General features: G+C 65.9%; 56 protein-coding genes and 2 tRNA genes. 37 read left to right on the forward strand and 21 right to left on the reverse strand.

The window, feature by feature from the left end:
- From OCGS_RS00975 to OCGS_RS01010, 8 genes are all read left to right on the forward strand, one after another.
- On the forward strand, positions 1–348 hold a 348-nt coding region (locus tag OCGS_RS00975; RefSeq protein ID WP_052026095.1), incomplete at its 5' end, for a GNAT family N-acetyltransferase.
- Between the two features lie 81 nt (positions 349–429).
- On the forward strand, positions 430–1,431 hold the full coding sequence (locus tag OCGS_RS00980) for a BMP family lipoprotein (protein WP_007425341.1): 1,002 nt from the start codon (positions 430–432) through the stop codon (positions 1,429–1,431).
- An 81-nt stretch (positions 1,432–1,512) separates the two neighbouring features.
- Entirely contained in the window at positions 1,513–3,111 is a 1,599-nt protein-coding gene (locus tag OCGS_RS00985; RefSeq protein WP_007425342.1) for an ABC transporter ATP-binding protein, read from the forward strand.
- The gene (locus tag OCGS_RS00990) at positions 3,111–4,217 is read left to right on the forward strand and encodes an ABC transporter permease (RefSeq protein WP_007425343.1); all 1,107 of its coding nucleotides are present in this window, start codon (positions 3,111–3,113) and stop codon (positions 4,215–4,217) included. The genes OCGS_RS00985 and OCGS_RS00990 overlap by 1 nt, the downstream gene beginning before the upstream one ends.
- A gap of 3 nt (positions 4,218–4,220) precedes the next feature.
- On the forward strand, positions 4,221–5,186 hold the full coding sequence (locus tag OCGS_RS00995; protein WP_007425344.1) for an ABC transporter permease: 966 nt from the start codon (positions 4,221–4,223) through the stop codon (positions 5,184–5,186).
- Positions 5,186–5,989: a purine-nucleoside phosphorylase gene (locus tag OCGS_RS01000; RefSeq protein ID WP_007425345.1), complete on the forward strand. Its 804-nt coding sequence runs from the start codon at positions 5,186–5,188 to the stop codon at positions 5,987–5,989. The genes OCGS_RS00995 and OCGS_RS01000 overlap by 1 nt, the downstream gene beginning before the upstream one ends.
- A gap of 68 nt (positions 5,990–6,057) precedes the next feature.
- Positions 6,058–6,969 carry a sulfite exporter TauE/SafE family protein gene (locus OCGS_RS01005; RefSeq protein ID WP_007425346.1) on the forward strand — a complete coding sequence of 304 codons (912 nt, stop codon included), beginning with the start codon at positions 6,058–6,060 and terminating at the stop codon, positions 6,967–6,969.
- Positions 6,966–7,730, forward strand: a complete 765-nt coding sequence (locus tag OCGS_RS01010; RefSeq protein WP_007425347.1) for a TIGR02186 family protein — start codon at positions 6,966–6,968, stop codon at positions 7,728–7,730. The genes OCGS_RS01005 and OCGS_RS01010 overlap by 4 nt, the downstream gene beginning before the upstream one ends.
- Here OCGS_RS01010 and OCGS_RS01015 read toward each other — a convergent pair.
- The 3 genes from OCGS_RS01015 to OCGS_RS01025 form a co-directional block, all read right to left on the reverse strand.
- Positions 7,715–9,244 carry an ATP-dependent DNA helicase gene (locus OCGS_RS01015; protein WP_007425348.1) on the reverse strand — a complete coding sequence of 510 codons (1,530 nt, stop codon included), beginning with the start codon at positions 9,242–9,244 and terminating at the stop codon, positions 7,715–7,717. The two genes, OCGS_RS01010 and OCGS_RS01015, sit on opposite strands and share 16 nt — an antisense overlap.
- A 41-nt stretch (positions 9,245–9,285) precedes the next feature.
- Positions 9,286–10,581: a crotonyl-CoA carboxylase/reductase gene (ccrA, locus tag OCGS_RS01020; RefSeq protein ID WP_007425349.1), complete on the reverse strand. Its 1,296-nt coding sequence runs from the start codon at positions 10,579–10,581 to the stop codon at positions 9,286–9,288.
- Positions 10,582–10,690: 109 nt separating this feature from the next.
- Positions 10,691–12,079, reverse strand: a complete 1,389-nt coding sequence (locus tag OCGS_RS01025; RefSeq protein ID WP_007425350.1) for a 1-acyl-sn-glycerol-3-phosphate acyltransferase — start codon at positions 12,077–12,079, stop codon at positions 10,691–10,693.
- Between the two features lie 67 nt (positions 12,080–12,146).
- Here OCGS_RS01025 and OCGS_RS01030 point away from each other — a divergent pair, with 67 nt between their 5' ends.
- Both OCGS_RS01030 and OCGS_RS01035 read left to right on the forward strand, forming a co-directional pair.
- Positions 12,147–14,153 carry a methylmalonyl-CoA mutase family protein gene (locus tag OCGS_RS01030; RefSeq protein WP_052026096.1) on the forward strand — a complete coding sequence of 669 codons (2,007 nt, stop codon included), beginning with the start codon at positions 12,147–12,149 and terminating at the stop codon, positions 14,151–14,153.
- Between the two features lie 88 nt (positions 14,154–14,241).
- A complete protein-coding gene (locus OCGS_RS01035; protein ID WP_007425352.1) occupies positions 14,242–14,550 on the forward strand; it encodes an H-NS histone family protein in 309 nt (102 codons plus the stop codon).
- 20 nt (positions 14,551–14,570) lie between these two features.
- On the opposite strand, the gene OCGS_RS01040 is transcribed toward OCGS_RS01035, so the two are convergent.
- From OCGS_RS01040 to OCGS_RS01080, 9 genes are all read right to left on the reverse strand, one after another.
- Entirely contained in the window at positions 14,571–15,350 is a 780-nt protein-coding gene (locus tag OCGS_RS01040) for a succinate dehydrogenase iron-sulfur subunit (protein ID WP_007425353.1), read from the reverse strand.
- A 93-nt stretch (positions 15,351–15,443) separates the two neighbouring features.
- Positions 15,444–15,770 (reverse strand): hypothetical protein, encoded by a 327-nt coding sequence (locus OCGS_RS01045; RefSeq protein WP_052026097.1) that lies wholly within the window; start codon positions 15,768–15,770, stop codon positions 15,444–15,446.
- A gap of 28 nt (positions 15,771–15,798) precedes the next feature.
- Positions 15,799–17,601 carry a succinate dehydrogenase flavoprotein subunit gene (gene sdhA / locus OCGS_RS01050; RefSeq protein WP_007425354.1) on the reverse strand — a complete coding sequence of 601 codons (1,803 nt, stop codon included), beginning with the start codon at positions 17,599–17,601 and terminating at the stop codon, positions 15,799–15,801.
- Positions 17,602–17,613: 12 nt separating this feature from the next.
- Complete coding sequence (gene sdhD, locus OCGS_RS01055) at positions 17,614–17,985, reverse strand: succinate dehydrogenase, hydrophobic membrane anchor protein (RefSeq protein WP_007425355.1); 372 nt, start codon at positions 17,983–17,985, stop codon at positions 17,614–17,616.
- Positions 17,986–17,995: 10 nt separating this feature from the next.
- On the reverse strand, positions 17,996–18,379 hold the full coding sequence (sdhC, locus tag OCGS_RS01060) for a succinate dehydrogenase, cytochrome b556 subunit (RefSeq protein ID WP_007425356.1): 384 nt from the start codon (positions 18,377–18,379) through the stop codon (positions 17,996–17,998).
- A 283-nt stretch (positions 18,380–18,662) separates the two neighbouring features.
- On the reverse strand, positions 18,663–19,691 hold the full coding sequence (locus tag OCGS_RS01065) for a MaoC family dehydratase (RefSeq protein ID WP_007425358.1): 1,029 nt from the start codon (positions 19,689–19,691) through the stop codon (positions 18,663–18,665).
- Positions 19,692–19,898 carry a DUF1737 domain-containing protein gene (locus OCGS_RS01070; protein ID WP_007425359.1) on the reverse strand — a complete coding sequence of 69 codons (207 nt, stop codon included), beginning with the start codon at positions 19,896–19,898 and terminating at the stop codon, positions 19,692–19,694.
- Positions 19,895–20,464 (reverse strand): NnrU family protein, encoded by a 570-nt coding sequence (locus tag OCGS_RS01075; protein WP_007425360.1) that lies wholly within the window; start codon positions 20,462–20,464, stop codon positions 19,895–19,897. The genes OCGS_RS01070 and OCGS_RS01075 overlap by 4 nt, the downstream gene beginning before the upstream one ends.
- On the reverse strand, positions 20,461–21,342 hold the full coding sequence (locus OCGS_RS01080) for an HpcH/HpaI aldolase/citrate lyase family protein (RefSeq protein ID WP_007425361.1): 882 nt from the start codon (positions 21,340–21,342) through the stop codon (positions 20,461–20,463). Before OCGS_RS01080 ends, OCGS_RS01075 begins: the two co-directional genes overlap by 4 nt.
- Positions 21,343–21,552: 210 nt before the next feature.
- Between OCGS_RS01080 and OCGS_RS01085 the strand changes: the two genes are divergently transcribed.
- The 14 genes from OCGS_RS01085 (at position 21,553) to lpdA (ending at position 36,086) form a co-directional block, all read left to right on the forward strand.
- Positions 21,553–22,569 carry a PRC-barrel domain-containing protein gene (locus tag OCGS_RS01085; protein WP_007425362.1) on the forward strand — a complete coding sequence of 339 codons (1,017 nt, stop codon included), beginning with the start codon at positions 21,553–21,555 and terminating at the stop codon, positions 22,567–22,569.
- A 129-nt stretch (positions 22,570–22,698) separates the two neighbouring features.
- A complete protein-coding gene (gene mdh, locus OCGS_RS01090; RefSeq protein WP_007425363.1) occupies positions 22,699–23,661 on the forward strand; it encodes a malate dehydrogenase in 963 nt (320 codons plus the stop codon).
- Positions 23,658–24,524 carry a glycosyltransferase family protein gene (locus tag OCGS_RS01095; RefSeq protein WP_007425364.1) on the forward strand — a complete coding sequence of 289 codons (867 nt, stop codon included), beginning with the start codon at positions 23,658–23,660 and terminating at the stop codon, positions 24,522–24,524. Before mdh ends, OCGS_RS01095 begins: the two co-directional genes overlap by 4 nt.
- Entirely contained in the window at positions 24,524–25,411 is an 888-nt protein-coding gene (locus OCGS_RS01100; RefSeq protein WP_238538204.1) for a putative nucleotide-diphospho-sugar transferase, read from the forward strand. Before OCGS_RS01095 ends, OCGS_RS01100 begins: the two co-directional genes overlap by 1 nt.
- A 139-nt stretch (positions 25,412–25,550) precedes the next feature.
- A complete protein-coding gene (sucC, locus tag OCGS_RS01105; protein WP_007425367.1) occupies positions 25,551–26,744 on the forward strand; it encodes an ADP-forming succinate--CoA ligase subunit beta in 1,194 nt (397 codons plus the stop codon).
- Positions 26,745–26,815: 71 nt separating this feature from the next.
- A complete protein-coding gene (locus OCGS_RS14930) occupies positions 26,816–27,277 on the forward strand; it encodes a hypothetical protein (RefSeq protein WP_156800928.1) in 462 nt (153 codons plus the stop codon).
- A gap of 20 nt (positions 27,278–27,297) precedes the next feature.
- Positions 27,298–28,179 (forward strand): succinate--CoA ligase subunit alpha, encoded by an 882-nt coding sequence (sucD, locus tag OCGS_RS01110; RefSeq protein ID WP_007425369.1) that lies wholly within the window; start codon positions 27,298–27,300, stop codon positions 28,177–28,179.
- Between the two features lie 71 nt (positions 28,180–28,250).
- Positions 28,251–28,814, forward strand: a complete 564-nt coding sequence (locus OCGS_RS01115) for a DUF805 domain-containing protein (RefSeq protein WP_007425370.1) — start codon at positions 28,251–28,253, stop codon at positions 28,812–28,814.
- A complete protein-coding gene (locus OCGS_RS01120) occupies positions 28,811–31,765 on the forward strand; it encodes a 2-oxoglutarate dehydrogenase E1 component (protein ID WP_007425371.1) in 2,955 nt (984 codons plus the stop codon). Before OCGS_RS01115 ends, OCGS_RS01120 begins: the two co-directional genes overlap by 4 nt.
- Before the next feature lie 4 nt (positions 31,766–31,769).
- A complete protein-coding gene (gene odhB / locus OCGS_RS01125) occupies positions 31,770–33,350 on the forward strand; it encodes a 2-oxoglutarate dehydrogenase complex dihydrolipoyllysine-residue succinyltransferase (protein ID WP_007425372.1) in 1,581 nt (526 codons plus the stop codon).
- Positions 33,351–33,353: 3 nt separating this feature from the next.
- Positions 33,354–33,896 (forward strand): hypothetical protein, encoded by a 543-nt coding sequence (locus OCGS_RS01130; RefSeq protein WP_040610267.1) that lies wholly within the window; start codon positions 33,354–33,356, stop codon positions 33,894–33,896.
- Between the two features lie 21 nt (positions 33,897–33,917).
- A complete protein-coding gene (locus OCGS_RS01135) occupies positions 33,918–34,229 on the forward strand; it encodes a hypothetical protein (RefSeq protein WP_156800929.1) in 312 nt (103 codons plus the stop codon).
- 28 nt (positions 34,230–34,257) lie between these two features.
- On the forward strand, positions 34,258–34,653 hold the full coding sequence (locus tag OCGS_RS01140; protein ID WP_040610289.1) for an MAPEG family protein: 396 nt from the start codon (positions 34,258–34,260) through the stop codon (positions 34,651–34,653).
- 47 nt (positions 34,654–34,700) lie between these two features.
- The gene (gene lpdA, locus OCGS_RS01145) at positions 34,701–36,086 is read left to right on the forward strand and encodes a dihydrolipoyl dehydrogenase (RefSeq protein WP_007425375.1); all 1,386 of its coding nucleotides are present in this window, start codon (positions 34,701–34,703) and stop codon (positions 36,084–36,086) included.
- 3 nt (positions 36,087–36,089) lie between these two features.
- On the opposite strand, the gene OCGS_RS01150 is transcribed toward lpdA, so the two are convergent.
- Together OCGS_RS01150 and OCGS_RS01155 are read right to left on the reverse strand one after the other, a co-directional pair.
- Entirely contained in the window at positions 36,090–36,755 is a 666-nt protein-coding gene (locus OCGS_RS01150; protein ID WP_007425376.1) for a GntR family transcriptional regulator, read from the reverse strand.
- A gap of 31 nt (positions 36,756–36,786) precedes the next feature.
- The gene (locus OCGS_RS01155) at positions 36,787–37,503 is read right to left on the reverse strand and encodes a M48 family metallopeptidase (protein WP_007425377.1); all 717 of its coding nucleotides are present in this window, start codon (positions 37,501–37,503) and stop codon (positions 36,787–36,789) included.
- Between the two features lie 114 nt (positions 37,504–37,617).
- Between OCGS_RS01155 and OCGS_RS01160 the strand changes: the two genes are divergently transcribed.
- The gene (locus OCGS_RS01160) at positions 37,618–37,941 is read left to right on the forward strand and encodes a TIGR02300 family protein (RefSeq protein ID WP_007425378.1); all 324 of its coding nucleotides are present in this window, start codon (positions 37,618–37,620) and stop codon (positions 37,939–37,941) included.
- A gap of 91 nt (positions 37,942–38,032) precedes the next feature.
- Positions 38,033–38,108: transfer RNA gene (locus OCGS_RS01165), tRNA-Ala, on the forward strand.
- A 356-nt stretch (positions 38,109–38,464) separates the two neighbouring features.
- Here the strand turns inward: OCGS_RS01165 and OCGS_RS01170 are convergent.
- Positions 38,465–40,222, reverse strand: a complete 1,758-nt coding sequence (locus tag OCGS_RS01170) for an OFA family MFS transporter (protein ID WP_007425379.1) — start codon at positions 40,220–40,222, stop codon at positions 38,465–38,467.
- A 172-nt stretch (positions 40,223–40,394) separates the two neighbouring features.
- Positions 40,395–40,471, reverse strand: a tRNA-Arg gene (locus OCGS_RS01175).
- A 159-nt stretch (positions 40,472–40,630) separates the two neighbouring features.
- Between OCGS_RS01175 and OCGS_RS01180 the strand changes: the two genes are divergently transcribed.
- The 3 genes from OCGS_RS01180 to OCGS_RS01190 are packed head-to-tail and all read left to right on the forward strand — an operon-like array spanning position 40,631 to position 44,070.
- On the forward strand, positions 40,631–41,587 hold the full coding sequence (locus tag OCGS_RS01180) for a TAXI family TRAP transporter solute-binding subunit (protein ID WP_007425380.1): 957 nt from the start codon (positions 40,631–40,633) through the stop codon (positions 41,585–41,587).
- A gap of 57 nt (positions 41,588–41,644) precedes the next feature.
- Positions 41,645–43,720: a TRAP transporter permease gene (locus OCGS_RS01185; RefSeq protein ID WP_007425381.1), complete on the forward strand. Its 2,076-nt coding sequence runs from the start codon at positions 41,645–41,647 to the stop codon at positions 43,718–43,720.
- Positions 43,717–44,070 carry a DUF1850 domain-containing protein gene (locus OCGS_RS01190; protein ID WP_007425382.1) on the forward strand — a complete coding sequence of 118 codons (354 nt, stop codon included), beginning with the start codon at positions 43,717–43,719 and terminating at the stop codon, positions 44,068–44,070. The genes OCGS_RS01185 and OCGS_RS01190 overlap by 4 nt, the downstream gene beginning before the upstream one ends.
- Here the strand turns inward: OCGS_RS01190 and OCGS_RS01195 are convergent, their stop codons facing one another.
- From OCGS_RS01195 to OCGS_RS01210, 4 genes are all read right to left on the reverse strand, one after another.
- Positions 44,071–44,793: a TSUP family transporter gene (locus OCGS_RS01195; protein WP_052026100.1), complete on the reverse strand. Its 723-nt coding sequence runs from the start codon at positions 44,791–44,793 to the stop codon at positions 44,071–44,073.
- Positions 44,794–44,821: 28 nt separating this feature from the next.
- Positions 44,822–45,697: a phosphoserine phosphatase SerB gene (gene serB, locus OCGS_RS01200; protein WP_007425384.1), complete on the reverse strand. Its 876-nt coding sequence runs from the start codon at positions 45,695–45,697 to the stop codon at positions 44,822–44,824.
- Between the two features lie 9 nt (positions 45,698–45,706).
- Positions 45,707–46,804: a redox-regulated ATPase YchF gene (ychF, locus tag OCGS_RS01205; protein WP_007425385.1), complete on the reverse strand. Its 1,098-nt coding sequence runs from the start codon at positions 46,802–46,804 to the stop codon at positions 45,707–45,709.
- A 68-nt stretch (positions 46,805–46,872) separates the two neighbouring features.
- Positions 46,873–47,064 (reverse strand): hypothetical protein, encoded by a 192-nt coding sequence (locus OCGS_RS01210; RefSeq protein ID WP_040610290.1) that lies wholly within the window; start codon positions 47,062–47,064, stop codon positions 46,873–46,875.
- 127 nt (positions 47,065–47,191) lie between these two features.
- On the opposite strand from OCGS_RS01210, the gene OCGS_RS14440 reads away from it, so the two are divergent.
- From OCGS_RS14440 to OCGS_RS01230, 4 genes are read left to right on the forward strand one after another with little or no spacing between them, the layout of a single operon-like run.
- On the forward strand, positions 47,192–47,671 hold the full coding sequence (locus OCGS_RS14440) for an acyloxyacyl hydrolase (protein ID WP_007425387.1): 480 nt from the start codon (positions 47,192–47,194) through the stop codon (positions 47,669–47,671).
- A 45-nt stretch (positions 47,672–47,716) separates the two neighbouring features.
- Complete coding sequence (gene trpA, locus OCGS_RS01220; RefSeq protein ID WP_007425388.1) at positions 47,717–48,508, forward strand: tryptophan synthase subunit alpha; 792 nt, start codon at positions 47,717–47,719, stop codon at positions 48,506–48,508.
- Between the two features lie 57 nt (positions 48,509–48,565).
- A complete protein-coding gene (locus OCGS_RS01225) occupies positions 48,566–49,735 on the forward strand; it encodes an alpha-hydroxy acid oxidase (protein WP_007425389.1) in 1,170 nt (389 codons plus the stop codon).
- An 8-nt stretch (positions 49,736–49,743) separates the two neighbouring features.
- Positions 49,744–51,648, forward strand: a complete 1,905-nt coding sequence (locus OCGS_RS01230) for an alpha-amylase family protein (RefSeq protein WP_007425390.1) — start codon at positions 49,744–49,746, stop codon at positions 51,646–51,648.
- On the opposite strand, the gene OCGS_RS01235 is transcribed toward OCGS_RS01230, so the two are convergent.
- A complete protein-coding gene (locus OCGS_RS01235; RefSeq protein ID WP_040610270.1) occupies positions 51,628–52,791 on the reverse strand; it encodes an MFS transporter in 1,164 nt (387 codons plus the stop codon). The two genes, OCGS_RS01230 and OCGS_RS01235, sit on opposite strands and share 21 nt — an antisense overlap.
- 137 nt (positions 52,792–52,928) lie before the next feature.
- Here OCGS_RS01235 and OCGS_RS01240 point away from each other — a divergent pair, with 137 nt between their 5' ends.
- From OCGS_RS01240 to OCGS_RS01255, 4 genes are all read left to right on the forward strand, one after another.
- Positions 52,929–53,594: a 50S ribosomal protein L25/general stress protein Ctc gene (locus tag OCGS_RS01240; protein ID WP_040610292.1), complete on the forward strand. Its 666-nt coding sequence runs from the start codon at positions 52,929–52,931 to the stop codon at positions 53,592–53,594.
- Between the two features lie 112 nt (positions 53,595–53,706).
- Entirely contained in the window at positions 53,707–54,378 is a 672-nt protein-coding gene (pth, locus tag OCGS_RS01245; RefSeq protein WP_040610293.1) for an aminoacyl-tRNA hydrolase, read from the forward strand.
- Positions 54,375–55,400, forward strand: a complete 1,026-nt coding sequence (locus OCGS_RS01250; RefSeq protein ID WP_007425394.1) for a DUF2332 domain-containing protein — start codon at positions 54,375–54,377, stop codon at positions 55,398–55,400. Before pth ends, OCGS_RS01250 begins: the two co-directional genes overlap by 4 nt.
- A 4-nt stretch (positions 55,401–55,404) precedes the next feature.
- On the forward strand, positions 55,405–55,788 hold the full coding sequence (locus OCGS_RS01255; protein ID WP_007425395.1) for a DUF2237 family protein: 384 nt from the start codon (positions 55,405–55,407) through the stop codon (positions 55,786–55,788).
- Positions 55,789–55,822: the final 34 nt, after the last annotated feature.

The raw sequence follows: 55,822 nt of genomic DNA on the forward strand, positions 1-55,822 counted from the left end.
GATAGGGCGGCTTTCGCCATCGGCCGCGTCGTTCTGGACGAGGTCGAGCTTCTGACACTGGCCACCGATCCCGCGCATCGACGGCAGGGCCAGGGCCGACGCGTTCTAAGTCGCTTTCACGCCGAGGCTGCCGCGCGCGGCGCGCGGATCGCCTTGCTGGAAGTCGCGGCGGACAATCTGGCGGCGCGGACGCTTTACTACAATGCGGGATACGTGCAGGCGGGCCGCCGGCGGGACTATTATCGTCTGCCCGACGGTTCCGCGGTCGATGCGCTGATCCTGCACCGCACCCTGCCCCATCGGATCGGCGGCCCTGACGTTATGCTAACCGGTCGGCAAACCCCTTGACCCCCATCACCTGCTGCGTCCTTATTCGCAGTATAAAGAACGGGATCGAAACGGATCCCCGAAGACATCAGGGAGAGACGAATGACCTTCATGCAGAAACTTCTGGGCGCTGCCGCCGGCGCGGCGCTGCTGGCCGGGGCCGCGCAGGCCGAACCGGGGTTGATCATCGACCTTGGCGGCAAGTTCGACAAGTCGTTCAACGAAAGCGCTTATACCGGCGCGCAGCGTTGGAAGGAAGAAACCGGCAACGACTATATGGAGACCGAGCTTCAGTCCGAAGCGCAGCGCGAACAGACGATGCGGCGCATGGCCGAACGGGGCGCCAACCCGGTTGTCGTGCTGGGCTTCGCCAACGCCTCGACGCTTGAGAAGGTCGCGCCGGACTATCCCGACACCAACTTCGTCATCGTCGATATGGTGGTCGATCAGCCCAACGTGCAGTCGGTCGTTTTCTCTGAACACGAAGGCAGCTATCTGGTCGGGGTGATGGCCGCGAAAGCGTCCGAGACCGGCACGGTCAGCTTCGTCGGCGGAATGGACGTTCCGCTGATCCGCAAATTCGCCTGCGGCTATGCCCAGGGCGCGAAGGACACGAATCCCGACATCAACGTCGTCGCCAACATGACCGGCACCACGCCGACCGCATGGAACGATCCGGTGAAGGGCGGCGAACTGACGCGGGCGCAGATCAGCCAGGGGTCGGACGTGGTCTATGCGGCCGCGGGCGGCACCGGCGTCGGCGTGCTTCAGACCGCTGCCGACGAAGGGATCCTGGCCATCGGCGTGGACAGCAACCAGAACTATCTGCATCCCGGCTCGATCCTGACCTCGATGACCAAGCAGGTCGACAAGGCCGTCTATGACGCGTTCCAGTCGGCGGCCGAAGGCAATTTCCAGACCGGGCTTCAGGTCAAGGATCTGGCATCCGAAGGCGTCGGCTATGCGATGGACGAACACAATGCCGACCTCGTGACCGAGGAGATGCAGCAGGCCGTCGACGAGGCCGCCGAGAAGATCAAGTCGGGCGAGATCGCGGTGCACGACTATACCTCCGACGACAGCTGCCCGGCCCTGTCCTTCTGAGGATGGTCGAAACCGCAACCAGGACGGCGACGCGACGCGGCCCGGCGGCCCGTCGCGTCGCCCGATACGGACGACCCGCGCATGGCTGACGGTCCCGCCCCCGCGATCGAACTGCGCGGCATCTCCAAGGCGTTCGGCGCGGTGCAGGCCAACAAGGACATTTCGATCCGCGTGATGCCCGGAACGATCCACGGGATCATCGGCGAAAACGGCGCGGGCAAGTCCACGCTGATGAGCATTCTTTATGGATTTTACAGGGCCGATGCCGGTGAAATCCTGATCGCCGGTCGCAAGACGGACATTCCCGACAGCCAGGCCGCCATCCGGGCCGGGATCGGGATGGTGTTTCAGCACTTCAAGCTGGTCGAGAATTTCACCGTCCTTGAAAACATCGTCCTGGGCGCCGAGGAAGGCGTGCTGCTGAACACGTCGCTCGGCAAGGCGCGCAAGCTTCTACGCCAGCTTTCGGATGAATACGAACTGCATGTCGATCCCGACGCGCTGATCGAGGATCTGGGCGTCGGGATGCAGCAGCGGGTCGAGATCCTCAAGGCGCTCTATCGGCAGGCCGACATCCTGATTCTGGACGAACCGACAGGCGTGCTGACCCCCGCCGAGGCCGATCACCTGTTCCGTATCCTGCGGGGGCTGAAGGACCAAGGCAAGACGGTCGTGCTGATCACTCACAAGCTGCGCGAAATCATGGAGATTACCGATACCGTCAGCGTCATGCGACGCGGCCAGATGACGGCGACCGTGCGCACGGCGGAAACCAGCCCCGAAAAGCTGGCCGAACTGATGGTCGGGCGCAAGGTTCTGCTACAGGTGGACAAGGCCCCGCCCCGTCCCGGCGAGGTCGTGCTGAAGGTCGAGAACCTTCGCATCCACGACGAGCAAGGGGTCGAACGGCTGCGCGGCGTATCCTTCGATGTGCGCGCGGGCGAGGTTCTGGGCATTGCCGGCGTGGCCGGAAACGGACAATCGGAACTGCTGGAGGTTCTGGGCGGAATGAGGCCCGCGCAGGGCGGGACCGTTCAACTGACGGGCGAGGCGCTGGATCTGACGGGCAGCCGTTCGGATGCCCGCACCAGGCGCGCGCGCGGCATCGCCCATGTGCCCGAGGATCGCCAGCGCGAAGGCCTGATCATGGACTTTCACGCTTGGGAGAATGTGGGCTTCGGCTATCACGACGATCCGGCCTATAATCGCGGGGTGTTGATGGATAACGACGCGTTGCGCCGCGATGCCGAGGCCAAGATCGCCCGCTTCGATGTCCGCCCCGCCGATTGCTGGCAGAAGGCACGGAACTTTTCGGGCGGAAATCAGCAGAAGATCGTCGTCGCGCGCGAGATCGAGCGCGATCCGGTGCTGCTGCTGGTCGGGCAACCGACGCGCGGCGTCGATATCGGCGCGATCGAGTTCATCCATCAGCAGATCGTCGCGCTGCGGGACGCGGGGCGTGCGGTTCTTCTGGTCAGCGTCGAGCTGGACGAGATCCTTTCGCTGTCGGATCGCATCGCGGTGATGTTCGACGGGCGGATCATGGGAGAACGGTTGCCCGACACTACGGACGAGCGTGAACTGGGTCTGCTGATGGCCGGCATCACCGACACCGACCGCCCCGTCGCCACGGCCGAGGTCGAGGCGAATCTTGCCCGTTCCGGGGGAAAGGCCCGCTGATGGACAAGTTGCCGCGTTGGGCCGATGTCGCGCTGATCCCGGTCGTCAACCTGGTTCTGGCGCTGATCGTCTCGGGTATCGTCGTGACGCTGATCGGCGAAAATCCCTTCGACGCCATGATGATCATGGTCAACGGCGCGGTCGGCAGCACCTATGGCTGGGGCTACACGCTGTTCTACGCCACGAATTTCGTCTTTACCGGGCTGGCCGTCGCGGTGGCGTTCCATGCGCGCCTTTTCAATATCGGCGGCGAAGGACAGGCGCAGTTGGGCTCGCTGGGCGTGGCGCTGGTCTGCCTTTATATCCCCTGGCCGCACTGGACGCTGGCCCTGCCCGGCGCCATCGTCGGCGGCGCGCTGTTCGGCGCGGCCTGGGCGGCGATCCCCGCCTATCTTCAGGCGCGGCGCGGCAGCCATATCGTCATCACGACGATCATGTTCAACTTCATCGCGTCGGCCCTGCTGGTCTATCTTCTGATAACGTCTTTGAAAGCGCCCGGAATGGCACCCGAGACCGCGCGCTTTCCCGAGGCGACCTATCTGCCGACCGCGCAGGATTTCTTTGCCGCCATCGGCATCCCGTTCGCGCGCACGCCGCTCAACGTCAGCTTCATCGTCGCACTGATCGCCTGCTGGCTGGTCTGGCTGCTGATGTGGCGGATGCGTCTGGGATACGAGATCCGCGCTTTCGGGCATAGCGAGCCTGCGGCGATCTATGCCGGGATCTCGCCCTTTCGCATAACGATGGTGGCGATGCTGATCTCGGGTGCGTTGGCGGGGCTGATGGGGATCAATGCGGTCATGGGTGAACAGCAGCGCCTTTTGCAGGATAACGTCCTTGGCGCGGGTTTCGTCGGCATCGCCGTCGCCCTGATGGGACGCTCGCATCCTGTCGGCGTCCTGCTGGCCGCCATTCTGTTCGGCGCGCTTTATCAGGGCGGTGCCGAGTTGGAATTCGAGACGAGCGTGCCGCGCGAGATGGTCGTCGTCATCCAGGCGCTGGTGATCCTGTTTACCGGGGCACTGGACGGGATGGTGCGCGGGCCACTGGAAAAGGCGTTCCTGCGATACCGGAAACAGCCCAAGCCCGGCGTAGCGGCGGAGTAGCGGATGGACTTTCTGACGGTCGTGCAGATCCTTGACAGCACCGTGCGGCTGGCCACGCCGCTGCTGCTGGCCTGCCTTGCGGGACTGTTCAGCGAACGTGCCGGCGTCGTCGACATCGGGCTCGAGGGCAAGATGCTGATCGCCGCCTTCTTCAGCGCGGCGGTGGCCTACAGCACCGGATCGGTGTGGCTGGGCCTGCTGGCCGGCGTCGCCGCGTCGATGGTTTTCGGGGTGATTCACGGATTGGCGTCGATCACGTTTCGCGGCGATCAGCTTATTTCCGGCGTAGCGCTGAACTTTCTCGCCTCGGGGATGACGGTGCTGATCGCGCAGGACTGGTTCGCGCAGGGCGGCCGGACGCCCGCGCTGGACGGGGCGGCGCGGTTTTCCTCGATCGATCTGCCCGGCGCCGGCGCGCTGCGCGACGTTCCCTTCATCGGACCGATCTACGACGATCTGATCAGCGGGCACACGATTCTCGTCTATGTCGCGGTGCTGATGGTGCCCCTGTCGTGGTATGTGCTGTTTCGCACCCGCTTCGGCCTGCGGCTGCGGGCCGTTGGCGAAAATCCCGGCGCTGTCGATACCGCCGGCATCAGCGTCGTGCGGCTGCGCTATTCGGCGGTGCTGATCTGCGGCTTTCTATGCGGTCTGGCGGGTGCCTATCTGGCGACCGGGCTGGCTGCGGGGTTCGTCAAGGACATGACGGCGGGGCGCGGGTATATAGCGCTGGCCGCGTTGATCTTCGCCAAGTGGCGGCCCTGGTATGCGCTTGGGGCGTGCCTGCTGTTCGGTCTGCTGGAATCCATCGGTAACAGGTATCAGTCGCTCGACCTGCTGGGCCTGCAAATCCCGTCGCAATTCATGCAGGCCCTGCCCTATATCCTGACCGTGGTGATCCTGGCGGGCTTCGTCGGCAAGGCCACGCCGCCCCGCGCCGGCGGAACCCCGTATGTGAAGGAAAAGTGATGTCCCGCGAAGCCGACGATCTGGCCCGGTTCATCCGCGACCGGGCGGGCGATGCCCCGGTGGCGCTGGGTCTGATTCTGGGGTCCGGTCTGGGCCATCTGGCGGACGCGGCCGACGGGATCGCCATAGATTACGACCAGTTGCCGGGCTTTCCCCATGCCGGAGTTTCCGGTCACAACCCAAAGCTGGTGGTGGGCGATCTGGAAGGCGTCCGCGTCGCGGTTTTCGGCGGTCGGGCGCATTATTATGAAAAGGGCCGCGCCGATGCCATGCGACTGCCGCTTGAGGTGCTGCGCGCCTTGGGCGGCGAGGCGCTGATCGCGACCAATGCCGCCGGATCGCTGGATCCCGCGATGCCGACCGGCAGCGTGATGCTGCTGTCCGACCACATCAATTTCAGCGGCCTGAACCCCCTGATCGGCGAGCCGACGGATGCGCGGTTCGTCCCGATGACCGACGCGCACGATCCACGGATGCGCGGCGATCTTCGGGCTGCCGCGGAACGCACCGGAACCGATCTGCGCGAGGGCGTCTATGCGTGGTATTCCGGCCCCTCCTTCGAAACACCCGCCGAGATCCGGGCGCTGCGGCTGTTGGGGGCCGATGCCGTGGGGATGTCCACGGTGCCCGAGGTGATCCTGGGGCGCTTTCTGGGCCTGCGCTGCGCCGCCATCTCCGCGATCACCAACATGGCGGCGGGGCTGAGCGCCGAGGCGATCGGCCACGAACACACCAAGGCGATGGCGCCTCTCGGTGCCGCCAAGTTGGAGCGGATCCTGCGGGACTATCTGGCCCACCGCTAGATCGCGGCCGAGGCTGGCCATTATCCTGCGGTGGTGTTTCAGTCGTCGCAGACGAGGGCGGACGCGGCATGCAGATTTACCTTCCCATTGCCGAAATATCGGTCAACGCGTTTCTGCTGCTCGGGCTGGGCGGAATGGTCGGCATCCTGTCGGGCATGTTCGGCGTCGGCGGCGGGTTTCTGATCACGCCGCTGCTGTTCTTCGTCGGCATCCCGCCCGCGGTCGCTGTCGCCACCTCGGCCAACCAGATCGTCGCCTCGTCGGTATCGGGGGTTCTGGCGCATTTCAGACGGCGGACGGTCGATCTGCGGATGGGGCTTGTGCTGCTTGCGGGCGGGCTGGTCGGGTCGGCCGCAGGTGTGCAGATTTTCAACGTCCTTCGACAAATGGGCCAGGTCGATCTGATGGTCCGGCTTTGCTACGTCGTCTTCCTGGGGGCGATCGGGGCGCTGATGTTCGTCGAATCGCTGAATGCGATCCGCAAGACGCGCAAGGGTGCGCCCCCAGTCCGGCGGCGGCACAACTGGATCCATGCGCTGCCGCTGAAGATCAAGTTCCGCACGTCGGGGCTTTACATCTCGGTGATCCCGCCCTTGCTGGTGGGGGCACTGGTCGGGCTGTTGGCCGCGATCATGGGCGTTGGCGGCGGGTTCATCATGGTGCCGGCGATGATCTATCTTCTGGGGGTGCCGACCAAGGTGGTCATCGGCACGTCGCTGTTCCAGATCATCTTCGTCACGGCCTTCACGACGCTGCTTCATGCGACGACGAACTATACGGTCGATATGCTTCTGGCCCTGCTTTTATTGATCGGCGGCGTAATCGGCGCGCAGATCGGCACGCAGATCGGCCTGCGTATGAAGGCCGAACAATTGCGAATCCTTCTGGCGCTTCTCGTCCTGGCAGTCTGCGGCAAGCTGGCGCTCGACCTCTTTCTGCGGCCCGCGGATCTCTACAGCATCGGGGCGGATCTGGCATGAGGCTGCTGGCGGTTCTGGCCCTGCTGTCCTGCGCCGCGCCGCATGACGCCTTGGCCGAGGATGTGATCGCAGGTCTGAACCAGACGCGCATCTCGATCTCGGCTGATTTCGACGGATCCGAACTGCTGATCTTCGGCGCGATCAAGCGCGAGGCGCCGCTGGATCGAAGTGAGCGGCCAGAGATCATCGTCACCGTCGAAGGGCCGTCCGAACGGCTGGCGATTCACAAGAAAGCGCGGATCGCCGGCATCTGGGTCAACGCGGAAACGGTCGAGATCGACGCCGCCCCCAGCTTCTATTCCGTCAGCACTTCGGCGCCTCTGGACCGGATCCTGCGGCAGACCGACGACATGCGGCATGCGATCACCCTGGCCCGCGCGATTCGGCAGGTCGGCGCCCCGGCCGAAGTCGCCAGCCCCGAGGATTTCAGCCAGGCCCTGATCCGTCTGCGCGCGGGTCAGAACCTCTATCAGACCAATATCGGCGACGTGCGCCTGCGCGAGGCGACGCTGTTCGACACGGCCGTCGCGTTGCCGGCCAATCTGGTCGAAGGCGTCTATACGGCACGCATCTTCCTGACACGCGGCGGCCGTGTCGTATCGACCTATTCGACGGCCATCGAGGTCGAGAAGGTGGGCCTCGAACGGTTTCTCTACAACCTCGCCCATCGGCAGGCGCTGATCTATGGCCTGCTGTCGCTGGCCATCGCCATCGCCGCCGGATGGGGGGCGTCAGCCGTGTTCCGCTACGTCAGGGGCTGATCGGCTTCCAGCGCAAGCGGGGCGGCCCCCGCCAGATCGCTGACCCCCAGCGGCGCATCGGGCTTGCCCAGGCGATAGCGCGTCACCCAGCGCAGCCGCGTTTCGGCACGAGTGATGGCGACATAGGCCAGCCGCTTCCACAGCGGCACGCCTGCCTCGGTCCGCCCTGCCCGCGCGGCGGCGTAAAGATCGGGCGCGAAGACCTGCACTTCGGGCCACTGGCTGCCTTGCGCCTTGTGGATCGTCACGGCAGCGCCGTGCAGGAATGTCGCCCCCATCCGGGCGGCGAAGGGAATGAACGGTTCTTCCTCGTCCGGCGTCTCGATCTTGACGATGGATGCGGCGCTGACCTGCGGTTCGGGCGCGCCCACAACATGCAAACGCGAAAAGCCGGGGCGCTTGCCCTCGCCCAGATAGATGACCTGCGCCCCCTTGATCAGACCGCGGGCCTCAAGGTCGATGCGCTTCTTGCGATGCTTCAACGGCAGTTCCAGCCCGTCGCAGATCAGCGGCTCGCCCGGCAGAAGCGCATTGGACGGGGCGTCATAGGCGGCGCGGAACGCATGGATCAGGCGGATGCGCGTCGCGTTCCGCCAAACCAGAACCGGCGACCGCGCCATCAGCGACGCCTCGACCCGGCCCGCGCAGACGACCCGGTCGTCGCGGGCGGCGGCATCCTCGATCATGCGTTCGAACCGTTCGAACGTCAGGTCGGGATCGGCCAGCGCATGGGCAAGGTCGAGGATCGGATTATCGGCATCCTGACGATGGACCCGGCTGAGCGTCGCGACGCTGGCGGGCGGCAATCCGTCGAATACCATGCTGCCCGATTGCTGCACCGGTGCCAGCTGGGCCGGATCCCCGAACAGGATCAGGGTCGGAAAGATCTCCTGCAAATCCTCGAACTGCTTGTGATCCAGCATCGAGGATTCGTCGACCATCCCGATATCGAGCGATTCTTCCCGGCGTTTCCATCCGGTGATGAAATCGCTGCCCCGCAGGCCGGCGGCGGCCAGCGCACCGGGGATCGAGTTGTTCTGCCGATAGAATGCCTGCGCCCGGTCCAGCGCCAGATCGCCCAGTCCTTCGACGGTGGGTCTGTCGCCGTTCCCCGCCAGCCATTCGGCGATCTTCTCGTATTCGGGATCATAGACCGGGGTATAGAGGATGCGATGGATCGTGGTCGCCGGAACCCCGCGATTGCGAAGGACCGACGCCGCCTTGTTGGTCGGGGCAAGGATGGCCAGCGTGCGCCTGTCCTTGCGACGACGCGGCTCGTATTCGCCCGATACGACGTCGATGCCCGCTTCGCGCATGGCGCGGTAAAGCTCGGCAAGAAGCAGCGTCTTTCCCGACCCGGCCTTGCCGGTGATGGCCATGACCCGCCCGCCATCCCCGTCGGGCGGTGTCAGCGTTCCCGCGTCAAGGTCGATGCCTGCCTCGTCGAGAAGAACGGCCACCCTGTCGCGGGCGGCCGCCTGGTCGGGCGAAAGGTCAGATACGGTGACGTTCATCGCCCCGGTCTATCGCCCGCCGATGCCGGTGCCCAGCACCCTTATATCGCGGCCTCCAGCGTGTCTTCCCACGTCCGCAGGCCCGTTCGCGGCGCCTGGACAAGGGCCGCCATGTTGCCCGGCTTATGTTCGTTGTTCATCATCTTCGTGTGCGCGGCGGGAATCTCGCCCCATTCGAACACTTCGGACATGCACGGGTCGAGACGGCGTTCGATCATCAGACGGTTGGCGGCCGCGGCCTGCTTGAGATGGGCGAAATGGCTGCCCTGCACGCGCTTTTGATGCATCCAGAGATAGCGCGCGTCCATCGTCAGGTTGAAGCCGGTCGTGCCCGCGCAGATCACGACCATGCCGCCCTTTTTGCAGACGAAGGTGGACACCGGAAACGTCGATTCGCCGGGATGTTCGAACACCATATCGACGTTCACGCCCTTGCCGGTGATGTTCCAGATCGCCTTGCCGAACTTGCGCACCTCGTCGAACCAGCGTTTGTAATCCTCGGTATTGACTTTGGGCAGCTGGCCCCAGCAATCGAAGTCCTTGCGGTTGATGACGCCCTTCGCCCCCAGGTTCATGACGAATTCGCGCTTGTCCTCGTCGCTGATGACAGCGATGGCGTTGGCGCCTGCCGTGGTGATCAGCTGGATCGCATAGCTGCCCAATCCACCCGACGCCCCCCAGACCAGCACGTTCTGACCCGGCTTCAACTCGTGCGGATGGTGGCCGAACAGCATCCGGTATGCCGTGGCCAGCGTCAGCGTATAGCAGGCCGATTCTTCCCAGGTCAGGTGCTTGGGTCGCGGCATCAATTGCTGGGCCTGTACGCGGGTGAATTGCGCGAAACTGCCGTCGGGTGTCTCGTATCCCCAGATCCGCTGCGAAGGGGAAAACATCGGATCGCCGCCGTTGCATTCCTCGTCGTTGCCGTCGTCCTGGTTGCAATGGATGACGACCTCGTCGCCGACCTTCCAGTTCTTCACCTTGTCGCCGACCTGCCAGATGATGCCCGACGCATCCGATCCGGCGATATGGTAAGGGGCCTTGTGACCGTCGAACGGGCTGATCGGAACCCCCAGACCGGCCCAGACGCCATTGTAGTTGATACCGGCAGCCATCACCAGAACCAGCACCTCGTTGCTGTCGATGGACGGCGTCTCGACCACTTCCAGTTGCATCGCCTTTTCGGGCTCGCCATGCCGTTCCCGGCGGATCGCCCAGGCGTGCATCTGCGGCGGAACATGGCCCAGCGGCGGCATCTCGCCAACGTCGTAAAGGTTCTTAACCTCCGCGAAAGCTGTTTCGTTACGGGCGGCGAGGGTCTGGGTGTCTGATGGCATCGGTCAAGCCCCTGATATTTTGCAGCGCAGCATTAGCGTATCTCTCGTCTCGGGTCAAAATAACGGGCCGGTGGAAGAATACAACCGGATTGCGGCGCCATTCGACACATCATGTCGTGACCAGGGCTGGACCGCCCGCCCGCTCCTGCGGCGCAGCATCGCCCAGCGACATGGCATAGAACGCCAGCAGCTCGGCTTTGTCGTCGCTGACTGCCAGCTTGCCAGCATCGTCCCGCTGCACGATGCGCCGCATTACCAGCATGTCCAAGGCTTGGGCCGCCGTGGTTTCGATGCTTTCGTCCAGTAGGTGAACCGGCCTGTCCTGCACGAGACCGGCCAGCCGGTGGCGGATGTCGGTCTCGACTTCCTCCAAGGTTCCTGCCCCCTCCAACAGCGCCGCGGCCGCCAGGGGAACCGGCAGAACGGGAATCGTGGCGTCGATCCGGCGCGAAAGCTCCCTCCCGAGTGCTGTCAGCGAAAGAAGTCGATCCGCCTTGAACTCGCGCAGCGACAGCGGATGCCCGAAGGCAACGGCGGCGATGCCGAACTGGCGAAGGCGACCGGTCAACCGGCGACGCGACCAACGCATCGCGAACCCCGCCCCGGTGCGCAGAGATCCGCGAAAGCGCCGGTCGCCGTTGAGACGTGCGTCGATCAGCACGCGATCTTCGATCACCCGGTCGTAATTTAGCCCGATGGGCACGAAGACGACATCGCGCGCCGCTGTATCCGCCTCAGCGATATAGCTCAGCAGTCCCAGCCGAGCGAGGCTGCTGGCGCCCGTCAGGCTAAGACCGCCTTCGGGAAAGATGGCCTGCGTCACCCCGGCGGCGGTGGCCATCTGCACATAGCGCGCAAGAACCTTGCGATACAGATCGTCGCGGGACCGGCGGCGAATGAAGTAGGCGCCCATCGCCCGCACCAGTGCCGAAAGCGGCCAGATCCGCGCCCATTCACCGACCGCATAGGTCAGCGCCGATCTGTCCGCCGCCAGATAGGTGACAAGCACGTAATCCATGTTGCTGCGGTGGTTCATCACGAACACGATTGTCGCGTCGCGGGGAATCAGCGCCAGATCCACACCGGGCGCCGCCGAAAGTCGTACATCGTAAAGCTGCGTCGACAACCAGCGCGCGAATCGAATTGCAAAGCCGAAATAGGCGCTGGCGCTGAACGCCGGAACGATCTCGCGCGCGTATTTCCTGGCCTGGGCAAAGGCCACATCCTCGCGGATGCCGGTTGCGCGCGCATGGTCGGCGACGGCCTGGGCGATGGCGGGATCGTAGATCAGCCGCTGGATCGTATCGTGTCGCCGCGCCAGCTTGAACGGCTGGATGGGACGTTCCAGCCGCAGGTTCAGCCGCCCCACCGCATGTTCCATCCGTCGGCGAAAGAACCACCTGACCGACGGGAACAGCAGATGCGACCCCGCGGTCACGGCCGCGAACAGCAGGATCAGGATGAAAAGCCAGACGGGGATCTCGATCGTGCCGAACATCGGCGGACCATGACCCATCGCGGCCGCACGGTAAATGCGCCGATGCCGGGGCGCGGCAGTTGACGGCATGGCGTGTGGGTCAATATGGCTTTGCCAACGCAATTCGACTGGCGAGGATCCGGTGACAGACAAACCCTGGTTGTTCCGGACATATGCCGGCCATTCATCCGCCACGGCGTCGAACGCGCTTTATCGCGGGAATCTCGCCAAAGGACAGACTGGCCTTTCGGTGGCTTTCGATCTGCCGACACAGACCGGATATGACAGCGATCACGTTCTGGCGCGGGGCGAGGTCGGCAAGGTCGGCGTTCCCGTCGCGCACCTGGGCGACATGCGGCTTTTGTTCGATTCCATTCCGCTTGAACGGATGAACACGTCGATGACGATCAACGCGACGGCGCCATGGCTGCTGGCGCTTTACGTCGCGGTGGCCGAGGAACAGGGTGCGCAGATCGGGCTGCTTCAGGGAACGGTGCAAAACGATCTGATCAAGGAATATCTGAGCCGCGGCACCTATATCTGCCCGCCTGCGCCCAGCTTGCGAATGATCACGGACGTGGCCGCCTGGACGCGGGCCGAAATGCCGCGCTGGAATCCGATGAATGTGTGCAGCTATCATCTGCAAGAAGCGGGTGCCACGCCGCAGCAGGAACTGGCCTATGCGCTGGCGACGGCGACCGCGGTGCTGGACGATCTGCGCGGCAAGGTGGATCCGGCGGATTTTCCGGAAATGGTCGGCCGCATTTCGTTCTTCGTGAATGCCGGCATCCGGTTCGTGACCGAGCTATGCAAGATGCGGGCCTTCACCGAATTATGGGATGAGATCTGCCGCGAGCGGTATGGCGTCGAGGACGAGAAGTATCGCCGGTTTCGTTACGGTGTGCAGGTCAATTCCCTGGGTCTGACCGAGCAACAACCCGAAAACAACGTCTACCGTATCCTGATCGAAATGCTGGCCGTCACCCTGTCGAAGAACGCCCGCGCCCGTGCCGTGCAATTGCCGGCCTGGAACGAAGCGCTTGGCCTGCCCCGACCCTGGGATCAGCAATGGTCCTTGCGTATGCAGCAGATTTTGGCTTACGAAACGGACCTGCTGGAATACGAGGATCTGTTCGACGGCAATCCGGCTATCGCGCGCAAGGTCGCCGAATTGATCGAGGGTGCAAAGGCCGAACTGGCGCAAATCGACGCCATGGGCGGGGCGGTCAATGCCATTGGCCACATGAAGGCGCGTCTTGTCGAAACGAATGCGCAGCGGATCGCGGCCATAGAACGCGGGGATACTGCGGTCATCGGCGTCAATCGCTATGTCGAGGGCGAGCCGTCGCCACTGGGCACGGGGCCTGATGCGATCATGATATCGGACCCCGCCGCCGAAGCCGATCAGATTGCCCGTCTTGCGGCTTGGCGCGAAAGCCGGGACGAGAATGCGGTATCGAAAGCATTGGCGGCCTTGCGCGAAGCTTGCCTTTCGGGGCGCAATATCATGCCGCCGTCGATAAAGGCGGCGCGGGCGGGGGCCACGACCGGGGAATGGGGCGATGTGGTGCGCGCCAGTTTCGGACAGTATCGCGGACCCACGGGCGTTTCGTCGTCGCCGTCGAACAGGGTCGAGGATCTGGACGCAATTCGCTCCAGGGTCGATGCGGTTTCAGTCGGCCTCGGCCGCAGGCTGGCTTTCATGATGGGAAAGCCGGGGCTGGACGGTCACTCGAACGGGGCCGAACAGATTGCCGCGCGGGCGCGGGATTGCGGAATGGCCATTTCCTATGAGGGGATTCGCCTGACCCCGGACGAAATTGTTGCGCGCGTCATCGAAGAACGGCCCCACGTGCTGGGATTGTCCATACTGTCGGGAAGCCATGTCGTTCTGGTCGAAGACATCATGTCCAGGTTGAACGACGTGAATGCAGATATTCCGGTGGTCGTCGGCGGCATCATTCCCGAAAAGGACGCCGCGCATCTTCGGTCCATCGGAGTGTCGCGCATCTATACGCCCAAGGATTTCAAGCTGAATACCATCATGGAAGATATCGTGACGCTGGCCGATCCGGTTACGGAACCTGCACAATAGACGATGACGGTCATTCATTTTGTTCTTGCAATTTACCGGCGTTCCGTCGTTTCTGCGATAATACGGAAACGAGAGGAGTAATCGCGCCATGGATCTTTCAAAGATGTCGCGTGACGAGTTGACAAAGCTCAGGACGGATGTGGACAAGGCATTGGCGGATTTCGACAATCGCAGGCGGGCGGAGGCACGGGCCGCTGCGGAAAAGGTGGCGCGCGAGCATGGTTTCGCGCTGGACGATCTGACGGGAAACACGGACAAGAAATCCGGCCGCAAATCGCCGGCGAAATACCGCAACCCCGAAGATCCGCGGCAAACCTGGACCGGGCGCGGACGTCAGCCCGGCTGGATCAAGGCCGCACTTGCGGACGGACGGCCTCTGTCGGATTTTACGATCTGAGATAGCAGGCGCGCTGCCGGTCAGACGGCGCGCTCTATCATCAACTTCTTGATTTCCATGATTGCCTTGGCGGGATTGAGCCCCTTCGGGCAAGTCCGCGCGCAATTCATGATCGTGTGGCACCGATAGAGCTTGAACGGGTCTTCCAGATCGTCCAGCCGCTCCGGTGTCGCCTCGTCCCGGCTGTCGACGATCCAGCGATAGGCATGCAGCAACGCCGCCGGTCCGAGATACTTGTCGCCGTTCCACCAATAGGACGGGCATGACGTCGAACAGCAGGCGCACATGACGCATTCATAGAGGCCGTCGAGTTTCTTGCGGTCGTCGATGGATTGACGCCATTCCTTTCGCGGTTCGTTCGTCGTGGTTTCCAGCCACGGCATGACCGAAGCGTGCTGCGCGTAGAAATGGGTCAGGTCGGGAATCAGATCCTTGACCACCGGCATATGCGGAAGGGGGTAGATGCGGATGTCGCCCTTCACCTCGTCCAGGCCGTAAATGCAGGCCAGCGTGTTGATGCCGTCGATATTCATTGCGCAGCTTCCGCAAATTCCTTCGCGGCAGGACCGGCGGAAAGTCAGCGTCGGGTCGATTTCGTTCTTGATTTTGATGAGGGCGTCCAGAACCATTGGTCCGCAGGAATCCATGTCGATGAAGTAGGTATCGACACGGGGATTTTCGCCGTCATCGGGATTCCAGCGATAGATATCCAGCTTGCGAAGGTTGGTTGCGCCCTCGGGTTTCGGCCAGGTCTTTCCCGTGCGGATTTTGCTGTTCTTGGGAAGCGTCAGTTGAACCATGTCATCCTCGTCTGGGATCGGGCGTCGGATCGGGCGACGCTGATGGTGATATAGTTTCGGCCGGAAGTTCCGGCCATGTCGCGGTTTGGGCGGTCATGCCGAATTCATCGCGTTTGCGCCCAGACAGCGACCGGTTTCGGGGCGCGAAGCTATTGAAATGACAGTCTGAATCGTGCTGGCGGTGGGGCCGGTGAGGGAGTCGGAGGCGAGGCCGACGAGTTCGTTGGTGGTGGCGTTGTCGATGATGCAATCGAGCGCGGGCTGGACGGGGAGGCCCGGAAACTGCCTTAGAATCACGGGGGTTATCACGCTGCGGGCGGCGTCGCGGGTCAGCGTGTCGCGCTGGTCGACAGAGCAGGCGGCCAGGGTCGAGAGGGCCGCGAGGGCCGTCGGAATTGCGTGAGAGTTCCGTAAGAACATCGTAAGACCCCGGCGCCCCCTTCTTGCGTCAGTAGACCCGCGCCTTGGGCTTGATCTTGTCGAGGTCGATGCCGCCCTCGTTATGGCCCAGAAGCGGGTTGAGATGCACCGGCCGATAGTCGAGCGTCACGCCGCCATTGACCCAGGCCAGCGTGTGCTTGCGCCAGTTTTCGTCGTCGCGGTCGGGATGGTCTTCCTGCGCATGGGCGCCCCGGCTTTCCTTGCGCGCCTCGGCGCTGACGACGGTGGCCAGCGCGTTGGGCATGAGATTGGTCAGCTCCAGCGTTTCCATCAGGTCCGAGTTCCAGATCAGGCTGCGATCGGTGACGCGGATGTCGTCCATCTTGCCGGCGATGGCGGTCATCTTCTCGACCCCTTCGGCCAGCGTCTTGTCGGTGCGGAAAACGGCGGCGTCGGCCTGCATGGTCTTTTGCATCTCGAGCCGCAATTCGGCGGTCGAAAGCGTTCCCTTGGCATGGCGCAACGTGTCGAAACGGTCGAAGGCGCCGTCCACGGATGCCTGGTTCAGCGTCGGGTTGGACGATCCGCGATCCACGACCTCGCCCGCCTTGATGGCGGCGGCGCGGCCGAACACCACAAGGTCGATCAGCGAGTTCGAGCCGAGGCGGTTGGCGCCGTGCACCGACGCGCACCCGGCCTCGCCCACGGCCATGAGGCCCGGAACGATGCGGTCGGGATCGTCTTCGGTGGGGTTCAGAACCTCGCCCCAGTAATTCGTGGGGATGCCGCCCATGTTGTAATGGACGGTCGGCAGAACCGGGATCGGTTCCTTGGTCACATCGACGCCGGCGAAGATGCGCGCGCTTTCGGAAATGCCGGGAAGACGCTCGGCCAGTGCCTCTTTCGGCAGATGGTTGAGGTTGAGGTGGATGTGGTCGCCGTTCTTGCCGACGCCCCTGCCTTCGCGGATTTCCAGCGTCATGCAGCGGCTGACGACATCGCGGCTGGCCAGATCCTTGTAGGTGGGGGCATAGCGTTCCATGAACCGCTCGCCTTCCGAATTGGTCAGGTAGCCGCCTTCGCCGCGCGCGCCTTCGGTGATGAGACAGCCGGCGCCGTAGATGCCGGTGGGGTGGAACTGGACGAATTCCATGTCCTGAAGCGGCAGGCCCGCCCGCGCCACCATGCCGCCGCCGTCGCCGGTGCAGGTATGGGCGCTGGTGGCCGAGAAGTAGGCCCGGCCATAGCCGCCGGTGGCCAGCACCGTCATCTTGGCATTGAAGACGTGCATCGTGCCGTCTTCGAGCGACCAGGCAACGACGCCCTGACAGACGCCGTCATCCGACATGATCAGGTCGATGGCGAAGTATTCGATGTGGAATTCGGCATGATGCTTGAGCGACTGGCCGTAAAGCGTATGCAGGATCGCGTGGCCGGTGCGGTCGGCGGCGGCGCAGGTGCGCTGGACCGGGGGGCCTTCGCCGAATTGCGTGGTGTGGCCGCCGAAGGGACGCTGATAGATCTTGCCGTCCTCGGTGCGCGAAAAGGGCACGCCGTAATGTTCGAGTTCATAGACGGCCTTGGGCGCCTCGCGGGCGAGGTATTCCATCGCGTCGGTATCGCCCAGCCAGTCGGACCCCTTCACGGTGTCGTACATGTGCCATTGCCAGTTGTCGGGGCCCATATTGCCCAGACTGGCCGCGATGCCGCCCTGCGCCGCGACCGTATGGCTGCGCGTCGGGAAGACCTTGGTGATGCAGGCGGTCCGAAGGCCCTGTTCGGCCAGACCCAGCGTCGCCCGCAGGCCCGACCCCCCTGCCCCCACGACGATCGCGTCATAGGTATGCGTGGTGTAATCATAGGCAGCCATTCGGATGCTCCTTCAAAGAACCAGGCGCACGACGGCGAAAAGCCCGGCGGCAATGGCGACGTAGGACAGGCAGATTGTGGCGATCAGCAGCGCCTGGCGCGTCATGCCGTCGCTGTAATCCTCGATCGCGGTCTGCACGCCGTTCTTGAAGTGCAGCCAGCTTGCCACGATGGTCAGCGCGGTCACGATGGCCGGGAACGGCGACGAGAAATAGGCGACGACGACCGGCCAGGGTTCGCCCAGCATCGGGCCGACGGTGAAGATGAAGATCGGGATCAGCACGACGAGCGCGGTCGAGCTGACGATCATGCCCCAGTAATGTTCGGTGCCCGACTTGGCCGAGCCGAGGCCGACGGCGCGCTTGCGGTCTGTCAGATAGGACATGCGACCTCCTTCAGATGACGATGGCGGTGACGATCGTCAGCAGGATCGACCCACCGACGACGCCCCAGCCCAGGATGTTGACCGTCTTGAGATCGAAGCCCGCGCCCGAATCCCAGTAGAGATGCCGCAGACCGGCCAGAAAGTGATACCAGAGCGCCCAGAGCGACAGGAACATCACCAGATCGCCGAACCACGACGTGAGAAAGGCATCGGCATTCGCGAACGCCTCGGGCCCGGTGGCGGCGGCGATCAGCCACCAGGTCAGCAGCAGCGCCCCGACGACCAGCCCGATCCCGGTGATGCGCGTCATGATCGAGGTGATCGAGTTGAGCTGCGGGCGGTAGATGCTGAGATGCGGGCTGAGCGGGCGATTGCCCCTGTTCACGTCTGCCATCACGGATCCTTCGTCTTACGGCACCCCCCGGCCGGGGCGCGATTGGGGGGAGTGATAAAGGTTTTTCCAGCGAAGTCACGCGGCTGCGACACTATGGGCGGTCGATCTGGCACGAAAAGGCCACGTTTTCGCGGAACGTGATCACAAAGTCCGGCAAGTCGGCCGCCGCCGAAGCGGCGGCCACGGGATGCGAGGGAACGCACGATCCGAACGATCCCTCTATGACCGGCGAAATCCCGCCGATCAAGTCCGAATATGCGTTTCGGGCCGCGTTCTTTTCAACCTAGGCGGGACAAAGCGCCCAATAGTCGAGATCGAGAAGGACGTGGCCCAGATAGCGGCCGTCCGCATCGCGCAGGTCGGTGCCGGGTTCCGTGGACGCGACCAGCCGCAGCCGGATCGCGCCAATGCCCGGCGCGTCGGTTGGCGCGGTATCCAGAACCTCGGACCAGGCGGTGACGGTATCGCTGGCATGGCAGGGATTGACGTGGGATCCGGCGTTCAGCCCCGCCAGCATCTGCGCGTTGGCCAGCCCGTTGAAGGACAGCGCGCGCGCCAGGCTGATGACATGGCCGCCATAGATCAGCCGGCGGCCGTCGGGGCGCGCGCGGGTGTCGAAATGCACCTTGGCGGTGTTCTGCCAAAGGCGGGTGGCCATCATGTGCTCGGCCTCCTCGACGGTGACGGCATCGACGTGGTCGATGATTTCGCCCTTGGTGTAGTCGCCCAAGGCATAGCGTTCGCCGGACGCGGCGAAGTCGTAGCGAGTGAAGTCCAGCCCCTCGGGCACGGTCAGGTCGCCCGGATCCAGGGCCGCGCGCAGGTCGGGCACATGCGTGTCGGGGGCCGCGGCGGCGGCGTCGCGCTTGCGCACCATCACCCAGCGCACATAGTCGAGGACCGGCGCGCCGTGCTGGCTGCGCCCGGTGGTGCGGACCCAGACGATGCCGGTCTGGCCGCTGGAGGTCTGCTTGAGGCCGATGACCTCGGACCGGGCGGACAGTGTGTCGCCGGGCCAGACGGGCGCCAGCCAGCGGCCTTCGGCATAGCCCAGATTGGCCACGGCGTTGAGGCTGATGTCGGGGACGGTCTTGCCGAAGACGGTATGAAACACGATCAGGTCGTCGAAGGGCGATGCGGGCAGGCCGCAACCCTGCGCGAAGGTGTCGGACGAATGCAGCGCGTGGCGCGCTGGATAGAGCGCGTGGTAAAGCGCGCGTTCGCCCGCCGTCAGGGTGCGCGGGACGGCGTGGTCGATGACCTCGCCCAGGCGGTAATCCTCGAAAAAGCGGCCGGGGCTCGTCTTGGACATCTATTGCGCCCCCAGCTTCATCGACGGATCATAGGGCGCGTCGATATCCTTCAGGACGGCCTGGGCGCAGCGCATCACGCCGTTATTGGCGTCGAACGCATAGGACGGGTCGCCGTGAAGCCGCCAGCCCTGCGCCAGCGCGGCAGTGACCTTGTGACAGAAGCGCGACGTGTCGTCTTCGGTCAGCAGACGGTAGAGCGTGGTCATGGACGAGCCCCCGGAAACGGCCACACACCCAGCCAGGTGTGGATGGTGGCGATGATGACATAAAGGACGGCGGCGATCACGGCCAGCCGCACGGTGCCCGCGGTCGTCCCGTTGGAATAGGGCACGTAATCCGTGACGCGGGCGTTGATCAGCGGAATTTCCACCAGCGCCCAGACCAGCAGGCCCCCGAACAGGATCAGCGAGGCCAGATCGCCGTTCACCAGCAGGTGCGACGCGGCCCAGACCGAAAAGCCGGTAAGCTGGGGATGGCGCAGCTTGGCGCGCAGGGGGGATTTGGAATGGCCCAGCCCGAACAGCGCGATGGCGAAATACATCGCAAGATCGGTGACATGCACGCCCCATTCGGGCGGATAGTAGACGGGGATGAAGTCGGCGCGACGATAGCCCAGCACCATCAGCACGACCGACACGACCAGCAGCAGCGCGAAGATGCCCTTCGACCCGTTGCCAAGCCGCATCTGCATGGCCTGCCGGGCGCCGGGCGCGACGCGCTTGAACAGATGCGTCGCCCACCAGAGCGCGACGCCGAGGACGAGAAGGGTCACGACGCGTTCCCTTCCGACAGACCGGCGCGGGCCAGCACACCGCGCGCAGCGGCGACGTGCAGGTTTTCGACGATGCGCCCGTCGACGACGGCGATGCCCTTGCGGTCACGCTCGGCCTCGGTCCAGGCGGCGATGTGGCGGCGGGCGAGTGCGATTTCGTCCTCGGAGGGGGAAAAGACCGCGTTGACCGGATCGACCTGTGCCGGATGGATCAGCGACTTGCCGTCCATGCCCAGATCGCGGCCCTGCGCCGATTCGGTCCGCAGCCCGTCTTCGTCCTTGAAGGCGTTATAGACGCCGTCGATGCAGGGGATGCCGCCGGCGCGGGCGGCCAGGACGCACAGTTGCAGCGCGGTCATCAGCGCCATGCGGTCCTGCCCCGGACGACAGCCGAGTTCGGCCGCCAGATCGTTTGTGCCGACGACGAAGCCGCCCATGCCCGGCGCATCGGCGATCGAGGCCGCGTTCAGGACGCCGCGCGCGGTTTCGATCATCGCCCATATGGCGACGCTCCCTGCCCCGTCGATCCCGTCCAGCCGCCGCGCCAGCGCCGCGATGTCGTCCGCGCCGTTCACCTTGGGCAGCAGGATGGCATCCGGCAGCGCGTCCGCCGGAAGCGACAGGATCGCATCCAGATCCGCATCCGCCCATTCGGTATCGGCGGCGTTGACGCGGACGAGGCGCATGGCGCGAAAGCCCCCCTGCGACAGGGCGGCGACGATGCCCTCGCGCCCGTCGGCCTTGGCATCCACCGCCACCGCGTCCTCAAGATCGAAGATCAGCGCATCGGCGTTCAGCCCGCGCGCCTTGTCCATCGCGCGGGGCTTGTCGCCCGGAATATAGAGGACCGAGCGCACGGCCCGCGCATCGTCGTTCATCTGACTTTCCCCCGGATAACCCGCGCCCTGCTTGTCACGAACGCCGGGCGAAGGGCAAGCCGGGTCGCGCGGGCGAAAGCAAGCGTTCCGGACGGGATAAGTTCCGGCGGGGGTGAAAGATATGGCGGGGAACCGGCGGCCCGGACCGGCTGTTTCCATCGGGATGAATGCGGCGTTAGTCCGGCCGCGATATGCAAGGGGAACCCCGACATGAAACATTTCCTGACAAGCACCGCGGCCGCGCTGGTGCTGACCACCGCGTCCTATGCGCAGGATGGCGGCGCATTCGTGGATTACACCTTCGATCAGGCGACGGATCTGTTCGCATCCGACCTGCTGGGCGCGCGCATCTATGCGACCGAGGCGGATGTCGGCGACATGGTCGAGCCGGGCGCCGAGACCGAATGGGACGACCTGGGCGAAATCAACGACATGATCCTGAGCCGCGACGGCGAGGTCCGCGCGGTGATCCTGGGCATCGGCGGATTCCTGGGTATCGGCGAGCGTGACGTGGCCGTGGACATGCGCAGCATCTCGATCGTGCGCGACGGACCGGATGCGACGGACTACTTCCTGGTCGTGAATGCCAACCGCGAGACAGTTGAAGGCGCAACCGAGTTTTCGCGCAACATGGCCGAGCAGGTGAATACCACCACCGGCATGGCGACGATGCAGCAGGACGGCACGGCGGTCGAGCCTGCGGCAGGCACTGTCGTGACCGACACGACCGCACCCGCGATGGATACCGAGGCCGATCCCGATGCGGTCGTGGTCGTCCCCGCCGAGGGCGAGACCGAGATGGCCGAACCAACCGCCGTCGCGCCGGACGGCAATTCGGAACTGGTCGTGACCGACGAGACCGCGATGACCGACACGCCGGCGATGCGCCCCGACCGCGCGATGCTGTCGGCCCCGATCATCGCGCGTGACGATTATGCGCAGGTCGGCGCGGGCGAGCTGACCGCCGACGATCTGGAAGGCGCGCGCGTCTATGGCGCCAACGACGAGGATGTGGGCGAAATCGACACCTTGATCCTGGGCGCCGACGGCCAGAGCGTCGAGGAGGTGGTGATCGACGTGGGCGGCTTCCTGGGCATCGGTGAAAAGCCCGTCGCGGTGACGCTGGACGAGCTGGCGATCATGCGGTCGGCCGACGGCACCGACCTGCGCGTCTATATCGACGCGACCGAGGAGCAGCTTGAGAATCAGCCCGATTACGTGCGCTGACGCCTGCGGGTTCTGCGGTGCGGCGGCCGTCCTTCGGGGCGGCCGTTCGCATGTGCGGACCCGGCCTTGCGCGGTCGGTCACGAGGTCGTAACCCTGCGCGCGACAATTGCCATGACCGGAGACATTCTATGGCCAGACCCAAGATCGCCCTTATCGGCGCCGGACAGATCGGCGGCACGCTTGCCCATCTGGCCGCCATCAAGGAACTGGGCGATGTCGTCCTGTTCGACATCGCGGACGGCACCCCGCAGGGCAAGGCGCTGGACATCGCGGAATCGGGCCCGTCCGAAAAGTTCGACGCGGCGCTGAGCGGCACGACAAGCTATGCCGACATCGCGGGCGCGGATGTGTGCATCGTCACCGCCGGCGTTCCGCGCAAGCCGGGGATGAGCCGTGACGACCTGCTGGGCATCAACCTGAAAGTTATGAAGTCAGTTGGCGAGGGCATCCGCGACAACGCCCCCGACGCCTTCGTCATCTGCATCACCAACCCGCTGGACGCGATGGTCTGGGCGCTGCGCGAGTTTTCGGGCCTGCCGCACAACAAGGTGGTCGGCATGGCGGGCGTTCTAGACAGCGCGCGGTTCCGGCACTTCCTGAGCCTGGAATTCGACGTGTCGATGCGCGATGTCACCGCCTTCGTGCTGGGCGGGCACGGCGACACGATGGTGCCGCTGACGCGCTATTCGACGGTGGCGGGCATCCCCCTGCCCGACCTGGTGCAGATGGGCTGGACCACGCAGGACAAGCTGGACGCGATCGTGCAGCGCACCCGCGACGGCGGCGCCGAGATCGTCGGCCTGCTGAAGACCGGCAGCGCCTTCTATGCGCCCGCGACCAGCGCGATCGAGATGGCGGAAAGCTATCTCAAGGACCAGCGGCGCCTGCTGCCCTGTGCCGCCTATTGCGACGGGGAGTTCGGGCTGAAAGGGATGTATGTCGGCGTGCCGACGATCATCGGCGCGAACGGGATCGAGAAGATCGTGGACATCAAGCTGACGCGCGACGAGCAGGCGATGTTCGACAAGTCGGTCGAGGCCGTGCGCGGTCTGGTCGAGGCCTGCAAGGGCATCGATTCCAGCCTGGCGTGAGCGCAACCCCGGCCGCGCGCGCGCCGCGCGGCTTCGTTCTGGCGTGCAGCGGCGCGGGGTATCTGCCCCTCGCCGTCCATACCGCGCGCAGCGTGGCGGCGACGCATCCCGATCTGCCGGTCGATCTGTTCACCGACGCCGTCTGCGACGATCCGGTCTTTGCCGCCGTGCATCCGCTGGAGCGGTCGTGGTTCCGCCCGAAATTCGAGGCGATGCGCCGGTCGCGGTTCGGGCGGACGATCTATCTGGATACCGACCTGCGCGTTCTGGCGCGGGTGGACGACGTGTTCGACCTGCTGGACCGGTTCGATCTGGCGGGCGCGCACGATGCCTGGCGCGCGTCGCCGCGCAACCTGACGGACCGGGGCGACGTTCCGGTGGCGTTTCCGCAGATCAATTCGGGCGTCTTGGCCTTGCGGCGCGACGAACGGGTGCATGCGCTGCTGGCGGCGGTCGAGGCGGAGTTGCTGGCGACGGGCGCGCGCAAGGACCAGCCGATCCTGCGGCGGCACCTGTGGGCGTCGGATCTGCGGCTGGCGGTGCTGCCCGAGGAATACAACCTGATGGCCTATCGCCATGCGGCGCAATGGTCCAACCGCAACGCGGCACCGCGGATCGTGCATAATTCACGGTTCAGCACGCTGGGCGACGCGGATCTGGCCGCGCTGACGGGGCGGCGGCTGGCGCGGCATATCGCAAGGCTGATCGCCAACGACCCGACGTTGCAGCCGGGGCAGCCGGGGCGGCCGGGCGCCACGTCGCGCCGGATCTTGCCGCTGGCGGATCGGGGCGTGGCGGGGGGCATCGCGCGCATTTATGACAAGCTGCGGCTGGCGGGCCGGCGCATGCGGAAGGGCGGATGATGGGCGACGACGAACGGGGAATCGTGCTGGCCGCGACGGGCGCGCGGTATACCGTCATCGCGCGGCGGGCGGCGCGCAGCGCGCGCAAGGCGATGCCCGGCACGCCCATCGACCTGTTCACCGATCAGGATCTGGACGATCCGGTCTTCGCGCGGATCCACCGGCTGGACGTGTCGCACCGGCGGCCGAAGTTCGAGGCGATGGAGCGGACGCGGTTCGCCCGCACGCTGATGATCGACGCCGACGTGCTGTTGCGGCATGACGTGTCCGAATTATTCGACGTGCTGGACCGTTACGACATCGCCGCGGTGCCGGGCATCAGCCGCGCGCCCGACCATCTGGGGGGCTATCCCGACCTGCCCCGTAGCGTGCCGGTCATCAATACCGGCGTCATGGCCTTTCGCGGCACCGGCGCGGTCCGGGCCTTCGCGCGGGACTGGCAGGCCGAGATGATCCGCACCGGGGCGAAGATGGACCAGCCCGCGTTCCGCAAGCTGATCTATGAAAGCGACCTGCGGTTCCTGGCGCTGGGGATCGAATACAACGTCATCTATCTGCAATTGCTGAACGTCTGGCGGCACACGATGGGGGGCGTGCGCGTTTTGCATGTGCGCGCGTTCCATACCGGCGATCCGGGCGATCCCGAGCAGCCGCTGGATCCGCGCCCGCATCTGTCGGTCTTGCAGCAGGACCACCTGGAGGCGCTGGACCGCGTGGACTGGACGCTGGGCGGCCAGAGGCGGTTCGTCCCGCCGCCCATCGCCGTCTATCGCGAGGCCTTTGCCAGACGCATCGGCACGGTGGAACATGCGGGCTTTCGCGCATGGAGCCTCTATCGCCGCCTGCTGGGCCGCGAGAAGGGCGGCGCGAAGGAGCGCGACGATTGAGTGATCACACCGGCCTGCCTGTGATCACAAGGGGCGGTATTCGGCAGGGATAAGCGCACAAGTGCATCTTTCCCCTTAAACATCGCGTTCTTTCGTGGCATGGCGGCACCCAACCGCATCTGGCAGAGGATCGTCGCCCGTGAACATCCATGAGTATCAGGCCAAGGGCCTTCTTCGTTCCTATGGTGCGCCGGTATCGGACGGGCGCGTCGTCACCCGCGCCGAGGAAGCCAAGACCGCGGCGGGCGAGCTGGACGGACCGCTTTGGGTGGTGAAGGCGCAGATCCATGCGGGCGGGCGCGGCAAGGGCCATTTCAAGGAAGCCGATAGCGGCGAGAAGGGCGGCGTGCGTCTGGCGAAATCGGTCGAGGAAGCCGCCGAGGAAGCGCGGCGGATGCTGGGCCGCACGCTGGTCACGCACCAGACCGGCCCGACCGGCAAGCAGGTCAACCGCATCTATATCGAGGACGGCAGCGGCATCGAGACCGAGATGTATCTGGCGCTGCTGGTGGACCGGCAGACCAGCCGCATCAGTTTCGTCTGCTCGACCGAGGGCGGCATGGACATCGAGGAAGTCGCGGCCTCGACCCCAGACCGCATCCTGTCGTTCAGCGTCGATCCGGCGACGGGATACCAGCCCTTCCACGGCCGTCGCGTCGCCTTCGCGCTGGGGCTGAAGGGCGGTCAGGTCAAGCAATGCGTGGGGCTTCTGGCCAACCTCTATCGCGCCTTCGTCGAGAAGGACATGGAGATGCTGGAGATCAACCCGCTGATCGTCACCGACAGCGGCGACCTGAAGGTGCTGGACGCCAAGGTCAGCTTCGACGGCAACGCCATCTATCGCCATGCCGACATCGCCGCCCTGCGCGACGAGACCGAGGAGGACGCCAAGGAACTGGCCGCGTCGAAATACGACCTGAACTATATCGCGCTGGACGGCGAAATCGGCTGCATGGTCAACGGCGCGGGTCTGGCCATGGCGACGATGGACATCATCAAGCTGTACGGATCCGAGCCTGCCAACTTCCTCGACGTGGGCGGCGGCGCGACGAAAGAGAAGGTGACGGAAGCCTTCAAGATCATCACCAGCGATCCGCAGGTGAAGGGCATTTTGGTCAACATCTTCGGCGGCATCATGCGCTGCGATGTGATCGCCGAGGGCGTCATCGCCGCGGTCAAGGAAGTCGGGCTGAAAGTGCCGCTGGTCGTGCGTCTGGAAGGCACGAACGTGGAGAAGGGCAAGGAAATCATCCGCAACAGCGACCTCGACGTGATCGCGGCGGACGACCTGAAGGACGGGGCGGAGAAGATCGTGAAGGCGGTGCGGGGGTAATGTGCGCGGCGGCCGCCACCAAGGTGGGATTTGCAATTGCCGCTCTGGCTTCTTTGATCGGATGTGCCGCGATGGACGATTCGACGTTTGCGGAACGGCAGGAGCTTGCAAATACTTCTGTCTTTCTTGCGACGCCGAAGTCGGCGGGCAGCACGTTAACGACTGCATTCAAAAGGTTCTGCCTTGACGGGCAACAGGATTCGGGCAGTCGCGCCGCTCGGCTGCGGGAAGCGGGGTATGTACCGGATGGCGGATGGCGGAAAGGTTTTCGGGCTTTCGTCACCAATGACACTCGCCCCGCAGTCTGGATTTCGCGTGAGGACCGGCTGTGTGCGGTTCGTGCGCGGGCCCAGACCGGTCAGGCCGCCGCTATACGGAAATCGATCGCTTCATGGTTTCCGAACGCCCGCTTGCTTGCATCTGGAGGTGCAAGGGAGATTTGGCAAGTCGGGCCGGGCGAGGGCATCGCAACCCACCGCGCTCCATTCGGCCCCCATTTAAACGAGATCACGCTGGCGCGGATCCAGCTCTAACGATCAATAAGGAAACGTTCATGGCCATTCTCGTAGACGAAAACACCAAAGTCATCTGTCAGGGCTTCACCGGCTCGCAGGGGACGTTCCATTCCGAGCAGGCCATCGCCTATGGCACCAAGATGGTCGGCGGGGTGACGCCGGGCAAGGGCGGGCAGACGCATCTGGACCTGCCGGTCTTCGACAGTTGCCACGAGGCGGTGGAAAAGACCGGCGCCAATGCCAGCGTCATCTATGTGCCGCCCCCCTTCGCGGCCGATTCGATCCTGGAAGCCATCGACGCGAAGATCCCGCTGGTGATCTGCATCACCGAAGGCATCCCGGTGCTGGACATGATGAAGGTCAAGCGCGCGCTGGACGGGTCGGGCACCATCCTGATCGGGCCGAACTGCCCCGGCGTCATCACCCCCGACGCCTGCAAGATCGGCATCATGCCGGGCCACATCCACAAGCGCGGCAGCGTCGGCGTGGTCAGCCGCTCGGGGACGCTGACCTACGAGGCGGTCAAGCAGACGACCGATGTGGGGCTGGGGCAATCCACTTGCGTCGGCATCGGCGGCGACCCGATCAAGGGGACCGAGCATATCGACGTGCTGGAATGGTTCCTGGGCGACGACAAGACGCACAGCATCATCATGATTGGCGAGATCGGCGGCTCGGCCGAGGAGGAAGCGGCGCAGTTCCTCAAGGACGAGGCCAAGCGCGGCCGCAAGAAGCCGGTCGCGGGCTTCATCGCGGGCCGCACCGCCCCGCCGGGCCGCCGCATGGGCCATGCGGGCGCCATCGTGGCGGGCGGCAAGGGCGACGCGGAAAGCAAGATCGAGGCGATGAAATCCGCCGGCATTACCGTCGCCGACAGCCCCGCCGGGCTGGGCGAGGCGGTTCTGAAGGCCATCGGCTGAACCGACGTGGCAGGGCGGCCGGTGCCGCCTTGCCGTTCCGGGGGCGGGCCCCATCTGAGACCTGTGCATCCATGACCTTCGCCGCCGCCATAAAGACCTGCCTGCGCAAATACGCGACCTTCAGCGGTCGCGCGCCGCGTTCGGAATTCTGGTGGTTCGTGCTGTTCGCGTTCCTGTGCAGCGTCGCGGCGGGCATCCTCGATACCGCGCTGTTCACGCCCGATCACGGCAAGGAAGTGTTCCGGTCGGTGCAGCCGGGCGATCCGACGACCATCGTGGTCGATACCGGCAGGAATGACGGGCCGCTGTCGCTGACGGTCAGCCTGGCGCTGCTGGTGCCGCATCTGGCGGCGGGCTGGCGGCGGATGCACGATACCGGCCGGTCGGGCCTGCGTCTTCTCTATCCGCTGATCGTCATGGCCGGGATGCTGATGTTCATCGGCCTCGTCGCCGGGTTCGAGCCGCTGCTGGCCGGCGACACCGCGGCCGTGTTCGCGGGCGGCGTCGGCATCGTCATGGCCATGGCGATGTTCGTCTTCCTGATCTCCCCCCTGCTGGTGCTTTGGTGGCTGACCAATCCCAGCCAGCCGGGCCCCAATTCCTACGGTCCCAATCCTCACGAGGTTACGTCATGACCGACCAGTCGCCCAACGACCAGTTCCGCAGCTCCAGCTTCATGCAGGGGCACAACGCCGAATATCTCGACCGGCTTTATGCGCGCTATGCCGACGATCCAAACGCCGTCGACGAAAGCTGGCGCGCCTTCTTCCGCGAGATGGGGGATGCGGGTGCCGCCAGGGCCGAGGCCGAGGGGCCGTCATGGGCGCGCGGCGACTGGCCGCCGATGCCGGGCGGCGAGCTGACCGCCGCGCTGACGGGCGAATGGGCGGCCGAGGCCAGGCCCGAGAAGATCGCCGAGAAGATCGCGGGCAAGGCCGCGACCGTGGGCGCGGAATACACCAAGGAGCAGTTGCGCCAGGCGGTGCTGGATTCGGTGCGTGCGCTGATGATCATCCGCGCCTATCGCATCCGCGGGCATCTGGTGGCCGATCTCGATCCGCTGGGGATGCGCGACGTGAAGCCCCACCCCGAGCTCGATCCGGCGAGCTATGGGTTCACCGCCGCCGACATGGACCGCCCGATCTTCATCGACAACGTGCTGGGGCTGGAGGTGGCGTCGCTGAACGAGATCCTGGCCATCGTCCAGCGCACCTATTGCGGCACGTTCGCGTTGCAGTTCATGCACATCTCGGACCCCGAGGAAGCGGGCTGGCTGAAGGAGCGGATCGAGGGGCTGGGCAAGGAGATCGCCTTCACCCAACGCGGACGGCGCGCCATCCTGAACAAGCTGGTCGAGGCCGAGGGCTTCGAGAAGTTCCTGCATGTCAAATACATGGGCACCAAGCGGTTCGGTCTGGACGGCGGCGAATCGCTGATCCCGGCGATGGAGCAGATCATCAAGCGCGGCGGCGCGCTGGGTGTCGAGGAAATCGTCATCGGCATGCCGCATCGCGGCCGGCTCTCGGTGCTGGCCAACGTCATGGGCAAGCCCTATCGCGCGATCTTCAACGAGTTTCAGGGCGGCAGCTTCAAGCCCGAGGACGTGGACGGGTCGGGCGACGTGAAATATCACCTCGGCGCGTCCAGCGACCGGGAATTCGACGACAACACCGTGCACCTGTCGCTGACCGCAAATCCGTCGCACCTGGAAGCGGTGAACCCGGTCGTTCTGGGCAAGGCGCGCGCCAAGCAGGATCAGATCGGCAACGACGACCGCACGAGGGTTCTGCCGGTGCTGCTGCACGGCGACGCGGCCTTTGCGGGACAAGGCGTGGTGGCGGAGTGCTTCGGGCTGTCGGGGCTGCGCGGCTATCGCACGGCGGGCACCATCCATATCGTCGTGAACAACCAGATCGGGTTTACGACCGCGCCGGCCTTTTCGCGGTCAAGCCCCTATCCGACCGACATCGCGCTGATGGTCGAGGCGCCGATCTTCCACGTCAACGGCGACGATCCCGAAGCGGTCGTGCATGCCGCGCGGGTGGCGACCGAGTTCCGGCAGAAGTTCAAGAAGGATGTCGTGATCGACATCATCTGCTATCGCCGCTTCGGTCACAACGAGGGGGACGAGCCGATGTTCACGAACCCCGCGATGTACGAGAAGATCAAGAAGCAGAAGACGACGCTAACGCTTTATACCGAACGGCTGATCCGCGACGGGCTGATCCCCGAGGGCGAGATCGACGATGCCAAGGCCAAGTTCCAGGCCCATCTGAACGAGGAGTTCGAAGCCGGCAGGGAATTCCGCCCCAACAAGGCGGACTGGCTGGACGGGCGCTGGTCGGGGCTGAACCGGCAGGGCGAGAAGTATCAGCGCGGCAAGACCGCCATCAAACCCGAGACGATGGAGGCGATCGGCAAGGCGCTGACGCGGACGCCAGACGGCTTCAACACGCACAAGACCATCGACCGGCTGCTGGACGCCAAGAGGCATATGTTCGAGAGCGGGGCCGGCTTCGACTGGGCCACGGCCGAGGCGCTGGCCTTCGGATCGCTGCTGCTGGAAGGGTATCCGGTGCGGCTGTCGGGGCAGGATTCGGGACGCGGCACGTTCAGCCAGCGCCATTCCGCGCTGGTCGATCAGAAGACCGAGGATCGGTATTACCCGCTCAACAACATCCGCGAGGGGCAGGCGCATTACGAGGTCATCGATTCGATGCTGTCGGAATACGCCGTGCTGGGCTTCGAATACGGCTATTCGCTGGCCGAGCCCAATGCGCTGACGCTGTGGGAAGCGCAGTTCGGCGATTTCGCCAACGGCGCGCAGATCATGTTCGACCAGTTCATCAGTTCGGGCGAATCGAAGTGGCTGCGGATGTCGGGCCTCGTCTGTCTTCTGCCGCACGGTTATGAAGGCCAGGGGCCGGAACATTCCAGCGCGCGGCTGGAACGGTTCCTGACGATGTGCGGGCAGGACAACTGGATCGTCGCCAACTGCACGACGCCGGCCAACTATTTCCACATCCTGCGCCGGCAACTGCATCGCAGCTATCGCAAGCCGCTGATACTGATGACGCCCAAATCGCTGCTGCGGCACAAGCTGGCCGTCAGCAAGACCGAGGATTTCGTCACCGGATCGTCGTTCCACCGGATCCTGTGGGACGACGCGCAATACGGCACGTCGGACCTGACACTGAAGGCGGACGACAAGATCAAGCGCGTGGTGCTGTGTTCGGGCAAGGTCTATTACGACCTGCTGGAGGAACGCGACGCGCAGGGGCTGGACGACGTGTATCTGCTGCGGGTCGAGCAGTTCCATCCCTTCCCGGCGCATTCGCTGGTCAAGGAGCTTCAGCGTTTCAAGGCGGCCAAGTTCATCTGGTGTCAGGAAGAACCGAAGAACCAGGGCGGCTGGAACTTCATGGAACCCAACCTGGAATGGGTCCTGACCCGCATCAAGGCCGACCGCAAACGGCCCGTCTATGCCGGCCGGCCCGCCTCGGCGTCGCCCGCGACCGGCCTTGCAAGCCAACACAAGGCACAACAAGCCGCGCTGGTGAATGCCGCGCTGGGAATCGAAGGATAAGACCATGACCGACGTGCGCGTGCCCACCCTGGGCGAATCCGTGACCGAGGCGACGATCGCCACCTGGTTCAAGAAGCCCGGCGACAGCGTCGCGGTGGACGAGATGCTGTGCGAGCTTGAGACCGACAAGGTGACGGTCGAGGTGCCGAGCCCGGTATCGGGAAAGTTGAGCGAGATCGTCGCGCAGGAGGGCGAGACGGTCGGCGTCGATGCCCTGCTGGCCACCATCGCCGAAGAGGGCAATGCCGGCCCCGAGGAGGTGACGCCGAAGGTCGGCAAGGGCGCCGACACGGCGGCCGAATCGTCGGGCGGCTATTCGGGCGCCGACAATACCGGCAAGCCCGCGCCCGATGACGGCGATGCGGGCGGCGCCGGGGCTGGCGGCGACGATGTCGATGTCATGGTGCCGACCTTGGGCGAATCCGTTACCGAGGCGACGGTGGCGACCTGGTTCAAGAAGGAAGGCGACCGGGTCGAGGCGGACGAGATGCTGTGCGAGCTTGAGACCGACAAGGTCAGCGTCGAGGTGCCCGCCCCCGTCGCCGGCACGCTGGGCAAGATCCTGCGCCAGGAGGGCGAAACCGTCGAGGCCGGCGGCAAGCTGGCGGTGATGAACCGCGGTGCGAGTGCCGGTGCCGGGGGCGTGTCGGCCGCGCCGGACGCCAGGCCCGAGGCCGGAACGGCCGACCGCCGCGACGGCGCGGATGTCGAGGACGCGCCGAGCGCGAAAAAGCTGATGGCCGAGAAGGGTGTGGACCGCGACGCCGTCACCGCCACCGGCAAGGACGGCCGGGTGATGAAGGAGGACGTCATGCGCGCGGGTTCCGCGCCCAAGGCCGAGGCGCCCGCGCAGGCGCCCCGCGCGCCGGTATCGTCCGACGATGCCGCGCGCGAGGAGCGGGTGAAGATGACCCGCCTGCGCCAGACCATCGCCCGCCGCCTGAAGGACGCGCAGAACACCGCCGCGATGCTGACCACCTATAACGAGGTGGATATGACCAGCATCATGGAATTGCGTAACGAATACAAGGAACTGTTCGCCAAGAAGCATGGCGTCAAGCTGGGCTTCATGTCGTTCTTCACCAAGGCGTGCTGTCATGCGCTGCAAGAGGTGCCCGAGGTCAATGCCGAGATCGACGGCACCGATGTCGTCTACAAGCGCTTCGTGCATATGGGGATTGCCGTCGGCACGCCCACGGGGCTTGTGGTGCCGGTGGTGCGCGACGCCGACGCGCTGAGCTTTGCCGCCATCGAGAAGGCGATCAACGCGCTGGGCGAGAAGGCCCGCGACGGCAAGCTGAGTATGGCCGACATGCAGGGCGGGACGTTCACCATCTCGAACGGGGGCGTCTATGGCAGCCTGATGTCCTCGCCCATCCTGAACCCGCCGCAATCGGGCATCCTCGGGATGCACAAGATCCAGGAGCGCCCCATGGTCATCGGCGGCAAGATCGAGATCCGGCCGATGATGTATCTCGCGCTCAGCTACGATCACCGCATCGTGGACGGCAAGGGCGCGGTGACGTTCCTCGTCCGGGTGAAGGAAGCGCTGGAGGACCCGCGGCGGTTATTGATGGATTTGTAGGACGTGATCGAACAAACGGTCAATGTGACGAAGGCGTGGCCACGGTTCTTCCTAACCGTGGCCCTCGGGGTCATAGTATTCTCAACATCGGATTATCATAAGATCATTGTCGCGCCATTGGACGAGATGGCGACGGAGATCGGCACCGGCGAGACATTTGCGGTGATGACGTTTCTAATCACCTCTGTCGTTTTTCTTGCGGTAGCTTTCGCCGTGGGTCTTCTCGTTACAAGTTTCGTGTCATGCGTGATAAGCCTATCCCTGCGAGGCGGTGGTGGTGAAACTGCGGCCATCTCGAAGGTCGATGGTGTTGGAAGAGAGTACCTGATACTCCGTTTTCAAGATGCCAAATTCGGTGTCGAGGCATACTATTCGATTATCACGGCTATAGCGTTACGCAGTTTGCTTGCCCTGCAGCAGAAGGATGGCCAGCTAGCTTCTGATGCGAAGCTTCCGTCCGCGTGCGCCATCTTGATAGCAGCTATAATTGGCGTACCAACGATTATGTATTTGAGATTAGTTTGGGGCGAAATGCGCAAGCTATAGGCCCTTTTGCGAGAACCTGCCGTGCTACGATACCCGATTGCCCTGTCCATACTGCTCGCCGCCTGCGCGCCCGTGGGGCGCGAGCCGGGGGTGGCGGTGCGTCATTTCGCTTCGACCGAGCCGTTCGGGCGTGGGGGGCGGTGGCATATCTTCTTGTTCGAGCCTGCGGCGCCCCGGTCGCTGGAGACGCGGATGGCGCTGGCGCAGGACGGACTTGAGCGGGGCTGCCGATGGCTGAACGCCCCGCGCGACGAGATCGAGGCCCGGACGCGCGCGCAAGGCGACCGCTATGCGGCCACGGTGCTGGCCGCCCCGCTGATCTGCGAGACCTGATCCCCTTCATATTGGAAACCTCATGCCCATGACCCCCGAACTGATCGTCCTCGTGCTGGCCGCGCTGCTGCAATGCGTGCAGTTCGTGAGCTTCGCCATTCCCGCCAACATCCAGATCGGGTCGGCCTATCTGATGTCGGCGCGCGACCGGCCGCCGTCGCGCGATCTGGACGAGCGGACGGCGCGGCTGAAGCGCGCTTTCGACAACCATTTCGAGGGGCTGATCCTGTTCGGCATCGCGGCTGTCGTCATCGCCGTCACCGGCCAGTCATCGGGCCTTACCGGCTTCTTCGCCTGGGTGTATCTGATCGCGCGTGTCGTCTATGTGCCGGCCTATGCGCTGGGCTGGAACCCCGGACGCACGTTGATCTGGGCGGCGGGGTTCCTTTCCACGGTGGCGCTGCTGGTCTTGGCCTTGATCTGACGCTGGCCTATACCCTGCCCGAACCGTCCCGAACCCGAGGAAAATCCATGTCGAGCTATGATGTCATCGTGATCGGGTCCGGCCCCGGCGGCTATGTCTGCGCGATCCGCTGCGCGCAGCTTGGGCTGAAGACGGCCTGCGTCGAAGGGCGCGAGACGCTGGGCGGCACCTGCCTGAACATCGGCTGCATTCCGTCGAAAGCCCTGCTGCACGCGACCGAACTGCTGCACGAGGCGCACGAGAATTTCGCCAAGATGGGCCTGATGGGCGACGCGCCTTCGGTCGATTGGGACAAGATGCAGGCCTACAAGCGCGACACGATCGGCCAGAACACCAAGGGCATCGAGTTTCTGTTCAAGAAAAACAAGGTGGACTGGATCAAGGGCTGGGCCAGCATCCCCGAACCGGGGCGCGTCAAGGTGGGCGACGAGGTGCACGAGGCCAGGCACATCGTCATCGCCAGCGGGTCCGAGGTTTCGACCCTGAAGGGCGTCGAGCTGGACGGCGACGTGGTCGTGGACAGCGAAGGCGCATTGTCCCTGCCCCGCATCCCCGAGAAGTTGGTCGTCATCGGGGCGGGCGTGATCGGGCTGGAATTGGGCAGCGTCTATAGCCGCCTGGGAACGGATGTGACGGTGGTGGAATATCTGGATGCGATCACGCCGGGCATGGATGCCGAGGTGCAAAAGCAGTTCCAGAAGATCCTGGCCAAGCAGGGGCTCAAATTCGTCCTGGGCGCGGCGGTGCAGGGCGTCGAGGTGGCGGATGGCAAGGCGCGCGTCGCCTACAGGGTGCGCGACGACAGCGGCGCCACGCTCGAGGCCGACACGGTGCTGGTCGCGACCGGGCGGCGGCCCTATACCGACGGTCTGGGGCTGGAGGCGCTGGGCGTGAAAGTGACCGAGCGCGGCCAGATCGCCACGGACGGACACTGGGCAACGAATATCGACGGCATTCACGCCATCGGCGACTGCATCGCCGGCCCGATGCTGGCCCACAAGGCCGAGGACGAGGGGATGGCCGTGGCCGAGGTGCTGGCCGGCAAGCACGGGCACGTCAATTACGGCGTCATCCCGGCGGTCATCTATACCCATCCCGAAGTGGCGTCGGTGGGCGCCACCGAGGAGCAGTTGAAGCAGGACGGCCGCGCCTACAAGGCGGGAAAGTTCAGCTTCATGGGCAACGGGCGCGCCAAGGCCAATTTCGCCGCCGACGGGTTCGTCAAGATCCTGGCCGACCAAGAGACCGACCGCATCCTGGGCGCGCATATCGTCGGGCCGATGGCGGGCGACCTGATCCACGAGATCTGCGTCGCGATGGAGTTCGGGGCGGCGGCGCAGGATCTGGCGCTGACCTGCCACGCGCATCCGACCTATTCCGAAGCGGTGCGCGAGGCGGCTTTGGCCTGCGGCGACGGCGCCATCCACGCCTGACGGTCAGCCGCGTAGCAGCCGCAGACCCTGCGTCACATCGGTGCGGATGGCGAGCCGCAGACCCGGCTCGTCCCCCGCGCGCAGGGCCGCCAGGATCGCGCGATGGCCCGCCGGCGGTTCCGTCCGGGCCAGCCGCCCGTAGAGGCGGCGCATCGTCGGCCCCAGTTGCAGCCAGACGGTTTCGGCGATGGCCAGCATGGCAGGGGCCTGCGCGCGCAGATAGAGCATGCGGTGAAATTCGAGGTTGAGGCGGATATAGGCCACCGGATCGCGCTTGGCGACGGCCTCGGCTATGGCGGCGTCGACGGTCTGCATCCGGTCGATCATCGCGATATGGGCGCGCGGCAGGGCGCGGCTGGCCAGTTCGGTTTCCAGCAGCGCGCGCAGGGCGGCCAGCTCCTCGATCCGGTCGGGGCCGAGTTCGGGCGTCGAGACGCGCCCCGAGACGGACAACGTCAGCGCGCCTTCGGCCGCCAGCCGGCGCACCGCCTCGCGCGCGGGCGTCATCGACACGCCGAAGGTCTGTCCGATGCCGCGCAGCGTCAGCACGGCGCCCGGTGCCGTCTCGCCATGCATGATCTGGCCGCGCAGCGCGCGATAGACGCGTTCATGCGCGGGTTGCGACGCGGCGGATGCCGGACCGGGATCGAGGCGGGGCTGGATCAGCATGGGCCATCCTTCCCGCAGCCGCCCCGCGGCGTCAATCGCCGGCGGCCGCGTCGAAGCGCCAGGCATGAAGGGTGGCGCCGTTGTCGCGCAGCCAGCGCCGCCAGAGGTCGCAATCGGGACGCAGCCGCCGGACCTGACCCCAGAACGCCGCCGAATGATCCATATGCGCCAGATGCGCGACTTCATGGGCGGCGACGTAATCCAGCACGTCGGGCGGCGCGAGGATCAGCCGCCAGCTGAACATCAGATCGCCGCGCGACGAACACGACCCCCAGCGGGACCGCGTGTCGCGCAAGGTCAGCCGCCCCCAGCCGCGCCCCAGCGCCGCCGCATGGGCGTCGCAGGCGGTCAGCAGGCGGCGGCGCGCCTCGGCCTTGAGACAGGCCAGCACCTGCGGGCCGGCGGGCCGCGCGGGATCGACGGCGATCTCGCCTGCTTGCAGAACAGGCGTGCGCCCCTGCCCCGCGACCACGCGATGCGCGACGCCCGCCACCGGAAGGACGGATCCCAGGGCGACGCGGCGCGGCGGGACGTGGCGCAGCAGGTGCCGCCGCACCCAGTCGCCGCGCCCCAGCGCGAAGGCCAGCGCCTCGTCCGCGCCGACGCCGTGCGGCACGCTGAGCGTCACGCGGCCGTCCAGCGCGGCCACCCGCAGCGAGATCCGGCGCGCGCGGGGGGCGCGGCGCAGGATGACGGGAACCGGCGGGTCGCCGGGCAACACAGCGCGCGATGGCAGGGGATGCGGCATGGCGCCTGTCTAGGGCCGGGCGCGGCGAAGGGCCAGCGGCGAAAGGCTTTGACACGTTCGGGGCGCTATGGCAGGGGACGCCCTTGATCCCGACATCAAGGAAGACGAGGTTCCATGTCCAAGGAAGAATGGGGGACGAAGCGGGTCTGCCCGACCACCGGCAAGCGCTTTTACGACCTGAACAAGTCCCCGGTCGTCAGCCCCTATACCGGCGAGATCGTGCCGCTCGATACCGGCAAGGGGTCGCGCACGATGGTCGCCGACAAGGCCGACAAGAACGCCAAGAAGGACCAGACCGACGAAGAGGATGTCGTGCTGGAGGAAGACGACGACAGCACCGACGTCGATCTGGGCGATGACGTGCTCGAGGATGACGACGACAGCGACGAGGTTTCGCTCGACGACATCGCCGACGTGGCGGGCGACGACGAGGATTGACCGGATCGGCGCGCGGCGGAATTTTCCGCTTGAACTGTCCCGCCCGCGCCTCTAGTCACCCCTTGCGCGCCGAAGCGATCCGGCGCCGGATGGGGCATTAGCTCAGCTGGGAGAGCGCCTGCATGGCATGCAGGAGGTCAGCGGTTCGATCCCGCTATGCTCCACCATCCAATCTCTTCGATTTTCGGGGCAGGACGATACCTTGTGCGCGGCCCGGCAGGACTGGGTGGCCGCAAGGCCGTTGCGCGTCGTTCCGCGGAACGGAAGCTTCGGTCTGTCCCTCGGTGTTGGAAATCTGCGGCGGCACGGCGCCGGCCGGGTTGCGTCGCGATACCCACGCCGACCGCTGTTCAAGAAACGTTGCACGATCCGACGCATGACAGCCGCTGCGGGCCTTATCTGACTTTGTGACCGACAAAAAGGCGGCTGTTGGTCCGGGTGCCTCGTCTTCGGTCCGAACAGATGAAGCCGATGGCCCGTGGAACCGGTGCAGGATTGCCCGGCACGAGGCCGGGCAATGGGTTCAGCTTGCCGGAACGATGCCGGGATGGGTCGTCTCGACATGGTGGCGGTCGTGAACCGGGCGCACCATCAGGTTGGCGAAGAACGCAATCACCAGAAGGCCGGCCATCGCATACATAGTTGTATTGTAAAGGCTTGGTGTGGGGTCGATCGTGCCGGCCGGTGCGATTTCCATCAGCTTCGCCACTGTGACGGTGTTCGCCGAGACAAGTTCGGTCAGTTGCGCGACGGACGCGCCGAACTTCGCCTCGAACACGGCAGGATCGACGACAGCGGCAAGGCCGCGGATGGCATCGATCTTGGACAGATCGCGCAGATAGGTGATGGCGAACGGCCCCAGCACCCCTGCCATCGACCAGGCCGTCAGCAGGCGTCCATGGATGCCGCCAACATGCAGCGTGCCGAAGATATCGGCGAGGTAGGCCGGAATGGTGGCAAAGCCGCCCCCATACATCGTGAAGATGACCATCGTGGCGGCGTAGAACATTACCAGGTAGATAACGTTGGGCGAGGCCGATACGGCCGATGCCGCGAACGGGATCGACAGGTAAAGCACGGTGCCCAGCACGAAGAAGATATGATAGGTGTTCTTTCGCCCGATATAGTCCGACATCGAGGCCCAGAAGAACCGGCCGATCATGTTGAAAAGCGAGATCATCAGCACATAGGTTCCCGCAAAGCGCGCATCGACGATGCCCGGCAGGGTGGAACCGAAGATTTCGGTCATCATGGTCTTCGCGACGCCGATCACGCCAATGCCTGCGGTCACGTTGAAGCACAGCACGAGCCACAGAAGCCAGAACTGCGGCGTCTTGACAGCCTGGTTGATGTGGACGTTCGCCCGCGTGATCATTCCCCGCGCCGAGGCGGCGGGCGGCGTCCAGCCGGCGGGCTGCCAGCCGGCCGGCGGCACGCGATAGGAAAACGCAGCGATGGCCATGACGATGAAATACCCGATCCCGAGCGTCAGGAACGTCGCGGCGGCGCCGGTATCGCCAGTTCCGACGACATAGACACCGACCTCGGACGCACCTGGCAGCGATGCCAGATCCTGCGCCGTGGCGACGACCACCTCGACGGGGCCGGCAACGGTTTCAGCAAAGCGGCGGCCGCCTTCGGTGACAAGGTTCACTGCCCCTTCGGGGCCGAGATAGTCAGGCGCGACGGAATAGACCCGCAGCAGCCAGCCGATCAGCGGCGCACCGATGATCGCGCCGCCGCCGAATCCCATGATTGCCATTCCCGTCGCCATGCCGCGCCGGTCGGGAAACCAGCGGATGAGCGTCGAAACGGGCGATACATATCCGAGACCCAGCCCGATGCCGCCGATCACGCCATAGCCCAGATAGACCAGCCAGAGCTGATGCCACATGATGCCCAGCGACCCGATGACAAACCCGCCGCCCCAGCAAAGCGCGGCGACAAGCCCGACCATGCGTGGTCCGACTTCTTCCAGCCATTTGCCGGCAATGGCGGCGGCGAGCCCCAGACAGACAATGGCAACCGAGAAAATCCAGACCACCGACGACAGGTTCCAGTCATCGGCCGCCGACGTGACTACGCCGAGTTCGCGCACCAGTGGTGGATTGAAGATCGACCACGCATAAACCGAACCGATGCAGAGGTGGATCGCGATGGATGCCGGTGGCACCAGCCAGCGGTTGAATCCCTCCTTCGCGACGATGTGTTCCTTGCGTAGTCGCGGAAACGGCTGGACCGCGCCCGCGGCGGTTCCGACTTCGCTCGACCTTGCTGTCATGCTGCCCTCCCAAGCCGGCGTCCATGGCGGGCGCCAGCGCCGACTGGAACACACTCCTTCGCGAAGGCAAGGGCGATCTTGAGGTGGATGGCACGGTGCGACACGGTCGCAAGGCGAACGTGGTCCGCCTGATAACCAGGCTTCCACCGTCAATGACGGGAATATCGATTAATGGCGCGCTGGGGAGGATTCGAACCCCCGACCCTCTGATTCGTAGTCAGATACTCTATCCAACTGAGCTACCAGCGCCCGAAGCCGTCGATAGTCGCACGGGCCGGGGATGGCAAGGCGGAAATCGGAACTTCTCGGCGGGGGCGCCGGGCAGGAAGCTATTGCAATCCGGTCGCGGCGGGGGAACCATCGGGCGGTGTTCGCGGGGCCAACCCGCCTGCCAACAGGGAGACAACAATGATCCAATTCGCAAGCGCGATCCGCGCGACGGCGCTGGCCGCCTGTGCCGCCGCGACGCCCACGCTGGCCGGCGCGCAGGACTTCGTCAATGTGCTGACCGGCGGAACGTCGGGCGTCTATTATCCGCTGGGTGCCGGACTGGCCAACATCTATGGCGAGACGATCGACGGCGTGCGCACGCAGGTGCAATCCACCAAGGCCAGCGTCGAGAACCTCAACCTGTTACAAGAAGGCCGGGGCGAGATCGCCTTTGCCCTGGGCGACAGCGTGGCCGCCGCCTGGGCCGGCGACGAGGAGGCGGGGTTTCCGCAGAAGCTGGACCAGCTGCGCGGCATTGCCGGCATCTATCCCAACTATATCCAGGTCGTGACGTCGCAGGAATCGGGCATCACCGACTTCGCCGGACTGGCGGGCAAGAGCCTGTCGGTCGGCGCGCCCGCATCGGGCACCGAGCTGAACGCGCGCGCGATCTTCGGCGCAATGGACATGAGCTATGACGATCTGGGCAAGGTCGAATACCTGCCCTTCGCGGAATCGGTCGAGCTGATCAAGAACCGCCAGCTCGACGGCACGCTTCAATCGGCGGGGCTGGGCGTGGCGTCGATCCGCGATCTGGCATCGTCGCTGCCCATCAACGTGGTCGCCATCCCGGCCGAGGTGGCGCAGACGCTGGGCGCGCCCTATGTCGCCGCCACCATCCCGGCGGGCACCTATGACGGGCAGGAAACGGATGTGCCCACGGTTGCCGTGTCGAACTATCTGGTGACAAGCGCGGCGGTATCCGACGATCTGGCCTATCAGATGACCAAGCAGTTGTTCGAGAATCTCGATACGCTGAAGGCGTCGCATCAGGCGGCGGCGCTGATCGACGTGGAAAAGGCGCTGGACGGCATGCCGATCCCGCTTCATCCCGGCGCCGAACGCTATTACCGCGAACAGGGCCTGATCGAGTAAATCGCGTATCGGGGCGGCGGCGCCGCCGCGGCCCCGGACTGCCCGAAAGGCGCCTTGATGCAGAACCCGACCGAACCGCCCGTTCCGCGCGAATCGCACGGGGTGGATTTCACGCCGGACGCTGTCGGGCGTCTGCTGTTCTGGATCGCGGTCGTGTTCTCGCTGTTCCAGATTGGCACGGCGGCACACCTGATCGACATGCCCAGCCAGATCGTGCGCGCGGTGCATGTCGGGTTCCTGACGCTGCTGGCCTTTCCGCTGATCGCCTGGGGCCGCGATGCGGCCCCCGCGCTGAAGGCGCTGGCCTGGGTGCTGGCGCTGGCCGGTGTGGCGGTGGCCCTTTATCAATGGTGGGAATACCAGCCGCTGATCCTGCGCGCGGGCCGCCCGCTGACACGCGATGTCGTGATGGGCTGCGTCGCGCTGGTCGTGGTGTTCGCGGCGGCCTGGACGATGATGGGCATCGCCCTGCCCGTCATTTCGGGCGCATTCCTGCTATATTGTCTTTACGGCGAATACCTGCCCGCGCCGCTGAACCATCGCGGATACGGGTTCGGGCAGGTCATCGACCACATGACCTATGGGACCGAAGGCATCTACGGCATCCCGATCTACGTTTCGTCGACCTATATCTTCCTGTTCATCCTGTTCGGATCGTTTCTGGAACGGGCCGGCATGATCCGGCTGTTCACCGATGTGGCGATGGGATTGTTCGGGCACCGTCAGGGCGGGGCGGCCAAGGTCAGCGTCGTCTCGTCGGGGCTGATGGGCACGATTTCGGGGTCGGGCGTGGCGAATGTCGTCACGACGGGCCAGTTCACCATTCCGCTGATGAAGCGGTTCGGCTATCGCCCCGCCTTCGCCGGAGGGGTCGAGGCGACGGCCTCGATGGGCGGGCAGATCATGCCGCCGGTGATGGGCGCCGTGGCCTTCATCATGGCCGAGACGCTGGACGTGCCTTATGTCGAGGTGGTCAAGGCCGCGCTGATCCCGGCGATCCTCTACTTCGCGTCGGCCTTCTGGATGGTCCATCTGGAGGCGGGGCGCCACGGCCTGCGCGGCTTGCCGACGGACGAATTGCCGTCCCCGCTGGCCGCCATCCGCAAGAACTGGATGCTGCTGGTGCCGCTGGGCATCCTCGTATGGCTGCTGTTCGCGGGTTATACGCCGCTTTTCGCGGGCACGGTCGGGCTGGGGCTGACGATCCTGTTGATCCTGGGGGGATCGGTCGTGCTGGGTCTGCCCGACGGCGTTCTGCGGGTGATCTTCTGGGTCGCGCTGGGGCTGGTCGCGGCCGCGTTCCTGCAATGGGGGATCGAGGTTCTGGCGGGCGCCATCGCGCTGATGCTGGCCTGGTGCGCGATGACCCGCGGCGGACGGCAGACCATCCTGCTGTGCCGCGATTCGCTGGCCGAGGGGGCGAAGACCGCGCTGCCGGTCGGTGTGGCCTGCGCGCTGGTCGGCGTCATCATCGGTACGATGACGCTGACGGGGGCGGCCAACACGTTCGGCCAGTTCATCGTGTCGGTCGGCCAGCAAAGCCTGTTTCTGTCGCTGGTCCTGACCATGCTGACCTGCATCCTGCTGGGCATGGGGATCCCGACGATCCCCAACTATATCATCACCTCGTCCATCGCCGGGCCCGCCCTGCTGGCGCTGGGGGTGCCGCTGATCGTGTCGCATATGTTCGTATTCTATTTCGGCATCCTTGCCGATCTGACGCCGCCCGTGGCGCTGGCGTGCTTCGCCGCGGCGCCCATCGCCAAGGAAGGCGGGCTGAAGATCTCGATCGAGGCGATCAAGGTCGCCGCAGCGGGCTTCGTCATTCCGTTCATGGCGGTCTATACCCCGGCGCTGATGTTGCAGGCGGGCGGACCGCTGGCCGACAGCATCGGCTATTGGCCCGCCGTCGGCTGGATCGTGCTCAAGGCGCTGATCTGCATCGGTCTTTGGGGGGCGGCGGTGATCGGCTGGGTGGGCCGTCCGCTGGGCTGGCCGCTGCGCGCGCTGGCAATGGTAGCGGCCTTCACCCTGATCGCCGCCCTGCCCGTCACCGACGAGATCGGTCTGGCCCTGGCCGCCATCTTCGGCGCATTCCTCTGGCTGGGGCGAAGCAAGACCGCGCCCGCATGACCGCCTGCCTCGCCATCGGCGCGGCGATCCTGCATCTGGCAGCGCCCGGCTTCACGCTGTCCTGGACCCATTCGGTCGAGCGGGTGGAGTGGCGGGAGGTCTGGCGCGTCGATCCCGCGGGGCTGTCCCTGCAATCGGCATCGGTCGAGGGGTCCGGCGCGGGGATGGAGCCGGGTCCGAACGCGGCCTTCCGCGACGGGCGCTGGACGTGGCCCGGCGATCTGACGGTCCCGCGCCTGACCCTGGCCGCGTCGGGTGCGACCGGCGGCGGCTGGACGCTGTGCGCGGATGGCGAATGCCGTGTTCTGGGCACCGATCGCGGCCAGCCGGTGACACTCGCCCCCTGTTGACTAGACCCAGTCCCACATCAGCCGCAGGGCCAGCGCAACGGATGTGACCACCAGCACCGGCTTGATGACGCGCGCGCCGATCCGCATGGCCAGACCGGCGCCGATCCGCGCGCCGGCGATCTGCGCGATGGCCATTGCCACCCCCACGCCCCACCAGACATCCGCAACCAGCGAAAAGACCAGAAGCGAGCCGAGGTTCGAGGCGAGGTTCAGCAGCTTGGTATGCGCCACCGCGCGCAGCACGCCGAAGCCCGCCAGCGTGACGAATGCCAGCATGTAGAAGGCCCCCGCCCCCGGTCCCAGCAGCCCGTCATAGCCGGCGATCAGCGGCACCGCGGTGACGGCGAACACGAATGGCGACAGGCGCGCGGCGCGGTCGACGTCGCCCAAGCCGGGCTTGAGCGCGAAGAACAGCGCGATGGCGATCAGCAGCGGCGGCAGACCCAGCTGGATCGTATCGACCGGCAGCCACGACACCAGCAGCGCGCCGCCCATGCCCGCCGCAAAGGCGATGGCCGCCGTTCCCGTCTGCCGCCGCAGATCGACATGGCCCGCGCGCGCATAGCTGAAGGCCGCCGTCGCCGCCCCGCAGGCGCCCTGGATCTTGTTGGTGCCGATGGCCGTCACCGGCGGCGCGCCCGCCAGGATCAGCGCGGGCAGCGTGATCAACCCCCCGCCGCCCGCGATGGCGTCGATGATGCCGGCGACGAAGGCCGCCGCCATCAGCAGCGCCAGAAGGTCGGGCGCCAGTTCAAGCGGCCACAAAGTCGTCCCGCCCGTAACCCTGAAGATATAGCAGCGCCGTCAGATCGCCGTGATTGATCCGCAGATCGACCTGTGCCGCGACGGCGGGCTTCGCGTGCAGCGCGACGCCCATCCCCGCGCGTTGCAGCATCGGCAGATCGTTGGCGCCGTCACCCACGGCCAGAACGTCGGCAGGGGTCAACCCGCGCCGGACGCAGATCTCGGTCAGGGCGGCAACCTTGGCGGATTGTCCCAGGATCGGTTCGGCCGCGACGCCGGTGATCCGGCCATCCGCGACGGGCAGCGGATTGGCCCGGTGTTCGTCGAAACCCAGCCGCGCCGCCACCCGTTCGGTGAAGGGCAAAAAACCCCCCGACACCAGCGCGCACCATGCGCCATGCGCGCGCATCGTCGCCACCAGCACGTCGCCGCCGGGTGCCAGGGTGATCCGCTCGGTCCAGACGCGGTCGATCACGCCGGCATCCAGCCCAGCCAGAAGTGCCACGCGTTCGCGCAGCGCGCCCTCGAACCCGATCTCGCCGTTCATTGCGCGTGCCGTGATCGCGGCCACGCGGTCGCCGACACCGGCCATCGCGGCCAGTTCGTCGATGCATTCCTGCCCGATCATCGTGCTGTCCATATCCGCCAGAAGAACGGACTTGCGCCGCCCTTCGGCCGCCTGAAGGCACAGGTCCACGCCCTGCGATTGCAGGTCGGACCAGATCGCATCGAAGTTGGACGGCCGCTGGCGCACCGCGAACTCGGCTGCAATGTCGGGGGCAAGCCAGATCAGATCGCCGCCGCCCCAGGCGTTGCGCAGCGCCTCGGCCAGCGCGGGATCGAGCGGCGCGCGGCTGTCCGCGATCAGGGTGGCGACGAACATGGGGCGCGGTCAGGCGTTGAACAGGAAATGCAGCACGTCGCCGTCCTTGACCTCATAGCCTTTCCCCTCGACCCGCATCTTGCCCGCTTCCTTCGCGCCAGCCTCGCCGCCCAGTGCCACGAAATCGTCATAAGCGATGGTTTCCGAACGGATGAAGCCGCGCTCGAAATCGCCGTGGATCACGCCCGCGGCCTGGGGCGCGCGGGTGCCGGCGGGGATCGTCCATGCGCGCGCTTCCTTGGGACCGACGGTGAAATAGGTCTGCAATCCCAGCAGCGCATAGCCCGCGCGGATCAGCCGGTCGAGCCCGGGTTCCTCCAGCCCCATCTCGGCCAGAAATTCGGCCGCCTCGTCGGCGGGAAGCTGGGCGATCTCCTCCTCGATGCGGGCGGAAATCACGACTTCAGCCGCCCCTTCGGCAACGGCCATCTGGCGCACCCGCTCGGTCAGGGCGTTGCCGGTCGCGGCGTCGTCCTCGGACACGTTGCAGACATAAAGGATCGGCTTGGCGGTCAGCAATTGCAGCATCCGCCACGCCTTGCCATCCTCGTCGTCGACGGGAACGCTGCGGGCGGGGCGACCTTGTTCCAGCGCGGCCTGCGCGGCCGTGAGCAGGCGTTCCTGCTGGACCGCCTCCTTGTCGCCGCCGCGCACCTTGCGGACGATGTTGGTCAGGCGGCGCTCGACCGATTCGAGGTCGGCCAGCATCAGTTCCGTCTCGATCGTCTGCGCGTCGGCCACCGGATCGACGCGACCATCGACATGGGTGATGTCGTCGTCCTCGAAGCAGCGCAGCACATGGGCGATGGCATCGCATTCGCGGATATTGGCCAGAAACTGATTTCCCAGCCCCTCGCCCCGGCTGGCACCCTTCACCAGCCCGGCGATGTCCACGAAGGTCATGCGCGTCGGCACGACCTGTTTCGACTTCGCGATGGCGGCCAGCCGGTCTAGACGGGCATCGGGCACCGCGACCTCGCCCACATTCGGCTCGATCGTGCAGAAGGGGAAGTTGGCCGCCTGCGCGGCGGCGGTGCGGGTCAGCGCGTTGAACAAAGTGGACTTGCCGACATTCGGCAGCCCGACGATCCCCATTCTGAAACCCATGTCATCCCCCGCGGTTGCACCGGCGGCGTATGCCCACCGGCGCGCGCGGGGTCAACACTGGGTGCCCGTCATGCCCCGCGCCTGTCGGCATGGGACTGATAGATCAGGATCCAGGCCAGCAGGATGAAGATCGGATGACCCAGCCCCCCCGAGATCAGGATCGCGGGCAGCCAGATCACGAAGACCAGGATGGACAGAAGCACCCGACCCGTCAGGAAGATCGAGAGCGGCGGCAGGAAAAGTGCGAGTACATAGTTCATGCAGCGCATATAGGGGCCGCTTCGCGCAGTTCATCCCCTTTGGGGCTTGCACTTGACGGGTGGTTTGCGAAACGTCCCCCGGACGAGCAGAACCACGCAGAACCCGACGCCTGAAACAGGGACCGCCATGACACGCCTTCTTTCGATCCTCGCCCTTTGCCTGATCCCGATGGGTGCCTCGGCGCAGTCGCTGGTCTTTTCGCTGGGGGCCACGGATTTCCACGAGTCGGATGCCGGCGATCCGGTGCAAGGGGGCATCGACGTGCTGACGCGTCCGTTCAGAAGCCTCGGGCCGGTCGATCTGGAGCTTGGGGTCGCCGCGACCGTCGATTTCGAAGGCAACGCCTGGCTGGGTGCCGGCCTGGCCGCGACGGCCGATCTCGGCGCGCTCTATTACGTCGAGGGCAGCGTGATGCCGGGCTGGTTCCATGCTTCGGACGACGCTCTGGAATCGGATGGGACCGTGCGCAGCCTGATCGGGGTCGGGCGGCGGTTCGGTCCGGCGACATCGGTGGCACTGGCGGTCTCGCATCGCTCGGCCCTCGGGTCGGACGACCGCAACGGCGCGCATAACGATCTGACGCTGCGTTTGCGGCGCGAGTTCTGAGATGACCCGACGCCGCACGACCGCCCGAACCTCAAAGGAAAGACCATGAGCCGCATCGCCGCCAAGTTCGCCGCCCTTCGCGCGGAAGGAAGGCGCGCCTTCGTCAGCTATGTAATGGCGGGCGATCCCGACTATGCCACCTCGCTCGATCTGGTGCGCGGCCTGCCGGGGGCCGGGGTGGATATCGTCGAACTGGGCGTGCCTTTCACCGATCCGATGGCCGATGGTCCGACGATCCAGCAGGCAGGACAGCGCGCGCTGGCGCAGGGGATGACGCTGGACCGCACGCTGGACATGGTGCGCGCCTTTCGCGAAGGCGACGACACGACGCCCATCGTGATGATGGGCTATTACAACCCCATCTATTCGCGCGGGGTGGCCGCGTTCCTGAAGGATGCGAAGGCCGCCGGGGTGGACGGGCTGATCGTCGTCGATCTGCCCCCCGAGGAAGACGACGAGCTGTGCCTGCCCGCGCTGGCATCGGGCATCGACTTCATCCGGCTGGCGACACCGACGACCGACGATGCCCGTCTGCCGCGCGTCCTTCAGAATACCAGCGGCTTCGTCTATTACGTCTCGATCACCGGGATCACCGGCGCGGCGGCCCCCGAAGCGGCCGATGTCGCGCCCGAGGTCGCGCGCATCAAGGCCGCGACCGACCTGCCGGTGATCGTGGGCTTCGGCATCCGCACGCCCGACAGCGCCCGCGCCATCGCCGCCATCGCCGACGGTTGCGTCGTCGGATCGGCCATCGTGGCCGAGCTGGCGTCGGGCAAGTCGGTGGCCGATGTGCTGGCCTTCACCGCCGACCTGGCGCGGGGCGCGCATTCGGCCTGAGCATTGCGGGACGCAGCGGCCCCCGCTAATCATGGGCGGGACCACGGAAGGACGCCCATGCCCCCCATTACCGAGATCGAGGATCTGCGGCGGATCTACAAACGGCGAGTGCCGCGGATGTTCTACGATTACTGCGAAAGCGGCAGCTGGACCGAGCAGACCTTCCGCGAGAACAGCAGCGATTTCGACCTTCTGCGCCTGCGCCAGCGCGTCGCCGTCGACATGGCCGGGCGCAGCACCGCGACACGGATGATCGGGCAGGACGTGGCGATGCCCGTGGCCCTCGCCCCTGTCGGGCTGACGGGCATGCAGCACGCGGACGGCGAGATCCTCGCCGCGCGCGCGGCCGAGGCTTTCGGCGTGCCGTTCACCCTGTCCACCATGTCCATCTGTTCCATCGAGGATGTGGCCGAACATACCACAGAACCCTTCTGGTTTCAGGTCTATACGCTGAAGGACGACGACTTCATGCGGCGCCTGTTCGAGAGGGCGCGCGATGCGGGATGTTCGGCCATCGTCATCACCGTCGATCTTCAGATCATGGGTCAGCGGCACAAGGATATTCGCAACGGCCTGTCGGCCCCGCCCAAGCTGACCGCGAAATCGCTGGCCGACATGGCGACGCGCGTGGGCTGGGGGCTGGAGATGCTGCGCACGAAGCGGCGATCCTTCGGCAACATCGTCGGTCACGCCAAGGGCGTCAGCGATCCGTCCTCGCTGGCGTCCTGGACGGCCGAGGCGTTCGATCCGTCGCTGACATGGGACCGCATCGGCAAGCTGATGGAGATGTGGGGCGGCAAGGTGATCCTCAAGGGCATTCTGGATGCCGACGACGCGCGCATGGCGGTCAAGGTCGGCGCCGATGCCATCGTGGTCAGCAACCACGGCGGGCGGCAACTGGACGGGGCCATCAGCTCGATCCGGGCGCTGCCCGAGATCATGGATGCCGTTGGAGGCGAGATCGAGGTGCATCTGGATGGCGGCATCCGGTCGGGTCAGGACGTGCTGAAGGCCGTGGCGCTGGGGGCCAAGGGCACCTATATCGGCCGGGCCTTCGTCTATGGCCTCGGCGCGCGGGGGCAGCGCGGCGTGACCGAGGCGCTGGAGGTGATCCACAAGGAACTTGACACGTCTATGGCGCTGTGCGGGCGCAAGCGGATCGAGGACGTGGATCGCGACATCCTGCTGGTGGACGACGATTTCCACCGCTTCCGCCGCAACGCCTGACCGGGACGATGCCCTCGCTTTCCGCCGCGACCGTGGCCGACGATACGCTGTTCGACTGGCGCTGGCAGCGGGCCGAGGCCGACCTGATCGCGCCGCTGACGCGGCTATACGGCGGACGGGTGGAGATGGCCGCCTTCCGCGACCGGCTGCGCGCCCTTCTGCGCGCGAAATGGGAGGCGCGGCCGGCGGATCTGCGGGCACTGGACCTGCGGCGCGACCTGAACCCGCGCTGGTTCATGGATCAGCGGATGGCGGGCTATGTCTTCTATATCGACCGCTTCTGCGGCACGCTGAAGGCCCTGCCCGACCGGATCCCCTATCTGACCGATCTGGGCATTACCTATGCCCATTTCATGCCCTGCCTGAAACCGCGCCCCGGCGACAGCGACGGCGGCTATGCGGTGATGGATTACGGCGCCATCGACCCGCGGCTGGGCGACATGGACGATTTCCGCGCCGCCACGGCCGCGCTGCGCGAAGCGGGCATATCGACCTGCATCGACATGGTGCTGAACCACACGGCGGCCGAGCATGACTGGGCGATGCGCGCCAAGGCGGGCGATCCGTTCTATCGGGCCTTCTATCACGTCTTCGACGACGACACCCTGCCGCGCCAATACGAACGCACCCTGCTGGAGGTCTTTCCCAACCAGGCGCCGGGCAATTTCACACTCGATCCCGAGATGGGCAAATGGGTCTGGACGACCTTTAACGCCTTTCAGTGGGATCTGAACTGGGCCAACCCCGAGGTCTTCCTCGCCATTCTCGGCATCGTTCTCGATCTCGCCAATGCGGGGGCCGAAGTGCTGCGCCTCGACGCGGTGGCGTTCATGTGGAAGCGGCTGGGCACCGTCAGCCAGAATGAGCCCGAGGTGCACGACATCCTTCAGGCGATCAACCAGGCCACGTCCATCGCCGCCCCCGCGATCATCCACAAGGCCGAGGCGATCGTCGCGCCGTCCGATCTGGTGCCCTATCTGGGCGCCGGGCGTCATGCCGGGCGGGTCTGCAATTTGGCCTATCACAACAGCCTGATGGTGCAGTTCTGGTCGGCGCTGGCCAGCGGGCGCACCGATCTGATGGCCGACGTGCTGGACCGGCACTTTCCCGACGCCTTCGTCGATGCGCAATGGGCGACCTATATCCGCTGCCACGACGATATCGGTTGGGCCGTCACCGAAGAGGACGCGGAACGCGCAGGCGTTACCGGCCCCGGCCATCGCGCCTTCCTGTCGGACTTCTATGCCGGCCGGTTCCCCGGCAGCTTCGCGCGGGGCGGCGACTTCCAGATCAACGACGCGACAGGCGACCGGCGGACCAACGGCAGCTTCGCGTCCCTGGCCGGACTGGAACAGGCGGTCGAGCTGGGCGATCCCCGCGCCATCGACCTGGCCGTGAACCGGATCCTGATGGGCCACGCGCTGATCGCCGCCTTCGGGGGGATGCCGCTGATCTATATGGGCGACGAGCTGGGACTGACGAACGACCACACCTATCTCGACGATCCCGACCGGCGGGGCGACAGCCGCTGGATGCAGCGCCCGGCGATGGACTGGGCGCTGGCCGCCAGCGCCCCCCTGGCCGACGCGCCGCATGGCTGGATCTGGCGCGGCGTGCGGCACCTGCTGGCCGTCCGCGCCGCCACGCCCGAACTGGCCGGCACCGTACCGACGCGCATCCTGAAAACCGGGCACGACCGCATTTTCGCCTTCCGCCGTCCCGGCCTGGACGGCACGATGACGGCGATCTTCAACTTCGCGGACAATTGGCAGCGGATCGCGGTCGAGGCCCTCGGCCTCGACCTGGCGGCCCTGCCCCCGGACCTGATCACCGGCACCGCGCCGACGGCGGATGGCGGCGATCTGGTGCTGCCGCCCTATGGCCGTCTATGGTTACGCGCGGCTTTCGACTGACGGCGCGGCCGATACCCGGACCAGCATCGCCACGAAAACCGGCACCGCCAGCAGCATGACCGCGATGGCCGAAAAGGCGATCCGCAGACCGTAACCCTGCGCCACCAGCCCCATCAGCGGCGGGGCTATGAAGAAGCCCAGAAAACCGATGACGGCGACCTTGGCGATGGAATTGGTCCGATGCCGCGGCGGCACGGCGCGGCCCACCATCGCCAGCGCCATCGGCGCCAAGACCGACACGCCAAGACCCAGCGCCGCAAACCCGACATAGGCCACCGCGATGCTGCCCGCCCAGGCCGCCGTCGCGGACCCCGCGGCCGATACCAGCGACGCCCAGACCAGGACCGTGCGCGCGCGCCAGCGGTCGGCCACAACTTGTCCCGACAGCCGCCCGACGAACATCGTCAGCCCCAGCAGCGTCGGACCCAGCGCGCCCTCGGCCGCGCGGCCGCCCAGCGTGCGTTCAAGATGCAGGGCGGACCAGCCTTCGCTGGCATTCTCGGCCATGAAGCCGACGGTGACGATCAGCCCGCCCCAAACGACGACGCGCAGCGGAAAGCCGCCCGATGCCCCAGCGTCATCCCCGGATGTGTCTGCCACAGGCTGATGCATCGCGCGCGTCGCCAGAAGACCGATCAGCGTCAGCGGCGCAAAGATCGCCAGTGCGGGCAGACCCGCCTCGCGCCCGATCCCGGCCCAGATCGCCCCGAACATGTAGGCAAGCGAGAACATCGCATGGTTGAGGTTCATCAGCGGCGCGTCCGCCCGCGCCTCGGCCTCGCTGACGCGGGCGTTCATCACCACGTCGAGAAGGCCCGACGACAGCCCGCACAGCCCCATCGCCAGACCGAAAACCACAAGGCCGGGCGCGATGCCCGGCAGCAGGAACGCGCAGGCCAGCATCGCCGCCGCCATCGGCATCGCCCGGACGCCCAGCCGCCGGTCGGCCAGGGGCGCCAGCCACATCGCCGTGACCAGCCCCAGCGCCGATGCGAACAAGGCCGCGCCGAAGGCCGCATCGCCCGCGCCCAGCGCCAGCTTGATCTGCGGGACCATGGCCGCGAACGCCCCCCAGAGGCTGCCCATCACGGCGAAGGCCGGGGCGGTGCGGCGCGACAGATGCAGGGCGGATCGAAGCGACATGGCGGCCCCTTTTGCGGCGATCCCCGGCCATGGCACGCCTGCCCGGCCTTTTCAATCGCGCGGCCATGCCCTATAGGCACCGGGCCGCGCGGACACCCTTGGAGGCAGCGGCGCCCACATCAATGGAGACCACCGAAATGGCTGGCGAAACACCGGATATCCAGGCCATGGAACGGACGGGGACAGGCAAGGGGGCCGCCCGTCAAGCCCGTCGCGACGGATACGTTCCTGGCATCGTTTACGGCGGCGGGACCGATCCCCTGCCCATCAACCTGCCCTATAACGCGCTGATCAAGCACCTGAAGGCCGGGCGCTTCCTGTCCACGCTCTTCAACCTCAAGGTCGAGGGGCACGAGGACGTGCGCGTCATCTGCCGCAACGTGCAGCGCGACGTGGTCAAGGATTTGCCCACGCATGTCGATCTGATGCGCCTGCGCCGCACCAGCCGCGTGAACCTGTTCATTCCGGTCGAACTGACCGGCGAGGAACAATCGCCCGGTCTGAAGAAGGGCGGCGTGCTGACGATGGTGCGGCCCGAGGTCGAACTGCGCTGCACCGCGGGCGACATTCCCGAAAAGATCGTCGGCGACGTGTCGCAGATGGATATTGGCGATACGCTGACGATCTCGATGATGCAGATGCCCGAAGGCAGCCGCGCGACGATCGACCGCGACTTCGTGATTGCCAACATCCAGGCGCCGTCGGGACTGGCATCGCAGAAGGACGACGAGGACGAGGCGGAAGCCGAGGTCGCCGCCGACGAGGTTCCGACGACCGAGATGGGACCGCCCGACGGCGAGTGAGCGTCACCGCAGCCAACGGCACGGCGCGCCCTTCAAGGCGCGCCGTTTTCGTCTCTGGCCACGGCGCCCGCGCCCGTGGCATCAGGGACACGTCGCAATGCAGGAGGACGCCATGCGCCTGATCGTCGGCCTGGGCAATCCGGGTGCGAAATATGCGGGGCACCGGCACAACGTCGGCTTCATGGCCGTGGACCGGATCGCCGCCGATCACGGCTTTCCGCCGTTCCGCGCGCGCTTTCAGGGCGAAATCAGCGAGGGACGGCTGGGCGAGGCGAAGGTCGCGCTGCTGAAACCCGGCACGTTCATGAACCTGAGCGGGCAGTCGGTGGGCGAGGCCGCGCGTTTCTTCAAGCTCGACCCCGCCGACATCGTCGTCCTGCATGACGAGATCGACCTTGCCCCCGGCAAGCTGAAGACCAAGACCGGCGGCGGGCATGCCGGGCATAACGGGCTGCGGTCGCTGCATCAGCATCTGGGCCCCGACTGTGCCCGAGTGCGGATCGGCGTCGGGCATCCCGGCCACAAGGACGCGGTGCCGGGCTATGTGCTACATGATTTCGCCAAGGCCGATGCCGATTGGCTGGACAACCTGCTGCGCGGCATCTCGGACGGGGCGCCGGCGCTGGCTGCGGGCGATTTCGCCGCGTTCACCAATGCCGTCGGTCTGCGGACGGCCGCCCCGCGGGTCGAAAGGCCGCAAACCCCGCCGCGCTCGTCCGAGATGCCCGAGCCGGCGCCCGACACGCGATCCGCCCTGCAACGACTGGCGGATCGGTTCCGGTGAACGTGCGCGAAGCGTTTGCCGCGCAGGCGCCGGTCTGCGACGATCTGGGATCGCCCTTCACCGCGCGGCTGATGCGGCTTTGCGCCGAACGCCTGGAACGCGGCAATGCGGTGGCCGACCGCGTCCTCGACTGGCCCGAGGACCCAAGCAACCGTGCCAGCGCCCTGCCCCTGCGCGTGGCCGGTATCCTGCACCGGCTGGTGCTGGCGGGCGACGCGGGTCTGGCGGCGGTCTATCCGCCACACGACGCAACGGACGGTGCGCTCTGGTCCGCCGTGACGCAGGCGATGAAGGACCATGCGGACGCCTTGCTGGACTGGATCGACAGCCCGCCGCAGACAAACGAGGTGCGGCGCGCGGCGGCGCTGATCCCGGCGCTGCACATGATCGCGGCGGCGGAAGACCGTCCCCTGGCGCTGCTGGAGCTGGGAGCCAGTGCGGGGCTGAACCTGAATGCCGATCGCTTCCGTCTGACGACAGGCGCTGTTTCGTATGGCCCGGCGGACAGTGCCGTCGTCCTGGCCCCCGGTTGGACCGGCGCTTCCCCGGCCCCGGCCGATCTGCATTTCGCGTCCCGCGAAGGGGTCGATCTGCGGCCCATAGACCCCGACGATCCCGAACAGCGGCGGCGTCTGTTGTCCTATATCTGGGCCGATCAGCCCGACCGCATGGCCCGGACCGAGGCGGCCATCGCCCTGCGCCGTGCCTCGGATGTGGTGCTGACAGCGGGGGATGCGGGCGGCTGGCTTGCCGAGCGGCTAGGTTGCAGGGCGGGCCTTGGAGTTCCCGTGGTCTATCACACCATCGCCTGGCAGTATTTTCCCCGAGCGACGCAGGCCGCCTGCGAAGCGTCGATGCGCGGTCACGGGAACCTCTGGCGCCTTGCGATGGAGGCGGACGGGGGCCGCAGGGGCGCGGCGATCACGCTGACGCGCTATCCCGAAGATCGGTCGATTCCGCTGGGGCGGGTCGATTTTCACGGGCGCTGGCTGGACTGGACGGGGCCGGTCGCGCTAGCGTGAGAGTATGGAAAAGGACGATGCCATCAACGTGCTGGGCGGGCCGCTGCGGCCCTGTTCGGGCGATCCCGTCACCGGATATTTCCGCGATGGCCATTGCAACACCTGCGACGCGGATACCGGCAGCCATACGGTCTGCGCGGTGATGACGGCGGAATTTCTGGCCTATTCCAAATACCTGGGCAACGATCTTTCGACCCCGGTGCCCGAATACCGCTTTCCCGGCCTGAAGCCCGGCGATCGCTGGTGTCTTTGCGCTGGCCGGTTCTTGCAGGCGCATCAAGAAGGCGTCGCGCCAAAGGTGTATCTGGCCGCCACGCATCGTCGCGCGCTGGAAGCCGTATCGCTGGACGTTCTGGAGCGACACGCCCTGGGTCCAGCACGCGACTGAAACAGGAACCCGACCGGCTTTCACGGGCTTGGCT

Origin of the sequence: Oceaniovalibus guishaninsula JLT2003, from assembly GCF_000299575.1 — a bacterium.
GTDB lineage: Bacteria > Pseudomonadota > Alphaproteobacteria > Rhodobacterales > Rhodobacteraceae > Palleronia > Palleronia guishaninsula.

Excerpts from the sequence above, each read along its gene's own strand:
- OCGS_RS01115 (WP_007425370.1), top strand. The coding sequence starts at position 28,251 with ATGACCTTCGCCGCCGCCATAAAGACCTGCCTGCGCAAATACGCGACC.
- OCGS_RS01005 (WP_007425346.1), top strand. The coding sequence starts at position 6,058 with ATGCAGATTTACCTTCCCATTGCCGAAATATCGGTCAACGCGTTTCTG.
- sdhC (WP_007425356.1), bottom strand. The coding sequence starts at position 18,379 with ATGGCAGACGTGAACAGGGGCAATCGCCCGCTCAGCCCGCATCTCAGC.
- OCGS_RS01070 (WP_007425359.1), bottom strand. The coding sequence starts at position 19,898 with ATGACCACGCTCTACCGTCTGCTGACCGAAGACGACACGTCGCGCTTC.
- OCGS_RS01230 (WP_007425390.1), top strand. The coding sequence starts at position 49,744 with ATGCCCTCGCTTTCCGCCGCGACCGTGGCCGACGATACGCTGTTCGAC.
- OCGS_RS01150 (WP_007425376.1), bottom strand. The coding sequence starts at position 36,755 with ATGCTGATCCAGCCCCGCCTCGATCCCGGTCCGGCATCCGCCGCGTCG.
- ccrA (WP_007425349.1), bottom strand. The coding sequence starts at position 10,581 with ATGCCATCAGACACCCAGACCCTCGCCGCCCGTAACGAAACAGCTTTC.
- OCGS_RS01000 (WP_007425345.1), top strand. The coding sequence starts at position 5,186 with ATGTCCCGCGAAGCCGACGATCTGGCCCGGTTCATCCGCGACCGGGCG.
- OCGS_RS01185 (WP_007425381.1), top strand. The coding sequence starts at position 41,645 with ATGCAGAACCCGACCGAACCGCCCGTTCCGCGCGAATCGCACGGGGTG.
- sdhD (WP_007425355.1), bottom strand. The coding sequence starts at position 17,985 with ATGTCCTATCTGACAGACCGCAAGCGCGCCGTCGGCCTCGGCTCGGCC.
- OCGS_RS01155 (WP_007425377.1), bottom strand. The coding sequence starts at position 37,503 with ATGCCGCATCCCCTGCCATCGCGCGCTGTGTTGCCCGGCGACCCGCCG.
- OCGS_RS01180 (WP_007425380.1), top strand. The coding sequence starts at position 40,631 with ATGATCCAATTCGCAAGCGCGATCCGCGCGACGGCGCTGGCCGCCTGT.
- pth (WP_040610293.1), top strand. The coding sequence starts at position 53,707 with ATGCGCCTGATCGTCGGCCTGGGCAATCCGGGTGCGAAATATGCGGGG.
- OCGS_RS00995 (WP_007425344.1), top strand. The coding sequence starts at position 4,221 with ATGGACTTTCTGACGGTCGTGCAGATCCTTGACAGCACCGTGCGGCTG.
- OCGS_RS01010 (WP_007425347.1), top strand. The coding sequence starts at position 6,966 with ATGAGGCTGCTGGCGGTTCTGGCCCTGCTGTCCTGCGCCGCGCCGCAT.
- odhB (WP_007425372.1), top strand. The coding sequence starts at position 31,770 with ATGACCGACGTGCGCGTGCCCACCCTGGGCGAATCCGTGACCGAGGCG.
- OCGS_RS01100 (WP_238538204.1), top strand. The coding sequence starts at position 24,524 with ATGGGCGACGACGAACGGGGAATCGTGCTGGCCGCGACGGGCGCGCGG.
- OCGS_RS01085 (WP_007425362.1), top strand. The coding sequence starts at position 21,553 with ATGAAACATTTCCTGACAAGCACCGCGGCCGCGCTGGTGCTGACCACC.
- OCGS_RS01035 (WP_007425352.1), top strand. The coding sequence starts at position 14,242 with ATGGATCTTTCAAAGATGTCGCGTGACGAGTTGACAAAGCTCAGGACG.
- OCGS_RS01040 (WP_007425353.1), bottom strand. The coding sequence starts at position 15,350 with ATGGTTCAACTGACGCTTCCCAAGAACAGCAAAATCCGCACGGGAAAG.
- OCGS_RS01080 (WP_007425361.1), bottom strand. The coding sequence starts at position 21,342 with ATGAACGACGATGCGCGGGCCGTGCGCTCGGTCCTCTATATTCCGGGC.
- OCGS_RS01065 (WP_007425358.1), bottom strand. The coding sequence starts at position 19,691 with ATGTCCAAGACGAGCCCCGGCCGCTTTTTCGAGGATTACCGCCTGGGC.
- OCGS_RS01190 (WP_007425382.1), top strand. The coding sequence starts at position 43,717 with ATGACCGCCTGCCTCGCCATCGGCGCGGCGATCCTGCATCTGGCAGCG.
- OCGS_RS01140 (WP_040610289.1), top strand. The coding sequence starts at position 34,258 with ATGACCCCCGAACTGATCGTCCTCGTGCTGGCCGCGCTGCTGCAATGC.
- OCGS_RS01120 (WP_007425371.1), top strand. The coding sequence starts at position 28,811 with ATGACCGACCAGTCGCCCAACGACCAGTTCCGCAGCTCCAGCTTCATG.
- sdhA (WP_007425354.1), bottom strand. The coding sequence starts at position 17,601 with ATGGCTGCCTATGATTACACCACGCATACCTATGACGCGATCGTCGTG.
- OCGS_RS01225 (WP_007425389.1), top strand. The coding sequence starts at position 48,566 with ATGCCCCCCATTACCGAGATCGAGGATCTGCGGCGGATCTACAAACGG.
- OCGS_RS01255 (WP_007425395.1), top strand. The coding sequence starts at position 55,405 with ATGGAAAAGGACGATGCCATCAACGTGCTGGGCGGGCCGCTGCGGCCC.
- OCGS_RS01210 (WP_040610290.1), bottom strand. The coding sequence starts at position 47,064 with ATGAACTATGTACTCGCACTTTTCCTGCCGCCGCTCTCGATCTTCCTG.
- OCGS_RS01235 (WP_040610270.1), bottom strand. The coding sequence starts at position 52,791 with ATGTCGCTTCGATCCGCCCTGCATCTGTCGCGCCGCACCGCCCCGGCC.
- ychF (WP_007425385.1), bottom strand. The coding sequence starts at position 46,804 with ATGGGTTTCAGAATGGGGATCGTCGGGCTGCCGAATGTCGGCAAGTCC.
- OCGS_RS01240 (WP_040610292.1), top strand. The coding sequence starts at position 52,929 with ATGGCTGGCGAAACACCGGATATCCAGGCCATGGAACGGACGGGGACA.
- OCGS_RS01170 (WP_007425379.1), bottom strand. The coding sequence starts at position 40,222 with ATGACAGCAAGGTCGAGCGAAGTCGGAACCGCCGCGGGCGCGGTCCAG.
- OCGS_RS01045 (WP_052026097.1), bottom strand. The coding sequence starts at position 15,770 with ATGTTCTTACGGAACTCTCACGCAATTCCGACGGCCCTCGCGGCCCTC.
- OCGS_RS14440 (WP_007425387.1), top strand. The coding sequence starts at position 47,192 with ATGACACGCCTTCTTTCGATCCTCGCCCTTTGCCTGATCCCGATGGGT.
- OCGS_RS01195 (WP_052026100.1), bottom strand. The coding sequence starts at position 44,793 with ATGGCGGCGGCCTTCGTCGCCGGCATCATCGACGCCATCGCGGGCGGC.
- OCGS_RS01015 (WP_007425348.1), bottom strand. The coding sequence starts at position 9,244 with ATGAACGTCACCGTATCTGACCTTTCGCCCGACCAGGCGGCCGCCCGC.
- OCGS_RS01160 (WP_007425378.1), top strand. The coding sequence starts at position 37,618 with ATGTCCAAGGAAGAATGGGGGACGAAGCGGGTCTGCCCGACCACCGGC.
- sucD (WP_007425369.1), top strand. The coding sequence starts at position 27,298 with ATGGCCATTCTCGTAGACGAAAACACCAAAGTCATCTGTCAGGGCTTC.
- OCGS_RS00990 (WP_007425343.1), top strand. The coding sequence starts at position 3,111 with ATGGACAAGTTGCCGCGTTGGGCCGATGTCGCGCTGATCCCGGTCGTC.
- lpdA (WP_007425375.1), top strand. The coding sequence starts at position 34,701 with ATGTCGAGCTATGATGTCATCGTGATCGGGTCCGGCCCCGGCGGCTAT.
- serB (WP_007425384.1), bottom strand. The coding sequence starts at position 45,697 with ATGTTCGTCGCCACCCTGATCGCGGACAGCCGCGCGCCGCTCGATCCC.
- trpA (WP_007425388.1), top strand. The coding sequence starts at position 47,717 with ATGAGCCGCATCGCCGCCAAGTTCGCCGCCCTTCGCGCGGAAGGAAGG.
- mdh (WP_007425363.1), top strand. The coding sequence starts at position 22,699 with ATGGCCAGACCCAAGATCGCCCTTATCGGCGCCGGACAGATCGGCGGC.
- OCGS_RS01030 (WP_052026096.1), top strand. The coding sequence starts at position 12,147 with ATGGCGTGTGGGTCAATATGGCTTTGCCAACGCAATTCGACTGGCGAG.
- OCGS_RS00985 (WP_007425342.1), top strand. The coding sequence starts at position 1,513 with ATGGCTGACGGTCCCGCCCCCGCGATCGAACTGCGCGGCATCTCCAAG.
- OCGS_RS00980 (WP_007425341.1), top strand. The coding sequence starts at position 430 with ATGACCTTCATGCAGAAACTTCTGGGCGCTGCCGCCGGCGCGGCGCTG.
- OCGS_RS01025 (WP_007425350.1), bottom strand. The coding sequence starts at position 12,079 with ATGTTCGGCACGATCGAGATCCCCGTCTGGCTTTTCATCCTGATCCTG.
- OCGS_RS14930 (WP_156800928.1), top strand. The coding sequence starts at position 26,816 with ATGGACGATTCGACGTTTGCGGAACGGCAGGAGCTTGCAAATACTTCT.